The organism is Variovorax sp. 01N429 (assembly GCF_056399425.1).
On the sequence record NZ_JBFTRG010000013.1, the window covers coordinates 1 to 57,671 of the forward strand.

The following is a 57,671-nucleotide window of genomic DNA, read 5'->3' on the forward strand; positions in this document are numbered from 1 at the left end:
TCTTCGTGGAGCCTTCCGCTTTCACGAGGAATTCGCGGTCGCCGTCGAGCTGCTCAACAAGGGGCTGGTCGACGTCAAGCCGCTGATATCGGCAACCCTGTCGTACCGCGATTCGGCCCGCGCCTTTGCGCTGGCGGCCGATCGTACGCGGGCGATGAAAGTGCTGCTGAACTTCGAGTGAACGCATCCCCTCGCGCCATTCTCGAGCTTCGATCCCATCCGCCAGCACTTTGCGCTCGAGCATCACCTGTTGCGCCCACCGCCCTATCGCAAGCAACTGGCTGCGCGCTTCGACGCCTGGCGTCTTTTCACGGGCCTCACCCAAAATCCGCTTGCCGCCTTCTGAATCGCAACGCCGCCTGCCGATGTTGCGACCATTCACCTTCAACGTGACAAGGCCCTTCACGTCAGTCGAGGGTCGCCCGCGCCAGAAAGGGGGCCAGCTGTTCGCGCGCCATTTCAGGCGTCACCACATCCGCGGGGTCGAGCTTTTCGTAGCTATAGCTCTCCGGGTCATCGTAGATGCGCTCCGCAATGAGCTTCGGCTGCGGGTCGTTGGTGTACGAGAAGATCTGGAACAGATGGTGGTTCATGAGGTAGTAGGCACCGGGATCGGCATCGATGTCGTGGTCCCCGAGGCAGCTGCCGGGCACCACGTGGGTCCAGACGGCCTCCGTGGTGACGCCATAGTCCTCCGCGCCCATGTTCATGGTGCGCGCACCCATGACGTTCTGCCGGGTCTCGAACGCTTCCCTGTAGAACCCTTCGACGGCTACCTTTCCCGATAACACTCGCATCTCCCTGCGATCTCCCACGCGGTACATGGGCTCGTCGATCGTGAGTTCGGGCACGATGATCTGATCCCAATAACCGGCAACCTCCAGCAGAAGGTGACGGAAATAGTTCTTGAGGATTGCCCGGTGCAAGGGCTTCTGTGTCTGCTCCAGAAAGCGTTCGACCTGTCGCGGCCACTCGGTGACGTCGAACTTCGGCGGAATGCGCATGAGGGTGAGCGCGTCGGTTGTATTGAGCGCTGGGCTGCGCCCGGACAGATTTGCGGTTGTCATCTTCTCTACTCCTGGTGAATTCCCGATCGGCGATAGCGGGCTCGCCGCTGCCGAATCAGGAGGTGATTCCGTGTCCAGCCTGGGCTAGAAATTCACGGCGTCTCGCCCTTTCAGGCGAAGCATCTGCCTGGCCTCATCGGGCGTGGCGACATCGAGCGAAAGCGCCTCGATGGCTGTCCTGATGCGGCGGACCTGATCGGCATTGGAGCGAGCGAGACGACCCGGACCGTCCCACAACGAGTCTTCCAGTCCCACGCGCACATGGCCGCCGACAGCAACTCCCAGGGTCGCCATGGGGATCTGATTGCGCCCCGCACCCAGCACCGACCACACGTATGCATCCCCGAACAGGCGCTCAGCCGTTCGGCGCATGTGCATCAGGTCTTCCACTTGCGCGCCGATGCCGCCGCGCAGGCCGAACACGGACTGAATCAGGAGCGGCCCCTTGACGAGACCGCGATCCAGAAAATGCGCAGCGGTGTAGAGGTGGCCGATGTCATAGCACTCGATCTCGAAGCGCGTTCCATTGGCCGAGCATGACCTCAGGATGTATTCGATGTCCCTGAAACTGTTGCGGAAGACGAGATCGTCGCTGTTCTGCAGGTACGGTCGCTCCCAGTCGTGCTTGAACTCCTTGAAGCGATTCAGCATCTCGTAGAGTCCGAAATTCATCGAACCCATGTTGAGCGACGCGACCTCGGGCGCGAACTGGGCCGACCGTCTGACGGGTCACGTGCGTGAAGGTGCACGATGGCCGCGCCCGCGCTGGCTGCATCCAGGGCAGCCTGCGCGATCTCGGCTGCCGTCACTGGCAGGTAGGGCGACATCGAGGGCGTGTGGATCGCGCCCGTGATGGCGCAGGTGACGATGACCTTGCGCGGATCGGACATTGGTTTTCCTCAGTCGCCGTCGATGACGGGGTTCGAGAGCAATCCGACGCCTTCGATCTCCACTTCGCAGACGTCACCTGCCTTCATGAAGATCGGTGGATTTCGAGCTGCGCCGACGCCCGAAGGCGTGCCTGCGATGATGATGTCGCCGGGCTCCAGCGCAAAGGGCTCAGAGCAGACGGCGACGAGGCGTTCGACGTCGAAAATCATGTCGCGCGTATTGGCATCCTGCAGGATCCGACCGTTGAGGCGGGTTTGCAGGCGCAGCCCCACCGCGCCGCGAGGCAGTTCATCGGCGGTGACGAATTCAGGCCCGAAGGACCCAGACCGGTCGAAGTTCTTTCCCATCATCCATTGAGCGGACTTCGTCTGGTAGTCCCGAACGGAGCCGTCGTTGAATATGGAATAGCCAGCCACATGCTCCAGTGCACGCGCCTTGTCGATGTAGCGGCCCGCCTTCCCGATCACTACGACCAGCTCTCCTTCGTAGTCGAACTGGGTAGACACGTGCGGCCGCTCCAGCGGCATGCCATGCCCCACCCATGAACTCGGGTAGCGATGGAAAAGCACAGGGTACTTTGGCGGCTCGAAGCGGCTCTCCGCCACGTGGTCCACGAAATTCAGCCCCACGGCGATAGCCTTCGCGGGCGCGGCAACAGGAGGCAGCCATGCGATCTCCGACGCATGCAATCGGCTGCGCGCGGTCTCTCCGGCGTGCCTGGCTGCTTCCATGCCGGCGGACCCGGCGCGAAGCAGTTGATCCAGCGTGGAAGGCAAACCTTCGGCAGTAAGGTTGACGATCTCCTGATCGATACGCAGGCCGAGTGCAGGTTTGCCGTTGCTGTTGAATGCTAGAAGTCGCATGGTGTGATTCCTGTTGCTAGATCACGGAAAGCAAGCCACCGTCGACCAGAAGCGCGATGCCGCTGACGTAGCTCGACATGTCGGAGCCGAGCCACGCGACCGCATCGGCAATCTCCGATGGCTTGCCGAGGCGCCGCAACGGCGTGCGCTGCCTGAAGCCGTCGGATACGGCGGCAATCGCGGGATTGGTGCGCAGAAGATGCGTGTCGATGATTCCTGGGGCGACTGAATTGACGCGAATGCCTTCAGGTCCCAGCGCGTCGGCAAGGGCCTTTGCCATCAGCACGACACCGCCTTTGCTCGTCGAGTACGCCACGGTCATGCCAGCACCGGCGATCCCGCCCATGCTGGCCATCAGGATGATGCTGCCCGCCCTGCCGCGCGCCTTCATCTGCCGCGCCGCTGCCTGAGCACTGAACAGAACGCCATCGAGATTCACAGCCATCAGCCGGCGGTAGTCTTCTTCGGCTACATCGGCACCGTCCGAACGCAGCGTGATGCCGGCATTGCACACCATCACATCCACTCCGCCGAACTCCGAAGCCGTATCGAGCAGTGCGTCGACCTGCGAACGCTTGCTCACGTCCGTGCGATGAAAACGAACGGCGACGCCAAGCACCTCGATTTCCGAGACGATCGTGCTGCCGCCTTCATTGGAAGTCTCGGTGATGTCCGAGACGATGACGGCCTTTGCACCATACTGGGCAGCACCGATCGCGATGGCCCGTCCAATGCCGCTGGCCGCGCCGGTGACGAGGACGACCTTGCCTTCGAGAATGTTGCTCATGTCAATCCTGCCCCTGCATGGCTGGCGGCCAGGCGCCGAGTTGCCGCAGCAAGGAGAAGAGATTCGCTACGCCCCAGTGCTCTGTGATCTTTCCGTTCTGAACGCGCATGGCATCGACGGTTTCGAAGTGGATCTTTCGTCCAGTGGGCGCAATACCGAACATGGCGCCCTGGTGCGTGCCGTGATAGGTCTTGAACGTCGTCACGACGTCACCCTCGACACGCTGCCAATGGATGTCCGCGTGAAAGTCCGGAAACGCGGTGCGCAGCGTCTTGTAGAGGGCCCAGGGCGCCAGCCTTGTCCGGCGTGCAATTGGGCTGCGGCGTGTGGTCGAGGAAGTCATCGGCAAAGAGCTCGTCGAAGAGCGCGTAGTTGCCACCACCCTGGACCTCTTCGGTATTGCGGCGGATGAGGGCCTTTGCCGCTTCGCCCGCAGCGTTCGTGGTGCTCATGATGTTCTCCGGGAAGGGTCAAGACTCAACCGAACAGCTTGGCTGCCGTCTTTGCAATCAGCTCGCCCTGGTGCCGCGCACCCGCGAGATCGATCTGCGTCGGCTGACGCGATCCATCGCCTCCGGCGACGGTGGTCGCCCCGTAGGGAGCACCTCCGACGATCTCGTCGACGCTCATCTGGCCCTGGTGGCTGTATGGGAGCCCGACGATGGTCATTCCAAAGTGCAGCAGGTTGGTGATGATCGAGAACAGCGTCGTCTCCTGGCCGCCATGCTGCGTGGCAGATGAGCTGAATGCGCCTCCGACCTTGCCGTGGAGAGCACCACGCATCCAAAGCCCACCGGCCTGGTCGAGGAATGCAGCCATCTGCGATGACATGCGACCGAAGCGCGTGCCCGTACCCACGACGATCGCGTCGTAGCTCTCGAGGTCCGCAATCGCCGCGATGGAAGCCGTCTGGTCGAGCTTGAAGTGCGCGGCCTTCGCGACCTCCAGGGGCACGGTTTCGGGTACGCGCTTGATGTCCACCTGCGCCCCCGCGCTTCGCGCGTCCTCGGCCACCGCTTCGGCCAACTTCTCGATGTGGCCATAGGACGAGTAATACAGGACAAGAACTTTGCTCATGATGATCTCCAGGGTTGCTGGTGCGGCCGAACGCAGCGGCCGCGAGCCGACGTCATTACCGGGGTCCTGTCGTAGCGGACTCCGGCGTGCTGCGATGACATGCCTGAAGACTAGGAGCTCGTCATTTCTTCCGGAAGCCTGTTTGTCTCGATGGCATCCATCGTCGGAGCCGATGGCAGCCGATTTCCCGCGGACCTCGCTAGCCGCAGCTTCCAATGTGGCCGCACGCCGTGCAGAAGTCGCAACCGTCCTTCTGGATCATCGTGGCGTTGCCGCATTCGGGACACACGGCGCCGAGCATGGGCAGCGGCTGGTCGGCCATGGTCACGGGGGCTTGCAGGATGCCCATCGCCCGCAGCGGATATCCCTCGGCGTCGAGCACGCCCAGCATGGCATAGCGATGGATGATCAGCCGCGCCACATAAGCAACGGTCGAAGGCCAGACCTGCTGACGCTGGCTGCCCGCCGGTAACCCCGGCACAAACGCCATGAAGTGGCCCAGGGGCTCGGCGTAGTTGAGCAGCTTGCGCAGCTTCATGCCGATCCATGCCGGGTCGAGCACGCGCATGTCCAGCGACAGAATTCGCACCAGCCCGTCCAAAGCCCTCGGGTAGTTGCCCGAGAGTCCCAGCGCGCACGGCCGGGCAACCTTGCCGCCCTGCCCGTCCGGCAGCAGGACTTCCTTGAGCATCAAGGTAAAGGTCTCGTCGCTTGCCGGGTTGTGCACGTCCACGGCCCAGGCGAGCGTTCCGTTGGGCCCGGTCTGCGGCTCCTCGCGACTGAACAGCGCGTCGATGACCGGCGTGGCCGCGCCCTCTGCGCCCTTCTCGCCCTCGTCGCCCTGCCAGAGCCCCAACTGCTCGCATCGCCAACGGATCACCGCCGCGGTGGCCGCCACGACGCCAGGAAAACGCCGCATCTCTCCGTTCGGCGGAAACGGCATCTCGAACGAACGCTCTTCCTGCACGGTGGTCAGCACATCGAGCTTCAGGCGCATCCACGTGGCGTCCTTGGCGCGAAGATCCATCGACAGTGTCTTCGCCAGCGCACCCAGGCCCCGCGGCTGCTCAGCGCCGTTGATCCAGACTTCGAACGGCGCTTGCTTGCCATCTTCTGGCAGTTCGCCGATGAAGAGGGCGAACTCGCCGTAAGGATGACGAACCATGTACGACCACGCGGCGTTCCCCGCCGGCAGGTCCGGGCGGCCCGGCCAGCGCAGTGACGCGAGCACCGGCTGCGGCATGCGTTCGAGCAGCAACCGTTCATTCAGCGGGCCGGCGTCGATCGTCATGGGTTGCTGCGCACCGGCCGAGGATGGCGTGCTCAGCACCGCGCCCAGCACGGCATTGGGCCGATAGGTGGCCATGCCCTTCAAGCCCGACTTCCAGGCACGCAGATACAGGTCCTTGAAATCCGCATAGGGATAGTCGGCGGGCACATTCACCGTCTTCGAGATGCCCGTGTCCACATGCGGCGCCACGGCCGCGACCATTTCCTCGTGCGCCTGCGCGCTCATTTGCAGCGCAGTCACGAAAGCCTCCGTGAGCGGCGCAGCCTCTCCCTTCAGGTGCCGATACAGCCGCCATGCGTGGTCTTCGACCGCATGCTCTTCAAAGCCGCCTTCGGGCGTGCGCTTGCGGCGCGTGTAGGTCCACGAGAAGGCAGGCTCGATGCCGTTGCTGACGTTGTCCGCGAAGGCGAGGCTGATGGTGCCCGTGGGCGCGATCGAAAGCAGATGCGAGTTCCGCAGGCCCGTCGCACGGATGCGCTCCTTGAGGGACGCGGGCAGCCGCGAGGCGAAGGTGTCGCGCCTGAGATAGAGGTCGGCGTTGAACAGCGGAAAGGCGCCCCTCTCCGCCGCGAGTTCAATCGATGCTCCGTATGCGGCATCGCGCAGGACCTCCGCAATGCGCCGGGCGGCATCGCGCGCCGCGGCGCTGTCGTAGCGCAGGTTCAGCATCACCAACGCATCGCCGAGCCCGGTAAAGCCCAGGCCGATGCGGCGCTTGTTGCGCGCCTCTTCACTCTGGCGCTCCAGGGGCCACACGGAGATGTCCAGCACGTTATCGAGCATGCGCACCGCCACGGCCGCGAGCCGCGCGAAGGCCCCCTCGTCGAAAACAGCATCCGCTTCGAAAGGATGGCGCACGAACCGTGTCAGGTCGATGGAGCCCAGGCAGCAGCAGCCGTATGGCGGCAGCGGCTGCTCGCCGCAGGGGTTCGTGGCCGCGATGCTCTCGCAGTACGAGAGGTTGTTGTCGCGGTTGATCCTGTCCAGGAACAGAACGCCAGGCTCCGCATGGTCGTAGGTCGATCGCATGATCTGGTCCCACAGCGTGCGCGCCGACACCGACCGATAGACCCACAGGCCGTCTTCGCGCTGGCGTTCACCGCCGCCTTTCCAGCGCGGTCCCGGTGCGGCGCGGTGCACCAGTTCGAAAGGCTTGTCTTCCTGCACCGCATTCATGAACGCATCCGTCAACCCGACCGAGATATTGAAATTGCTCAGGTCGCCCTCGTCCTTGGCATGGATGAATTCCTCGATGTCCGGATGGTCGCAACGCAAGACGCCCATCTGGGCGCCCCGGCGCGAACCCGCGGACTCGACCGTCTCGCATGAACGATCGAAGACGCGCATGTAGGACACCGGCCCGGATGCGCTCGACCGCGTGCTTTCAACCCAGGCGCCGCGCGGGCGAATGCGCGAAAAGTCGTAACCGACGCCCCCGCCACGGCGCATGGTCTCGGCCGCTTCGGTCAGCGCGACGTAGATACCAGGATAGCCTTCGTCGTCGGCCGCAATGGAGTCGCCCACCGGCTGCACGAAGCAATTGATCAGCGTTGCGGACAAGGCCGTGCCGGCCGCCGACTGGATGCGCCCCGCAGGCAGGAAGCCATCTTCCAGAGCACGCAGGAAGCGCGACTCCCATTGCGCGCGCAACTCAGGCTTCTCGGCTTGAGCGACCGCGCGGGCCACGCGCCGACAGACGTCGGCGATGCTGCGCTCGTCGTCCTTGGCGTACTTCTCGAGCAGCACCTCGCGGCTGATCGGCTGCACAGGCAGCGTCTCGCGCGTGGGCGTAGGCGAAGTCTTCAGGGCATCGGTATCCGTCGACATGGCGCACCCTCTCGGATGAAGCACAGGCGTACATGATGCGATGCCAACGGGTCTTTCGTCCAGCCCGGGGCCGGCGCCGCCGTTTTTGCTTCTTGAACCATGTCGCGGTAGGCTCGTGGCTCCCGCGCCCGAAGCGCAGCCGAGCCCATGGAAAAGCACTACCTCGCACCCCTGTTTTCCCCTGCCTCCGTCATCGTCTTTGCCGGAGCACGCGGTGAAACGGGCGGCCCGTCCGTGCCGGTGCTCGTCGAAGCACTGCAGGAGGCCCTGCGCGCGCAGCGCTTTGCCGGCACGCTCCACTTCCTCGACATCCACACAAGTGGAACGCTCGGCGATCTCGCCCAGGCCCGCGCGGATCTCGCCGTCATTGCGCTGCCGCCTCAGGAGATCGCCGCCGCGCTGGAGCTGGCGGGGCGCATCCGCTGCCGGGCCGCGTTGGTGATATCGAACGGCATCGACAACGGGCAAGCCGCGGCCCTCAAGAAGATCGCCCAGCGCGAGGACATGCATCTGCTGGGGCCCAACTCGCTGGGATTCCAGCGCCCGCATCTGCAACTCAACGCCAGCGTCGCGGGGCCGCTGGCCAAGCCGGGCTCGCTGGCGCTGGTGTCGCAGTCAGGCGCGCTCACTGCGTCCATGCTGGATTGGGGGCGCAAGAACATGGTGGGCTTCTCGGCGGTCGTGTCGGTCGGCCCGCACAGCAGTCTCGACATTGCCGAAGTGCTCGACTTCCTGGCGCACGACTCGCAGACGCAGAGCATCATCGTGTACTTCGAAGGCATCAACAACGCGCGCCACTTCATGAGCGCGCTGCGTTCCGCAGCCAACGCCAAGCCGGTGGTCGTACTGAAGGCCGGACGCAAGCCTGCCGGCAACGAAGCCGCGCAAACGCACAGCAGCACCATCGTCGGCAGCGACGATGTGTTCGATGCCGCACTTCGCCGCGCGGGGGCCGTGCGGGTGCGCTCTTTCGTGGAGCTTTTCTCCGCAGCCAAGTGCCTGGCCTCGCGGTACCGGCCCGTGGGGCGGCGGCTTGCAATCATCACCAACGGGGGCGGCCCCGGTGTGCTCGCGGCGGATTGGGTCAACGAAATCTCCCTCGACCTCGCCAAGCTGTCGCCGGCGTCGGTCGCTGCACTGACGCCCCAGTTGCCGGCATTCGCGTCGTTGTCCGACCTGATCGACCTGTCTGAAGACGCCACGCCGGTCAACCTGGAGGCGGCCATCGCGGCGGCCGGCAAGGACCCGGCTGTCGATGGCCTTCTCGCCATCTATTCGCCCAAGATCGGCACCGATGCATCGGCGATGGCGCGCGCGCTCGTCAGCGCGCACCGCTCCATCAGCAAGCCGCTGCTGTCGTGCTGGATGGGCGATGCGTCGGTCGGCGAGGCGCGCGCGATCATCAACGAGGCGGGCATCCCCACCTTTCGCACGCCGGAAGCCGCCGTGGGTGCCTTCGGCAACATCGCGGCTTTCTACCAGAACCAGCAATTGCTGCAGCAGATCCCGCCGCCCTTGTCGACGATGGCCAAGCCGGACATCGAAGGGGCCAGGCTGGTAATCGAAAGCGTGCTGGCGGAGCGGCGCAAGGTGCTGACCGAGATGGAGTCCAAGACCTTGCTCTCGGCCTTTCACATCCCGATCACGAGGACCCTGCTGGCACGCACTGCGCACGAGGCCATGATGATCGCGACGCAACTCGGCTTTCCGGTAGCCCTCAAGATCGATTCACCCGACATCAGCCACAAGTCTGACGTGGACGGGGTGGCGCTCAACATCATGAATGGCGCCAGCGCGCGGGACACCTACCTCGACATGGTGGAGCGCGTGAGGCGCCTGATGCCCGATGCGCGCATCAACGGCGTGACGGTGCAGAAGATGGCCCGGGCGCATCGTGGGCGCGAGATCCACGTCGGCCTGGTGACGGACAAGCCTTTCGGCCCGGTGATCGTCTTCGGCGCGGGCGGCACCATGATCGAACTCATCAATGACCGCTCGATGGAGCTTCCGCCGCTCAATACCTTTCTTGCGCGCCAGCTGATTGCGCGCTCGCGCGTGGCCGAAACGCTGGGAGAGTGGCGGGGCGCCAGCGCGGTCGACATGGAGGCCCTCGAGCAACTGCTGTTGCGTGTCTCCGAGATGGTGTGCGAGCTGCCCGAGCTGCGCGAGATGGACATCAATCCGATCATCATCGACGCTTCGGGCGCAGTGGCGGTGGATGCCCGCATCCTGATCGACAGTGCGTCGCGGCCAGCCAGTGGCCGCTCGAACGACTATCACCACCTGTCGATACTCCCCTACCCCGCCCGGCATGAGCGCGTATGGCCGATGCCCGGCGGCGGCATGTACACCGTGCGGCCCATTCACCCGGGCGATGCGCAGATGCTGCAGGAACTGGTGCAGCACTTGTCGCCGCAAAGCCGCTACTTCCGCTTCGTGTCCTGGTTCCAGGAACTGCCGGCGACCATGCTGTCGCGCTTCACGCTGATCGACTACGACCGCGAAATGGCGATCGTGGCGGTGTTCTCCGAGCGTTCCACCGATGCGTCGGGCGCCAGCCACGAGACGGAACGCATCGTCGGCGTGTCGCGCTACATCACCAACCCCGACCAGCGAAGCTGCGAGTTCTCGCTGCTGGTCGCGGATGAATTCAGCGGCAAGGGCATCGGTTCTAGACTGATGGAAAGCATCATCGAAGCGGCGCGCGAGAAGGGCCTCTCGGAAATCGATGGGCTCGTCCTGACAAGCAATTCGGAGATGTTGAAGCTGATGCGAAAGCTGGGCTTTTCGGTCAAGCGTTTCGACGAGGATCCCGATTTCCGGCTGGTGACCTTCAACCTCTGAACCGGGCGACGATGTTGCCGTCTCGCAGGAGGTCAAAATCCGCAGATGCAACAAGCCAGATTCACATTGCTTCGATTTCCTCGCATCGCCTCCTTGATGTTGACCGCGACGGCCGCGCTCCTCGCGGGATGCGCCTCCGCGCCGCCCGCTGGGACGTCATCGCCTGCCGTTGCCGCTCAGAGTACACAACCCACGGCGAAGCCTCCTGCAACAGCAACGCCAGTAGCGCCAACAGCCCCTGCAGTGCCGCCCGCCGACGACGCAGCGTTGCAGCAAAAATTCGCTGCGTGGGTCGCAGACTTCCGCACATCCGCGCGCGCGTCGGGCGTCAGCGAAGCAACGCTGCACAGCGCCTTTGATGGTGTTCAATTCCTGCCGCGAGTCATCGAACTCGATCGCGCCCAACCCGAATTCACGCGCTCCGTCTGGGACTACCTGGACAACACCGTGACAGCTCAACGCGTCGCGCTCGGCCAGGACAAGCTGCTTCAAGTGCGCACCGAAGCCGACGCGGCCGCACGCCGCTATGGCGTTCCGCCCAGCATCGTGGTCGCGATCTGGGGCATGGAAAGCAATTTCGGCGGCAACTATGGCAGCACACCCACCATCGACGCATTGGCAACGCTCGGCTTCGAAGGGCGCCGCGAAGATTGGGCAAAACGCGAATTGCTGTCGGCACTGAAGATCCTCGACAACGGCGACATCGTTCGCGAACGCATGATCGGCTCCTGGGCCGGGGCCATGGGCCAGACGCAATTTTTGCCGTCGAACTTCCTGGCCTATGCAGTGGATGCGGATGGCGACGGACGGCGCGACATCTGGGGCAGCATGGCCGACGTCACTGCCTCCACCGCCAATTTCCTGGCCCGTTCAGGTTGGCAAACAGGGCAGCCTTGGGGCGTCGAGGTTCGCTTGCCGGAGGGCTTCGAGTACGCCCGCGCGGACATGGCCGTGCGCCAGTCCTCCGCCCAATGGTCGGCCGAAGGAATCAAGAGCATCGACGGCAACGCACTGCCGGATTTCAGCGACGGCTCTATCCTGCTGCCCGCCGGCTCGCGCGGACCGGCCTTCCTGGTTGGACCGAATTTCCGCGCGATTCTTCGCTACAACAACTCCACCAGCTACGCGCTGGCGGTCGGGCTTCTCGCGCAACGGCTGGATGGCGGCCCGGGCGTGCAGGCGGCCTGGCCGCGCGACTTGGGCACTCTTTCGCGCAGCCAGTTGATCGAACTGCAGACTGCGCTCAATCAACTTGGCTTTGCAACGGGCGCACCCGACGGTGTCATGGGGCCGGCTACGCGCGATGGAGTGCGCCGCTACCAGCGCAGCATCGGAATGCCCGCAGACGGTTATCCCAGTGCGCAATTGCTTCAGCGTTTGCAGCAGCCGTAGCCGAAGCCTCCATCAACGAACAAAGGACGCGAGCGGTGGCAGCTTGAACCATGGCAAGGCTGCGTCTACATTGGGCGCGTTTGCACGGCGGTCTTTTTTTCTTCTTTCTTGAAAGTCCAAAGGATTCCCATGTCCAGGCTACGTGTTCAATGCTTTTCCGTTTCACTCGATGGCTTCGGCGCCGGGCCGAATCAGAATCTCCAAAATCCGCTCGGCGTTCGAGGGCCCGAGTTGATGGAATGGTTCTTTCCCACGCGCGTGTGGCGAAAGATGCAGGGCCTCGAAGGCGGCGAAACCGGCATCGACAACGACATGGCAGAACGAGCCTTCGAAGGCATTGGCGCGTGGATTCTGGGTCGAAACATGTTCGGTCCCGTGAGGGGCCCATGGCCAGACGATCGTTGGAAGGGCTGGTGGGGCGATGAGCCGCCATATCACACGCCAGTCTTCGTGCTGACGCAGTATCCCCGCGCTCCGCTCGCAATGGCTGGCGGCACCGAGTTCCGCTTCGTCACCGAAGGCATCCACGTCGCCTTGGCACAGGCGAAAGCCGCTGCGGGTGGGCAAGACATTCGCCTGGGAGGCGGCGTATCGACAGTCCGGCAATACCTTCAGGAAGGACTCATCGACGATCTGCATCTCGCCTTCAGGCCCGTGTTGCTGGGGTCCGGCGAGCATCTCTTTCGCGACATCGACTTGCATGCACTGGGTTATGAATGTGCTGATTCAGTCGCGGGTGAACGCGCAACGCATGTCTTTCTCAAGAAGCGCTGACACACCGCGGAAACTGAATTGTCGAACCTGAGACTTCCAGTCAGGTTGACGCTCTATGATTGACTCACATATTGACTCACATTTGGAAGCGATTAATTAATGACTCAAAGCTACAGCCAGATCCAGAAGCAGATCCAGACCCTGCAACTCAAGGCCGAGAAACTGCGCGACAAGGAGATCGAGGGAGTGGTGGCGCGCATTCGGGTCGCCATTGAACATTACCGACTGACGCCTGAACAACTGTTCGCCAGACTCCCCGCCGAACAAAAGACTCGCCGGCCGGGCAAATCGGGGGCCCGCGTCGCACGCTATGCCGACGGAACGGGAAACACCTGGGGTGGCATCGGCAAGCGACCTGACTGGCTGCGCGAAGCTCTCGCCGCCGGGCGAGCACTCGAAGAGTTCGCGACCGGCGCCGCGGCAAAGCCCAATGGGCGCGCCAACGGCGTAAAGCCGAAGAAGTCGCGCGTTCTGTACCGCGACGATGCCGGCCACACCTGGAGCGGCATGGGGCCACGTCCGCGCTGGCTGAAAGAAGCACTCGAAGGCGGCAAGACATTGGAAGAAATGTCCGCCTGACCGCCTGATCTTCCGGCCACTCGGTCTTTCGGCAGAGCCCACTCCACCTTCTTGCGGATGGACAGCGGCGGGTTCGCTGTGCTGAACTCGCACACGCCGCAATAGCGCGGAGGCCAGGCGAGGGACCCCGCAATGGATGACGAACAACAACGCGCGACGGCATGGCTGTCGTGCGACCTGGCCGAGTTGGCTGACGAGTTGCGGCTTTACGAGCCGACTCATTCCAGAGCCGAACCTGACTTCGACGTCGTGATCGTCGGCAGCGGGTATGGCGGCGCCATGGCATTGAGCGAGCTTGCGGGCCATGGCATCAATGGAAGGCCCCTGCGCATCGCCATGCTCGAGCGCGGCAAGGAATATCTGGCCGGCGCTTTTCCTTCCCGAATGGCCGACTTGGCGGGCCATGTGCGTTTCAGCAGGGCCGGCACCGGTGCGGTGCATGGAGAGACTCCCGGGCTCTTCGACCTGCGCATCGGCGGCGACGTGAATGTGGTGTTGGCCAACGGGTTGGGGGGCGGCTCCCTGATCAATGCGGGCGTGATGGCCGCGCCGCTGCCAGAGGTCTTGCAGCATCCGCGTTGGCCCGATGGCATCCGTCAAGACGCGGCACTGCTCGCCGCGATGGCCGAAGTCAGCGAGCAACTGAAGTCGACTTCGAGCCAGGCATTTGCTGGTCGCGGTGCCTTGATGAGCCAACTCGGCGGCGGAGTGGCGCACCCGGTCGACGTCACGGTGGCGCAGCATGACGACACCACAAGAGGCATCCGGCATTGCACGGGCTGCCGTGCCTGCGCCACGGGCTGCAACGAACGCGCGAAGTTGTCGCTCGACGTCACATTGATGGCCGACGCCTGTGCGCGGCATCCGGCGCCACTTCGCATCGTGACCGGCGCGACAGTGACCACCTTCGCAAAGCTGGGCGATCACGACTGGAAAATTTCGGTGACGCACACGGACACCGGCTTGCGCCGCCACATTCGCGAACCCTACGCATTGCGCACCCGGTGCCTCATCGTTGCGGCAGGCGCGCTCGGTTCCACCGAGCTGCTCATGCGTTCCCGCAACAACAAGCTCGCGGTATCGGCCGTCCTGGGGGAGCGCTTTTCCACCAACGGGGACAACCTGAGCACCATCTATCGACACGCGGGCGCCACACCTTCGGCGGTCGATCAGGACGGACCGACCATCACGCGGATGATCGATCTGCGCGAAGAGCACAACCGGCTCAAGAAGGACGACAAGCCCGTCGTGATCCAGGACTTGGCGATTCCGGCCGCGCTGCGTCGACTGCTCGAGGAAACCGCCACCACGGTCGCCACCATCCGCTCGCTGACCAAGGCCGACTCGACCCGTTATGCAGGCACGCCGGACGAACCCGACAGCGCCGGCATCGACAAGGATGCGATCGACAACAGCCTGGTGGTTGCCGTCATCGGGCACGACAGCGCGAGCGGGCGCCTCTCGCTCCCTCCCGATGCGGCCGAAGGCACGAAGGGCAACAAGGGCACACCGAAGGGGACTCAAGGCACGCTTGGCGTGGTCTGGCCGGGAGTGCGCAAGGACCCGAGCTTCGAGCACCATCAGGACATCCTCGAACGTCTGGTGCACCAGCAACTGCCGGGCGCGGCGGTTCTGCCGAACCCGGCGTGGCGTCCGCTTCCGGACATGCTGGAGCAGCTTTTCGGCCCGGCTCGCGGACCGGTGTTGACGGTGCATCCGCTCGGAGGCTGCGCGATGGGCGAGTCTTCCGCGACGGGTGTGGTCGACGAACACGGCCGCGTCTTCGAATGCGATGCGAAGGGCGGCGTCCACAAGGGACTGGTCGTGCTGGACGGCTCGATCATGCCGACTTCGCTCGGCATCAATCCATCGTTGACCATTGCGACCTTGGCGCGTCGAGCCATCCGCCATCTGCGCACCGAATGGGGCTTTGTTGCATTGGATGCCGCAGTGGAGCCGCCGAAACCGCCGAAAGCGCCATCGACATGGAATCCGCTGCGGCCGGTGTTTACCTATCCGACCCCGCCGAAGCCGGCGCAGCCGACGTGCATCGAGATGACAGAGCAGATGAAGGGACGCGTGACCATCGACTGCAAGGGAAAGCCGGTGCCGCTGGACATGGAACTGACGCTCTGGTTCGAGCCGGCGGCGATTCCCGATCTCATCGCCGCGCGCTCCAAGCGGCAGATGGTCGTCGACCCCACGCGCAGCCGCGTGCGGCTCTTCACGCCTTCGCCGATCCTGCCTGCCGTCATTGAACTGGGTGCGCCGGCCAGGCAAGGCTCTCCAGCCAAAGACATGGTCCTCGAAGCGCCAGTTCAGGGCGAGCTGACCATGATGCGCCACTCGCCGTCGGGCCGGCTCTCCCGCACGCTGTCCGGACTGTGGTCGTGGTTTCGCAATCGCGGATTCCGCGACGCTTCGCAATCGGTGATCGACTGGTTTCGCGGGCGCCCGTCCAAGGGTCGCGCGAGCATCTGGACGCTGGTCAAGTCGGTCTTCAACCTGGCCTCTCGCGCAGCGGACACCCGTTTGCTCGAATATGACCTGCGGCTTCTCGAGCCAGCCCACGTTGCCAAAACGCTTGGCGATGCGAAATGGGAGGACGGACGCGTTCGCGCAGTCAAGCGGCTGACCTACGAGCGTGCTGCGAATCCCGCCAATCAATGGATGTATGCGGATCTGGTCGACTTTCCTCATCGGCATCGCTCCGACGAGCGCAAGCCGATCAGCGTCGATCTGCCCTACTTCGCGAGCGTCAACGTCCCGTTGGCGCGGGTGGTGTCGCAATCCGATCAGGCAAGCGCATTGGTCGACGTCGCATCGCTCTTGCTGTATGTGTCGCGCGTCATGCTGCCGCTGCATGCATGGTCGCTTCGTCTTCCGGATCGGCCGGAGCCGCGTGAAGCCAAGCGGCTGCCGGGCGCCATCGAAGGGTTGCCGCTGCCAGACATCGTGGAGCTTGCCGTCGATCGGCTCAGGGACGACACCCCCGTCCACCTGCGCCTGACGCGCTACGGGCCGGGCGCGAAGCACGGGGCCAACCCCGTGATCCTCATCCACGGCTACAGCGCCAGCGGCACGACCTTCGCCCATCCGCTGCTTCCGGGGGGCGGGCTTGCCGGCGCGCTGTTCCGCGACGGGCGCGATGTGTGGGTGCTCGATCTGCGCAGCAGCGCCGGCATGCCGACGGCGCGCGAGCCGTGGTTCTTCGAGCAAATGGGTTGCCAGGACATTCCCCTGGCAATCGACCATATCTGCCGCTGCACCGGTGCGCAGCGCGTGGACGTCGTCGCGCATTGCATGGGCGCGGCGATGCTGGCGCTGGGCCTCTTCGCGGAGAAGCTGGAGCCCGGCGTCGACCGCTTTCCGAAACTGCGTGCGGCGCTGCACCAGCGTCTGGGCTGGCTCGTACTGTCGCAGGTCGGCCCCGCGCTGGTCATGTCGCCGGCCAATATGGCTCGTGCCTATGTCATGCAGTGGCTGCGACAGTTCGTGAATCTGGGAAGCTTCGAGTTCACGCCCGAGAAGCCGGGTACGGCAGACGACATGGCCGACCGCCTGCTCGCGGCCGTGCCCTACCCGCAAGCAGATTTCTTTCGCGAGAACCCGATGTGGCCCCCGGGCGCACGCACCACCTGGGCGGCGGCCCGGCACCGCATGGACGCCCTGTATGGCGTCACCTTCAAGCTGGACGGCATGTCGGATGCAGTGCTCGAAGCCATCGACGATTTCTTCGGGCCGATGAACTTGCAGACGGTTGCGCAAGTCATTGCCTTCGCGCGCTACGGCATCGTCACCGACCGCCGCGGCGATGGCGCCTGCATGGTGCCGAGCCGGATCGCGGAGGTCTGGCGGACCAGGGACTCCACACACCGCACGCTGTGCCTGCACAGCACCGAGAACGGGCTCCTGGACATCGCGACACGCGAGAGGATGATCGACCTGCTCAATGACGCGCATTGCGCGGGGCAGTCGATCGAGTTCCGCGACATGGGCCACCAAGACAGCCTGATCGGTCGCCGTGCGCCGGCCGTCTATCGCGCCATCTGCCAATTCTTGTCCAAGGAATCGAGCTATGACGACCAACCCCGCGTTGACCCCTCGGCGGCTGCTGCGCAAGATGCTGCCGCCGAGGTCCTTCGCTGCGCCGCCAATTCTTGAGAGCGACGGCAAGCTCACATTCCGGGCGAGCTTCGACCAGCGCAATGGGGTGCCGACGTCGGCGGTCCTCATGCCGGTAGTGGTGCACCAGGATCAATGGAAGATCCTGAAGGAAGGACAGCCCGTCGACCTGCGCGACATCCGGCGAATCGGCGCCGAAGCGGTCATGGCGGACGTTCTTGCCGACGGCGCAACCGTGACCACGACCCTCTCCTGGCCTTCCGGCACCGATCGTGCCGTGCTCCTGCTGATTCATCCGCAGACGAAGGTCGACGTGGAGATCGCGAGCGATCAGGACTTCGACGAGATCGTCGATCACAAGGAAGCCATTTCGCTCGAAAGCGGCGTCGTCACACGCCGGGGATCGGGAGCGGACGTGCCCAACACGCATGCAGCATTCGCCGTCAGCAGCTGCCAGTACCCTGCCGGCATGCTCGACGGCAGCGTGAGAGTGCGCAGCCGCGCACTGGACGATCGCTACATCGGACCCGCAGAGCGCTCGCTGTGGCGGCTGGGCGAGCGCCTGGAGAACGACGAGTCGATCCGCTTCACCGTGCTGACGGGCGATCAGGTGTACGTCGACCGCACGGCAGGCTTGTTCGATCCGAGCAAGCTGCTCGAACGGCTTGCCTTTGCATACGAAGCCTTCATGCTCAACGCCGGGCTGCAGCGCGTACTGCGCGTTGCCGGCGCCGAGATCTTTCCCATGCTCGACGACCACGAGGTCTCGGACAACTGGGAGCCCCGGCCGCGGGGCTTCGGGCACGACGAGATCCAGGACGAGATCAAGCAGAGCCGCCAGGCGTATGTCGCGCGCCAACGCAGCATGTGGCCGAAGTCGACCCACGACGAGTCGCCCAGCAAGGACCAGCTGTGGGTCAGCAGGCAGGTGCATGGATACCCGTTCTTCTTTGCCGACGCGCGCACGCAGCGAACGGGCCGGACCATCGAAAACCTGAAGGACGCCACCATCCTCGGCACAGGCCAATCCGACAACCTGCACACGTGGATCAAAGGCCAGCGCGCCTCGGACGGACCCAGCTTCGTGGTCTCTTCATCGATCCTGCTGCCGCGCTACCTGTCGATGCAGAAGTGCGGAGTCACGAGCGCATGCCACGCTGTCGCCCTGCAGACGGATTCGTGGGCGGGATACCCCAAGTCGCTGCACGATCTGCTGGCGTGGGTGTATGACGCCGAAGCGCATCGCATCGTCTTCCTTTCGGGCGACGAGCATCTGTCCTGCCTCGCCACGATCAAGATCGAACGCCTCGACGTGCCGGGCAAGTGCGTGACCGTTCATTCCATTCACAGCTCGGCGCTGTATGCGCCTTATGCGTTTGCCAATTCAAAGGTGGAAGATTTCGCGTCGCCTGACTGCTTCGAGTTCGAACAGGATGATCAGGATGACCACAGCGGCAAGCGGCGGCGATTCCGGTGCAGCGTCGAAACCTTCTTTCCGCGCACCGGTGACGGCTTCGCAATCGTCAGGCCTTGCCCGACGGGTGCCTCGTCCTGGCGGCTCGATGTGGATTTCGATGGTGCGGACGGGCAGGCGCGGCGGTCAATCCACCTTTGATCGCTCAGTGCGCGACCGATTCCACGGCGCGGCCCATGGCCTGGATCAGCTGTACGCCATCGACGGGCTTGTAGAGCACCGTGATCCCGGCTTTTCGCGCGTCGGCAATGCGCCGCGGTTCGGTCTCGCCGGTGATCATCAAGCCCGGCGCATCGCAGCCACGGCGCTTCAATGCCTCCCATGCGTCAAGGCCCGATGCGTTGTCGCGCAAGCGAAAGTCGATGAGCAGCACGTCGGGCGAGAAGCCCCCTGCGTGAATCTGCTCGGCTTCCTGTTGGTCGCTAGCCGAACGCACTTCCCAGCCGAGCGTGTCCAGCAAGGTGGTCAACGATTCCCGAATCTCGGGCTCGTCGTCGATGAAAAGAACCCGTCTGCGAACGCTGGTCGGATCGAATGCCGAATCGGCCCGATTGACTTCGGGGCCGACCCGCGCGGGTGACGGTATGCGCGGCAGCGAAATCTCGAAGACCGCGCCCTGGCCCGGCGCACTGTTCATCTTGACGCTGACTCCCAGCAGGTCGGAGATGCGCCGCACGATGGCGAGCCCGAGCCCCAAACCGCGGCTGCGATTGCGTTCCGGATTGCCGCCCTGGTAGAACTCCTCGAAAACATGCGCCTGCGCCTCGACCGGAATGCCCGGCCCGGTGTCGGACACGCGGATGCAAACTCTTTCCTCGTGCGCGCCGTCCGCGAATGCCTCGATCGATACATGGCCTTCACGCGTGAACTTGATGGCGTTGCCCACCAGGTTCTGCACGATGCGGCGCAGCAGCGCGACATCGGTCCGCACCCAGAGGCCTTTGTGATGCCCGCCGAGGCATCGAAGGTCGAGGCCGGCGGCATTCGCCACCGGCGTGAACGTTTCGCCCGTGTGGGCCAGCAACTGCATCACGTCGACTTCCTGCGACTCGGCACGCACCGCACCGGCGTCGAGCTTGGAGACTTCAAGCAGGCTGTCGAGCAGCGAACTGCTTTCCGACAGGGCGCGGCGAATGCCCTGCCCTACTTTGTCCAGCATCTCGTCGCCGCTCAGCCGTGCGAGTTCCTGCACTGTCGCCGCGTTGTACGACAGCGCCGTCAAGGGCTGACGCAGGTCGTGGCTGGCCGCGGCAAAAAACCGGGTCTTGGCTTCGCTCGCTTTTTCAGCCCGGTCGCGCTCGCGCCGAAGCGACTCGGACAGCGTGACGAGAGTCACCAGCGTTCGCCCCTCATCGCGCACATAAAAGGTGAGCACCGTGAACAGAAGAAGAAGCAGCGTCGCAATGGCCGTGCCGTCGATGGTGCCGCGCGTCAGCCATGCGATCGACAAGGTGCCCCCGATGATCGCCGCCCATCCAACATAGGTACGCAAATGCCCGGTCACAGGCGAGATCGCGCCGACCGCGCTGCCGACGAAGATCATCGTCAGGATGTAGTGCAGTTCACTCACGGGTCGCGCAAAGATCATCAACACCACCGAGGCGCGGACTACGGCCAGTCCCACCATGGCGGCGGCCGAGCGCGAGAGCCATTGCGCCGGCGTCACGCGGCCCGGCTGCCCAAGCCACAGCAAATAGATGACCCGCGCCACGTGCGCCGCCGCCATGACGGCGAACCAGATCCATGCATAGACGCCGAGCCCCGCTTGCAGGGCCACCCACGTGACGAAGGCGTCCGCGATGATGAGCGGCCCCAGAAGGCGGCGCAACTGCTGCATCGACAGGCGCGCCTGCTCCGCTTCGACGAGCGGCCTGAGTTCCGCGGCCGGAAGGCCGACGCTCGCGTCAGTGATCACCTGCACCCCTGACGCGAGCCTCGTGCGCCGCTTCTCCTCGCTTGTGTACGCCCACGATCTGAAGAATGGCTCGCACGTGCGTCTTCACCGTGGTGTCCGAAATGTCGAGATCCCGCGCGATCTGCTTGTCCGAGGTGCCCCGCATCAGCGCACGAAAGACCTCCGCCTGGCGGGGGGTCAACTCCGGGTAGAGCGCCTCGACATCGATCGGATGCACGACGCCGCTGGGCGGCCCTTCTCCTGCGCGGCCCGGGTGGCGCTGCGGACGGCTGATGCCGCCTCGCAAGGCGACACGCACTGCGTCGAGCAGCGCCGCGGGATCAGCGCCCTTGGAGACGTAGCCGGCCGCTCCGAGGGCGAGCGCCCGGTCCATGACGACGTCGCGGTCGTCGCCCGAGACGACGATGATGGGCGTATGGCTGTTTGTCTCGCGCAGCGCACGGATGGAGCGCTCGCCATCGTGCGTGCCGAGCCACCAGTCGAGCAGGACGAGTTCATAGGGAAAGGTTTCGATCAGCCGCTTGGCGCTGTCGAGATCGCGCGCCTTGTCCAGGGACGCGTCCGGCATGATCAATTGAAGCAGAAGCTCGAAGGAGTCGCCGACGAGTTGATGGTCTTCAATCCAGAGCGCGCGCATTTCAGATGTCTCCAGGGCTGCCTGCAACGCCGGCCAAATGTCCCAGAAGCCGCGGCAGCCGGAACGCAGCCTGGGAATCGCGCCAGACTACCACTTTGCAAATGCCGCCGGGGTCCTTCTTTTGGAGGAGCGGGCCCCTTGCGCGGAGAGGTGCGCTTCAGGTGATCAGGTCGTGCGAGCGCGCGAAATCCAGCAGTTCGCCGGGCGTGGAGATGCCGAGCTTCTCGAACAGGCGGGCCTTGAAGGTGCTGACGGTCTTGTGGCTGATGACGAGCGCATCGCCGATTTGGCGGTGGCTCATTCCGCGCGCCAATTGCTGCAGCACGGTGAGTTCGCGGTCGGTCAAGCTCGACAGGGGCAACCCACCGCTTTTCCGGAGCGCCAGGATGGCGGAATGCGGAAATACGCTGTAGCCCTCCATGAGCGATTTGGCGGCGTTGCGTACCATTCGCATGTCCTCGCTCTTGCTGAGGAAGGCGCCGGCACCCGCGCGCAATGCATGCCTTGCCAAAATGCCTTCATGCTGTGCCGTGAGCACCAGGATCTTGATGGCGGGATGCTCGCTCCGGATGTGCCCGATGAGAGCGAGACCGCTCATTTCCGGGGAGAGGTCCAGATCGAGGATGACCAGATCCGGCATCTTCTCTTGAATCATCGGCAGAGCGGCCGGTCCGGAATGCGGGGTGCCGATGACTTCGAATTCACCATCAGATTCGATCGTCGCCTTGACCGCAAAGCAAATCGCGGGATGGGCATCGACCACCACAACTGAGTACATGTCGCTTCCTTAGGCTCGCGCCGTTCAACGGTCGATGACTTGTGCGCCGCAAAATGCTTCGCACTGCCGCCTCCACGTCCTGTGAGGCGCCCTGGATTTTTTCACGACCCGAACTTCGAGATGCGTCTTCGCCGCTATGGAAACTGCCTTATTCCAATCAGAATTTTCTGATTCTCTCGGCCGCCATCAAGGTTTGCCGCGGCGATTCAAGGGCACACCCGGTGCCGTCGGTGCGTCGGCGTCGGCCTTCCCTTGGCCGATATTCACCAGCAGGCCTTGCATGGTCAGCATGCGCAGCGCCTCGACCTGCGTGAACTCCTGGTCCGTTGCGATGAACCGCATCTCGTAGCCGCCCAGGCGAATGGCGTCGCCGTGCGCGAGGACCTGGCTCTCGATCCGAATGTCGTTCACGTACGTACCGTTTCGGCTGCCGAGGTCGGTGATGGTGACGAAGGCCTGTTCCACCGCGATCACCGCATGGTCGCGGCTCGCCTGCGCGGAGTCGATGACCACGTCGTTGGCGAGGCCGCGGCCGATCTTGTTGTCGAGCGGAACGAGCTGCACCTGCCGGCTCTCGCCGGTCGCGGTCATCATGAGGAGCATCGGCATGGCGTCGACCTCAACAGAAGCGGGTTCCGCAGTCAGCAGGAACGAAAGCGAAGGTGTTCATGAGCCCTTGAGAATGTTGCGTCAACCAGACTATCGGCCGCCGAAGCCAATGCTGAAGGCCCGCAGCCCGCAGCCGTGCCCCATTTGTGGAATTCGGCCTACGCCGAATCGGCCTGTCCGGGGTGATTTCCGCGCAGGCTCGCCTCGTAGTTTCGTCCCATGACGGACGTTCGCAAAGGCCAGGCACCGGGGCAGCTCGAGCGCGAAGAGTTCCACGAGCGCTTTATGGATTCGTACCGTGATCCCGCATTCAACGCCGAAGCCGAGGCGCTGGGGCGCCTTGAGGCCGTCGCCTGGAAGGCTTACGCGGAGGGGCGCAAGAGTCCGGTCACCCGCAAGGCGGGCGCTGGATTTGCAGACCCCGAGTACGAGCTTTCAGTCGAATGGCTGGCGGCAAGCGAGCGCATCCAAAAGGCGCAGACTGAATGGGGCAATCCGGCGACGCCTTCGCGCGTCCTGCTCGTCAACGGCTCGCCGCGAAACGACGGCACCTGTCCCGGTGAGATGTCGAAAACGCATCGACTGCTGCAGTTCGCGCGCGAAGTGCTCGAAGGCCAGCAGATTCACACGGACGTGCTCGACCTGAGCATGCTTACATCCGAGTACGGGCGGAAGATCCACCCCTGCAAAGGCTGCGTGGCGACGGCCATGCCGCTGTGCCACTGGCCTTGCAGCTGCTACCCGAATCATTCGCTGCGGCAGACGGGCGACTGGATGAACGAGATCTTCGAACGCTGGGTTGCGGCGCACGGCGTGATCCTCTTCACGCCGACCCACTGGTATCAGGCCACCAGCGCGCTCAAGCTCATGATCGATCGCCTGGTGTGTGCGGACGGCGGCAATCCCGATCCCACATCCACGCACGGCAAGAAGCCCGAAGAAGCCAAGGAACTGGAGCTCAAGGGATGGAACTACCCCAAGCATCTGAAAGGCCGCGCCTATGGCGTGGTCGTGCATGGGGACGTGGCCGGCATTGAAAGCCTGCGGCGCAATCTCAGTGACTGGCTCGACTGGATGGGCCTGGTCGATGCCGGCGCCGTAGCACGGCTCGATCGGTACGTCGGCTACTACGAACCCTATGCAACCAGCCACCAGGCGCTGGACCGAGACCACGGCTTGCACGAGGAAGTCCGGAACGTCGCGCGTGCAGTGGCTCGCACCGTCGAGCAGCTGCGAACGGGGCAGTTGAAACCCCCAGGTTCGGGGCTCCGGGACCCGCGGCCCAAGTGAAAACAGGGCGGATTTCACGAACCCGCGCGGTAGGCGAATTCACCTTCCAGTTACATGGCGTTACCATCGCCGCATCCTGAACAGAGTTAGTTGCCCCGCGCGTCGTTTGTTCAGCCGATTGGACTGAGCAAGAACTGCGAGCGGACGCTTGAAGAAGAAGAAGAGATCCCTGAGCCGGTGCGGACTGACCGCCACCTTGGCGTTTGCAGCGGCCACGGCCGTCGCCCCATCCGCCGCCGCACATGCAGGCTCCGCAGAAGTGCAATTCGACATCACGCGCTTCCAGGTCGAAGGCAATACGTTGCTTCGGGCTTCGGAAATCGACAGGCGCGTCGTTCCACTCCAGGGCCCGGGCCGCACGTATGGCGACGTGCAACTGGCCGTCGAGGCACTGCAAGACGCCTACCGACAGGCGGGCTACAGCACCGTCGCCGTGGGGTTGCCCGAACAGGAACTGACGGGCGGCGTAGTTCGCATCAAGGTGACCGAAAGCGTGATCGCGTCGGTCACCGTCGTCGGCAACCAGCATTTTGGCGCCGACAACATCCGCGCCAGCATCACGCCGCTGCAAGTGGGGCAGCCGCCGAGGCTGCGCGCGATTTCGGAATCGCTCCAGCTTGCCAACGACAACCCGGCCAAACAGATCGGCGTGACGCTGGCGGAGGGCGCCACGCCCGGCACCATCGATGCGAAGGTTGCCGTCAACGACTACCGCCCGCTTCGCGTGATCGCGACGGTCGACAACACGGGAGTGCCATCGACCGGCACATGGCGCACCGGCATCGCTCTCCAGCACGCCAATCTTTTCGACCGGGACCAGGTCGGAACGCTCGCCTATACCACCTCGCCCGACAAGCCCGAGGGCGTGCGGATGGACCTCTACTCATTGGGCTATCGCATTCCGTTTTACGGAGCGGGCGACAGCCTGGATTTCATCTACGGCAAGTCGAACACCAATTCGCCGGCCGCTTCGCCGACGCTCGGCGGCGTGCTTGGCTTCACCGGCAAGGGCAACGTGTACGGCATGGGCTGGAACCATTTTCTCGGCCGTGACGGTGAAAGCTCCGCCAAGCTGGTGCTCAGCCTGAACCACAAGAACATCGACTCGCGCTGCAACATCGGCGGCGAGGAGATCAGCATCGAAGGGCCAACCCCGCCTATCGCCTCTTGCGTGCCTTATCAGACGACGCCGCTGAGCCTGAGCTATGTCGGCCAGCGCGACGGGATCGACCAGAGCCTGAGCTACACGGCTGGCGTGTGGCGCAACATCCCGACCGGCAGCCGCTACACCAACGTCGACGGGCGGGTCGACCGCTATTCGTATCTCACCTCCGGCAACCGCGACACCATCGACGGCTTCATGGCCGTCAACGGAGCGGTCGCCTTCAACAGGGCATTGGCGGGCGGCTGGCAGATGCGCCTGGCGGCAACGGGGCAGTACACCTCTTCGCCCTTGGTGAGCAGCGAACAGTTTTCGCTGACCGGCGCGACGCTGGTGCGCGGCTTCGAGGAGCGCGCGGTGGTGGCCGACAGCGGCCTCGTCGTCAACGCGGAAATCTACACGCCGGAACTGGCAGGGTGGGCCGGCATCACGGGCCAATGGCGGATGCTCGCGTTTCTCGACGCCGGGCACGGCAGCAACAACCGCGCGGATGGCGTCTCCGTGCCGAGCACGGTCAATGTGTCGAGCGTCGGCATCGGCACGCGCTATGCCTGGACGCGCGACTTCAATTTGCGACTGGACGTGGCTCGCGTGCTCGACCCAGGCACTGCGCCGAACGAGAAGCGCGGCGACTGGCGTGCACAGTTTCTCGCGGTGCTGGCGTACTGAAGACAACAAGTCGACAAGAAGAAAAAGGAAAGATCCCAATGCGCTGCTTCAGACTCCGTCATCTGCCGTTCGTCATCGCCACGCTCTGCGCCGCAACCAGCCCGCCGCTGTGGGCGCAGGTGCAACCCGGCGCGCTGCCGACGGGCTGGAACGTCACCTCCGGCAACGCCACCATCTCGCGAAACGGCACCACGCTCAACATCAACCAGACGAGTTCGCGAGCGCTGGTGAACTTCCAGACCTTCAACGTGGGCTCGGGTGCCGTTGTCGACATTCGCCAGCCGGGCGCGCAATCCGCGCTGCTGGCGCGTACGACCGGCGGCAACGCTTCGCAGATCGACGGGCAGATCAAGGCCAACGGCGCTCTGTGGCTCATCAATCCCGCCGGCATCATGGTGGGCGCAGGTGCGCGCATCGATGTGGGCACCTTCGTCGCCAGCACGCTGGGCGTGAGCGACAGCGACTTTCTCGCAGGCCGGCTCACCTTCAAGAGCGGCGCCATGGCGGGCGAGGTGCGCAATGCGGGCACCATCAACGCGGCCAGGGGCGGCAGCATCTACCTGGTGGCGCCGAGCGTGGTCAACACGGGCGCGCTGAACGCGCCGAATGGCGAAGTGCTGCTGGCCGCCGGGCAAAACGTGCAACTGATGGACACCGGAACGCCCGGCGTTTCCGTCGAGATCACCGGCACTCCGGGAGAGGTGAAGAATCTCGGACGCATCGTTGCCGAAGCGGGACGCATCGGCCTTGCGGCCGGCCTGGTGACCAACAGCGGAGAGATCCATGCCGACAGTGCGGTGAGCGAGGGCGGGCGCGTTTTTCTTCGCGCATCGGGCGACGTGAAAACATCGGCTGCATCGGACATCAGCGCCAACGGCACCACGGGTGGGCGCGTGGAATTGATCGCCGACGGCGCCGCATCGATCGACGGCAGGGTCGCAGCCACGGGCAGCGCAGGCAAGGGAGGCTACATCGACACTTCGGGCCATCGCTCCCTGGACGTCGTCAACGCGCCGGTGGTGGGCCGGGGCGGAGAGTGGCACATCGATCCGTTCAACATCGACATCGTGGAGTCCGGCCCGACGTCAGGCATGGACGGCGCGCTCGTTTCCAACGAGTCCGGCGCGCGGATCAGTGCCGGCACCATCGCAGCGCAGCTCGATCAGGGCGCCAACGTGAGCATCACCACGGGCACGGGAGATCCGAGCGTCGATTTGACGCACGGCGACATCACAGTCTCGGCCGCCATCACGAAGGCGGGCAGTGCCTCTTCGGCACTCACGCTCAACGCCAGCAACAACATCACCATCAATGCGCCGATCACCAGCGTCAACAGTGCGCTCGGGCTGAACCTCAACAGCAACTACCAGGCCAACTATCCCGCTGACGATCATGCGGTGAAGCTCAACGCAAACCTGGATCTGCACGGAGGCGTGCTCAACGTGTCGGAAGGCTTGGGCGGCAATGGCAACGGCACGCTCGACATCGGCGCCGGAACGACTTCCCTGGGCATGGTGACGTCCTCGATCAACGCAGCCACTGTCAACGTGCTGCCGAACGCCACCTTGGCGATCTACCGCACCGGGTCCGCGCTGACAGGGAGCTTGAACAACGGCGGCACGGTGGTGGTCGCCTCCCCGGGACCGGCGGCTCTCGACCACGGCGGTACGCATACGGGCGAGTTCTACGTCGCGCCGGGAGCGGGGCTGTCGATGTCGGGCGGCCAGACTTTCAACCCCGGGACCTCTTTCACCGGAAGCGGCACTGTGGAGTGGGCCGGCGAGGTCGCGATCGGCACTTCCCTGCTCTTCGTCAGCGGCGGCAATGCGCTCGTATTGCACGACACCGACATGTGGGGCCTTGGCTCCAGCATGCTGTCGACGCGGGGCGCAGGCGTGGTGGTCGATGGCCGCGTTGCGCTGCACGGCTCGGCCGCCTGGACCAACGGCACGAGCGTGGCGGTCGTGGGCAACGGCGCAATTTCATCGTCCGACGAAGGCACGCGCTTTCAGAATGACGGGATCATCACCACTTCCGGGACCGAGACCTATGTCTTGCGCGGCGCCGGAGGCGCGATTTCCAACTTCGTCAACAACGGCAGCCTGGTCAAGACGAGTGCGGTGGATCAGGTCTACACGGGCTTTGGCAGCACCGCAAGCAGCGTGGTGCGCTCGGAGGCCGGTTCGCTCAGCGTGACGAGTGCGCAATTCGATGGGCAAGTCCAGGTCGCGGGCGGCGCGCAAGTCACGCTCGACAACGTAGCGCTGAACAGCCATGCCTCCTTTTTCGGCGCAGGCACGATGGTGTGGCAAAACTACATCACGCTGACGGGCGCCGTGGACGTCGGCGCCGGCGCACCCGAGCTGTCGCTGGGGCCGAACACGGTGATCAATGGGCAGGGCAATGTGCTCACCACGCGCAATCTGGTGCATGCGGACGGGGCGCAGGTCACCTTGCTCGATCAATCGGTCTGGAACAACCTCGGAACCCTGAGCGTCGGTCCGGCAAGCACATCGGCGTTGATCCTGCAGGACGGGGGCAGCTTCAACAACCAGGCCGGCGGGAAGGTGCTCATCAACCAGGGGTTGCTCGATGCGACCTTCGACGAGGCGCACATCAACAATGGCGCCATCGTGCTCCAGGGCGGCGGTACGCTGCGCACGGGCGGCACGGACATCTACAACAACGGCAGCATCAGTGGCAGCGGCACGCTTGCGATGGGCGGCGCCAACGGCGGCACGCTGTTCAACAACGGCATCGTGGCGCCAGGCACGAGTGCCGCGGTCGGCACGCTGTCCGTGCAGGGCAACTATCGTCAGGGCAGCAGCGGCGTGCTCGACGTGAAGCTGGGCGGACTGGGCGCCGGCGAGTTCGACTTGCTCGACGTCGACGGCTCTGCGCGCCTCGGGGGCACGCTGCAGGTCCATGCCCTCGGGACTTTTGCGCCGGCGAACTCGGGGTCTGCGGACTTCGTGGTCGCGCGCGGCGGCAACAATACCGGCGCCTTCGATCAAGTGGTGGCGTCGGCCGTCTCGTACCCTGCCGGTGTGGCGACGCTGGCGGTCAGCTATCCCGCACAAGGCACCGCCGCGGCGCGCGTGACGGCGACCGTCGTCCCGTCTTTGAATGCGTGCATCGCCAATCCGTCCGCCGCCGGTTGTGCGAGCGTCCTGCCGTCGTTGCCGACCTGCATCGCAGCACCGGAGACGGTGGGTTGTTCGGCAGTGTTGCCGTCGGTGGCCCTCTGTACGGTAAGTCCCGGATTGGCGGGCTGCCAGGTGGTTCTCCCGCCGACAACACCGACACCGACACCGACACCGACACCGACGCCTACGCCTACGCCTACAGAGCCAGCAGCGCCAACAACGACAACGACAGCACCCTCGCCTGACATCTGCACCATCGCGCCGGATTCAGCGCTCTGTCAGGTGCTGGCACCGCCGATCGCATCCGCATCCGCGAAGCCGGCCGTGCAGGCGTCCAATCAAGTCATCAATACGATCAACACAATATTGGCGCCGCCCTCGTCCAGCAGTACGAGCGACGACGGCAAGGGCCCGGACAAGGCCACGACCAAGGCAGCGGACAAGAGCGACACCAAAGAGCTTGCCTCCGCGGACAAGTCCGGCACCAAGAACGAGCCCGTCAAAAAGATGTACTGCAATTAAGGAGCAACGCATGAATCCAAACAGCCTTCTTCGCTTGCCTCTTGCTGCCCTGTTGTTCTCGGCCCACGCTGTGTTCGCTCAGGCAGTCGGTACGGTCACCGACCTGTCGGGCATGCTGGTTTCGAGAGCGTCCGACGGCACGAGCAGGGTGCTTGCCGTGAACTCGCAAGTACGCGAGGGTGACACGCTCTCGACCCAGCGCGACAGCTACGCCCGGATCGTCTTCAAGGACGACGCCGAAGTGCTGCTGGAGCCCGATTCGATGCTGGTCGTCACCCGCTACACCTACGACGCCGACAAGCCGCAGCAAGACAAGGTCGAACTCGGTCTGGCGCAAGGCGGCGTTCGCACTTCCGCCGGCAAGCTCGCACGCCGCAGCACGGAAGCGACGGTGATCAACACGCCTGTGGGAGTGCTCCAGGGGAGCGCCAGCATGGTCGTGTCCCTGACTCCGCCCCGTCCCTGATTGCCGAGAGAGAAAACCATGAACAAGTTGCTGATCGTCCTGATGTTCGGATGGCAGTGGGCAGCGGCCTCGGCCCAGGTGGCGCCCCCGTCTGCGCCGCGTGCTCCAGGGCTCTACGTGCAAGTCCTCGACGGCCTGATCCATGTCACCAATCCGGCCGGCACGACAAGCTTCGCGGCGGGGCAGTTCGGCTTCACGCCATCTCAGGTGAAGCCCCCGGTCGTCTTGCCAGTCAATCCTGGCATTCGTTTCACGCCTCCGCCTTCTTTCGTTCCGGTGTCAGGAAATCCATCAACCTCGCCCGCAAAGTCCAACACGGTGGATTGCGAAGTGCGATAAAGATGGAGACAGAGATAGGCGCCGCCCCGGCGCACAATGCGCCAGGAGGCTGAACCCATGAGTCCCATCCTGGTCGGGCTGATCGTGCTTGCCTGCACCTTTTGCGGTGCGCTCGCGGGCATGGTGCTCCACCGGAAGCTGCCAGCGCACCACAAGGCAGAGAACTCCAGAGATGTCGTCAAACTGGTCCTGGGCTTGATCGCGACCATCTCCGCGCTCGTCATGAGCCTGCTCATCGCGACGGCGCATTCGGCTTACGTCACGCAAGAGTCGGAAGTGCAGGCGCTCGGAATTCACATCGTCCAGCTCGACCGCGTGTTTGCGGGCTATGGGCCCGGTGCGGCGCTAGCGCGAAACATGTTCCGCGGACTGGTCGCGGCCAGGCTCGAACAGACATGGCCGAATCGTGGAGAAGCCAAGGCGAGTCCCGAAGCCTCCCGCGCCACGCGCGAACAGAACGAGGCGCTCATCGAGCATGTGGTCAACATGCAACCATCGACGGACAGCCAACTCTTTGCAAAGACCCGTGCCCTGCAGCTCCTCACCGAAATAGGCGATGAGCGGCAGCTGCTGCACGAACAGGCCGGCGGCTCCATTTCATGGCCGTTCCTCGTGGTGCTGGTGTTCTGGCTGGTGGTCCTGTTCGTGGGCTTCGGCTTTCTCAGCCGCAGCAACGGGACTGTGCTGGTCGCGCTCTTCGTTGGATCGCTTTCCGTGGCGGGCGCGATTTTCCTGGTGCTGGACATGAACCAACCCTTCAGCGGACTGATGCATATCTCCAATGCGCCGCTTCGCATTGCGCTGGAGACGATCGGCCGGTAGGCCTCTGATACAGCGGCCCGCAGTCAGTCGCCTTCACAGACCACCCGCGCTTCGTGAACCAGATGGTCGCGCACCAGCGCCAAGCCTTCGTCATCCTCGCTCACGCCGCGCAGCGCCTGCACCATGTCGGCGTAGTCCAGCGCCAGCAGCATGCGGATCCCGTAGCACTGGGATTGGGAGAACTGGCCAAGTGCAGTCAGCGCCTCGAGCTTTCGGGTCGCCTCGTTGGGCGCCAAGAGGTTCAGTTCGATCAGCTCGAGCACATGGCTGATCTGCTCGGCGTTCAGGATCTGCGAATCGGACGGCATGAGGGTTCCTTTCGGGGTGTCGCCTCAGTCTCAGCCGCACAACTTAAGCGGCGCTGAAAACGCCTGCGTCATCGCTCAGCGCGCGTGGGCCTCCGCCCATCGCACGATGTCGGCGGCGCCCATGGCGCCCGCCTGCCGGGCAACTTCGCGCCCGCCCTTGAAGAGCGCCAGTGTGGGAATGCTGCGAATCCCGAAGCGCGCGCCCAGGGCCGGCACCGCCTCCGTGTCGACTTTCGCCAGGCGGATGTTCGGCTCCAGCCGCGCGGCCGCCTGCTCGAAGCCAGGGGCCATCTGGCGGCATGGCCCGCACCACGGCGCCCAGAAATCGACGAGCACCGGAATCTCGTTGCGCGCGATGTGGCGGTCGAACGCCGCTTCGTCGAGCGCCGTCGAGCGCCCCTCGAAAAGCGGCCGGTGGCAATTTCCGCAATCGGGCGCGCTGCCGAGTTGTTCGCGCTTGACCCGGTTCGTGGTGTTGCAGTGCGGGCAGACGATGTGCAGCGATTCATTCATGGCAGTTCCTTCGGCATGGCCTCGATCCGGTTGACCTGAGGGCTTCCGCGCCGTTTTGCAAGGTCTGAAGGGTCACTCGATCCGTGGCAGCATGACGCTTCCCCGTTCCGAGAGGAGCAGCACCGCAATGCGAAGTCGAAGCCACCTGAATGCCGCGATCTTCTGCGCCGCTTGCGTGGCCAGTGCGACCGCGTCCGCCCAGCAGCCACCCGATGCCGCCAACGCCCAGCAGCGCTATGAGCGAGCCATCGCCTATTGCAACAACTCGAATTTGCCGCGTCCGGAGCGCGACGCCTGCGTGCGGGATGCCGGAAGGGCCTTCGATCGCGCTCGCGGCGGCGGCCCGGCGCCCAACTCGCCGCCCCCGCAGACGAACGACAACACCATCACTTCACCCGATGGCCGATCGACGATCGTGCTGCCCGCCGGAGGCTCCAAGCCTGTGCAGCAATGAGCCTTGCTACGACGCACGGGTAGCTTTCGGCACGTTTCGGGCAACCATGTCTTCCTCCTTGAGCGCGCCCATGCGCTCGAATATCAGGTCGTGCAGCGCCTGCGCGGCGAGCGAAAGACTGCCTTCTCGCCGTTGCACAAGATGAATCGTGCGACTCAGTCCCCTGGCGGAGATCGGCCGGGTCAACAGCGACTCGCGTTGAAAGTGAAAGAGCGTCAGCGTCGGCACGACACTGATCCCGACGCCTGCTTCGATCAGGCCCGTCACGGTCGCCAGGTGTTCGACTTCGAAGACGGTGTTCAGTCGCAACGGATGAAGCGCTGCGTCGAGCGCCTGGCGCACGCTGCTGTTCCGGGTCATCTGGATGAACGGAAAAGGCGCGAGTTGCCGGGGCAACAGGCGTGCGACCTTGGCCAGGGGATGATCGCTCCGGCACACGAGATGAAACCGGTCGCTGCATAGCCTGGCGCTGCGCAGATCGGCTGCCGGCGCCGAATGCATGCTGCCGGCCGAAAGCGCGAAATCGGCTCGATGATCGCGAACATGTGCAATGCACGCATCCGAAAGTGCATCGTGCAACTCGACGGCGATGCCCGGCCACGCCTGCATGAACTCCGCGAGGATGGCAGGCAACCAGCCGGCCGCGAGCGACGGCAAAGCCGCAACACTCACGCGGCCCTTTTTCAGCGCCACCCGATCGCTCAAGTCGCTGATCAGGTCCTGCATGTCTTCGAGCAAGCGCCTTGCCGAGCCCTCGAACTGGCGCCCTTCGGGCGTCAATTGCACGCTGCGGGTGTCGCGGTCGAAAAGCCGCGCGCCGACCGCGTCCTCCAACGTGCGAATGAGCGCGCTGAAGGCCGGCTGCGACAGATGGCAACGCTGAGCGGCCCGTGTGAAATTGCGCTGCTCCGCCAGCGCCGTGAACGCGCGGAGTTGGCGAGTCGATAAATCGGCGGGCCGCATGATTATTTGAAACTCCAATGAACTGATTCGAACTTTCGATTTTGCAGATAACCGGCGTAGCCGTAAATTGCGGGCACCAGAGACAACCGCCCGAACATGAATGCGTCAACTGTTCCATTGCTGATTGGCTGCGCCGCCGGCTTCTCCGGCGACCGCACCGATGCGGCGGGGCCGGTGGTCGACACCTTGATCGCGACACTCGCAAGCGGCCCGGCGGGGCAACGCGCCTTCCTGATCTTCGAAACCCTGGCAGAGCGCACGCTGGCGCTCGCGCAATTGCGTCGCCGCGCCGATCCGGACACCGGGTACGAACCCTTGCTCGACGAGATGCTGCGCCCGATGCTCAAGCGCTGCCTGGACAACGGCATTCGCATCGTCAGCAATTTCGGCGCCGCCAATCCGCGCGCGGCGGCGCGGCACATCGCTCGCATCGCCGTGGAACTCGGCGCGCCCGCGCCGCGCATCGCCGTGGTCGAGGGCGACGATCTTTCGGCGCCGGAACAGCGTGCGCTGTTGCGCGAACAACTTGGCGAAGGCCTCGACAAGCTGCGCATCGTGAGCGCCAACGCCTACATCGGCGCCGAGCCCATCGCAGCCGCACTCGACGCAGGTGCCCAGGTCGTCGTATGCGGACGGGTCGCCGATCCGTCACTCGCCGTCGGTCCTGCGATGTCGCACTTCGGCTGGCGTCCTGACGATTGGGAAAAACTCGGCCGCGCGACCATGGCGGGCCATCTGCTGGAATGCGGCGCGCAAGTCTGCGGCGGCTATTTCGCCGACCCTGGCTTCAAGGAAGTACCCGGGCTCGACAACGTCGGATTTCCCATTGCAGCAATCCAGGCCGATGGCAGTTGCACCATCGGCAAGTCCGCCGGAACGGGTGGCCTGGTGAACGAGGCGACGGTCAAGGAGCAACTGCTTTACGAGGTGCATGACCCGTCCGCCTATCTCACGCCGGACGTCACCGCCGACATCAGCGAAGCCCAGGTCAACGCCGCCGGAGCCGATCGCGTCGAGCTGACCGGTGTGCGCGGCCATCCTCGCCCAGCGCACTACAAGGTGAATGTGTGCCACGAAGGCGGTTGGCTGGCAGAAGGCGAGATTTCATACGCCGGCCCGAGAGCGGAAGCTCGCGCGCGACTGGCGGCCGACGTGCTGCGAAGCCGCCTGAAACGGCTCACACTTCGCATCGACCTGATCGGCGCTGTGAGCATCCTCGCCGACGACGGCGGCCGCATGCTCGAGGCCACACCCGACCGCGGTGCCCGCGACGTGCGCCTGCGAGTCGCCGCCACGCACGATGAGCGCGCCGAAGCCGAACGCCTGATCCGCGAAGTGACGGCGCTCTACACCTGCGGCCCGGCAGGCGGCGGCGGAGTCCGCGGAACGCTCACGCCGCGGCTCAATACGATTTCATGCCTGCTGCCGCGAGAAGCGGTGCCGGCCCGCTTCGAAATGGTGTCGCCATGAGTTCGACCCTGGTTCCCCTCTATCGCGCAGCGCACGGGCGCACCGGCGACAAAGGCGATCGCTCCAACATCAGCGTCATTGCCTGGCATCCGGACTTGTTCCCATTGCTCGTCGAACAGATCACAGCCGACGCAGTCGCCGCGCAGTTTCGCCATCGAGCGCCGAGCCGCGTGCAGCGCTTCGTATTGCCGAAGCTGCACGCCATGAATTTCGTGCTCGACGCAGTGCTCGACGGCGGCGTCAACGATGCCCTGAACCTCGACACACATGGCAAGTCGCTGTCGTTCCTGTTGCTCGACATGGCCATCGAAGTTCCCGAGAAGCTTCGGCACCTGCTCATGGGCAAGACGGACCACTGAAGGCCGATCGCGGACTTCCCTTTTTTGAATTCAACCACCATCCGGAGACAACAAGACATGACCCGCATTCACTCGATCGCACTCGCTGCCGCGATCACTGCCCTTGGCCTCGCGCCTGTGCTGGCGCAGGCCGATGGGTTTCCTGAAAAGAGCATCACCTTCGTCGTGCCCTTCGCTGCCGGCACCGCGACCGACCAGATCGCGCGGGCCATCGGCAACGCGGTCGCGGCTGAAACCAAGCAGGCCGTGGTCATCGACAACCGGGCTGGCGCCAACGGCTTCATCGCCGCTCAGAACGTGGCCAAGGCGGCGCCGGACGGCTACACCGTGCTCATCACCACCAACACCACGCACGCAGCCAACGAGCACCTCTTCAAGAAGCTGCCCTATGACCCCGTGAAGGACTTTGCGCCGATCACCGCGCTGGGCAAGGGCGGACAGATCATGGTGGTCAACCCCTCATTCCCTGCGAAGACGGTCGCCGAATTCATCGCGCTTGCGAAGAAGGAACCCGGCAAGTACAGCTTCGGCAGCGGCAGTTCGTCCAGCCGCATGGCGGGCGAACTGCTGCAGCAGATGGCCGACATCAAGCTGCTGCATGTGCCATACAAGAGCAACACGCTGGCGGTGACGGATCTGCTCGGCGGCCAGATCAATATGATGATCACCGACACCGCGACCGGACTGCCGCAGGTCAAGTCCGGCAAGCTGCGCGCGTTGGGCATGTCCAGCAGCAAGCGCTCGCCCCTTGCGCCGGATGTTCCAACCATCGCCGAGGCGGGGGTGAAGGGCTACGAAATGGGCTACTGGTTTGCCGCATACGCGCCGGCGAAGACGCCACCCGCCGTGGTCAAGCGGCTGAACGAACTGCTGGTCAAGGCCGCCCATACCGAAGCCGCGAAGACGGCCTTCTATGAGCCGACCGGCACCGAGGTGTTCACGAACTCGCCCGAAGAAATGGCGAAGTTCCAGGCGGCCGAATCGAAGAAGTGGGGAAGCATCGTCAAGGCGGCGGGGATCGAGGCTGAGTAAAAGGTAAAGGCGGGAGCGCGGACCGGATTGGCAGCTTGCAGGCGCTAAGCTTTGCCGGATGAACTTTCGATCCGACGCGGTACGCGCGTCTGCCGCGCTGATACTCCTGCTTGCTTTCGGCCCGACCGGCATCGCCGTTTCACCAGCCCGCGCCGAACCGGCCTCCAGCCCCAGTTGGGGCGCGATTGCAGCCATGTCAGGCTGGTACGGCTTCTCCTACAACCACCCATCCCGCGAAGAAGCCGAGCGCACGGCACGCGCCCAATGCGATCGCGCGGCGGGACGTCCGGGCACTTGCGTGGTCCGCGCGTACTTCGATCGGACTTGCGGCGCACTGGCGACCGGCAACTATGGCGAATGGGGCACCGCACTTGCTCGTACCGCGAGCGATGCCGGGGTGGCGGCCGTCAGGGAGTGCGACAACCACCTTCCCACGGAGCCCTGCAAGCTGGTCGTCAGCGTGTGTTCGCCGCGCTGAGCCAATGAAGGCTCTCAGGTCTTCGACTCACGCAGTAGGCAACTTGTAATCGCGAAACTGCTCGCGCAACTTCGTCTTGAGAAGCTTGCCTGTGGCAGTGTGCGGGAGTTCATCGACGAACACCACATCGTCTGGCAACCACCATTTGGCAATGCGTCCGGCGAGGAAATCCAGCACTGCTTCCTTGCTGGCATCGGCGCCCTGACGCTTGACGATCAGCAGCAGTGGACGCTCCCCCCATTTGGGATGCGCGATGCCGATGATGGCCGCCTCCGCCACGCCCGGGCAACCCACGGCGGCGTTCTCGACGTCGATGGATGAAATCCATTCGCCGCCCGACTTGATCACGTCCTTCGCGCGATCGACCAGTTGCAGGAATCCATCCGGGTCGATGGTCGCGATGTCGCCGGTGCTGAAGAAGCCTTCATCGTCGATCACCACGCCGCCTTCTGCCCTGTAGTAGCCGCTGGCGATCCAGGGCCCGCGCACGCGCAGATGTCCGAAGGCTTGGCCATCCCAGGGCAGCGGCATGCCGGCGTCGTCGACGATCTTCAGGTCGACGCCCCACACGCCCCTTCCCTGCTTGAGCTTGACCTTGACCAGTTCTTCGCCGGAAAGCGCCTGATGCTTTGGCAACAGCTTGCTGATGACGCCGATCGGGCTGGTCTCCGTCATGCCCCAGCCCTGCACGACCTCTGCGCCGAACTGGCCTTCGAAGCGCTCCAGCATTGCGCGCGGCACGGCCGCACCCCCAATACCGACCCGCTTGAGCGACAACCCTGAGATGTCGACATCGGGGTTGGCATCGACGTATTGAAAAAACATGAGCCAGACGGTAGGCACACCTTGCGAGAAAGTCACCTTCTCGTCGCGCATCAACTCGAAGACGCTTTTGCCATCCAGGAACTGGCCCGGCAGCACGAGCTTGGCGCCGACCATTGCCGCGCCATACGGCGTGCCCCAGCCATTGGCATGGAACATCGGCACGATCAGCATCAAGCTCTCACTGGAGTTGAGGCCGAAAGTGTCCGGCGCGAGTTCCATCAACGCGTGCAGCACCGTCGAGCGATGCGAATACAGCACGCCCTTGGGATTGCCCGTCGTGCCGGAGGTGTAGCAGAGCGACGAAGCCGTGCGCTCGTCGAACTCGGGCCAGTCATAGTCCGTGCTCTGCGCAGCCACCAGTTCATCGAAGCTGCGCAGGTTTGGCAGCGAAGTCTTCGGCAAGTGTTCGCGCCCGCAGAGGGCAATGAAGTGCTTGATGGTCGTGAATCGAGGCGCGAGCTTTTCGACAAGCGGCGCGAAGCAGGCGTCGAAGAAGAGCACTTCGTCCTCGGCGTGATTCACGATGTAGTCGATCTGGTCCGGAAAAAGCCGCGGATTGACGGTGTGCAAAACGGCGCCAGACCCCGACACGCCGTAGTAAAGCGCCAGGTGACGATCGGAGTTCCAGGCCAGCGTGGCGACCCGGTCCCCCTGCCGGACGCCCAGTTCGCGCAACAAACCAGCGACCTGACACGCCTGATTGCGAATGCCGAGCCAGGTGGTGCGGTGCGTTCCACCCTCGGGTCTGCGAGAAACGATCTCGGTCGAAGGATGAAAGGTGGCCGCGTGCTCCACCAGCGAGGAGATCAGCAAAGGCCGATCCTGCATCAGTCCCAACATGGCGTTGTCTCCTTGCTTGGCGGCTTGTGGCCTGTGGCTTTGTGGCTTTTCGATGGCTTTGTACTATGGAAACGCCGTTCCGCATCTCAGTTGATTCGCCAACTTCGCAAGCCCGCCGAATCGTGAGTCAAGGCTCCACGGGCGCCCATCGCCCCGTTTGCGGACACACACGCAAGCGCTTGCCGCCCCGGCGAACTTGCTCTTCGTCCATTTGCAACGAGGTGGCGGGATCGACGTCGAAGGTCACGCCGAGCATGCGCGCGACGTGCGCATCCTCGATCGGCAGTTCCCAAGTCAGAAACACCTGCGTGCAATCGAGAGACGCGAAATCGACGGGGTCGAAGCTCTCCCCGCCTCGTTGAACGACGCCGTGCGGCTGGCACGTGTCAAAGATGATGGCCGTGCCTCGTCTCAGTGGGATTCGATCGCCGCTGGCGAAGAAATGCACGTCCAGCCCCATGTCCTCGCTCAGGAAGAGATTGCAGAACGCCGCGCTTCCATACTGCTCGCCGTCATGGTGATATCTCGCGCCGCGGCAGGCCATGAGCGCCATGTCCGATTCGGCGAGTGCTTCATGCAGACCCAGCGAGCGCGCCCATTCGGATGTGGACTGCACGGTTCGCCTGAAGTCCGGCCAGCGCGCACGTGCTCTCGCCAGGGACAAGGCTTCGACGTCCCCAGGTTCCAGGCCCAGTCGCAAGACCTCCCTCTCCCAATCCGCCGTGAGCCTTGCCGCAGGGGAAGGTATGTCGACCAGGCCCGAAAGCACAAGGTCGCTGACGCTTCGGCTGCGGATGGCATCGCCGCTCCAGAAATGGGAGGTGAGGACGTCTTGCACCGTTTGCGGTTGACGAGGGTTTCTCATCGGGACCAGTGTAGGGCAGGTGAAAGCGCGGTTCGGCGATTCCGGGGCTGCTCCACCGGAACTGCCGCATCAGCCGCCGCCTTGCGCCTTTGGCTGCATCTGAACGAATTGGCGTCGCCCCATTTGGGTTTTGTTTCATCAGAAACATTCTTTTTCATGACTGTCTCTTTAATGAATTAAATTCAAAAAATAAAGGCCATGAGGAACTAAAAAATCCGTAGTGAGAGTGCAATAGTTCACATCCGCTACGCGACCACGATTCATAACCGTCTCAAGCGGCTTAGAGACTTTTCCGGATTCTGGAACCTTTTTTCCTCAATTTCATTGGCACCGAGACACTTCTTAAGACGAATAGCGCTCTTGCCATCGCGCGGAACTCGCCCAAAAGACCTCGACCGTGCGTCCAATCTCCCTCTCAACACCGGCCGAGCGCGCAATACGCCCTCGACCGTCGCTCATGGGATCCGGTCTCCCCTCGGGCCACTCGAAGAGCGGCTTCACTACGCGGGGAACAGGCTTTCAGTCGAAAACTGTCGAACGATTCGTCAAGAGAATTAGGAACATTCCCAATTCCCATTGACGCATTTGAGAAAACTCTGATTTTTAAATCGCGATGAATACCTCGAAATAGCGGTGCTATCCTTCGGCCGCCCTGTACAGGCAACAACCTTTTCAAGCCCTTAATTCATCGGAATCAAATGCAAAAGACTAAATTCGTTCAAATCGCCGCCTTGGCCTTCGCTGGCGTTCTGTCGCAGGGCGCTTTTGCCGCCGACGGCACGATCAACTTCACTGGTGAGATCGTCGACGCGCCTTGCTCCATTTCGCCCGTCAGCCAAAACATGACCGTGCCGCTGGGCAACGTCTCGCGCACGGCGCTCGACGGCGCAGTCGGCAAGAAGGCACCGCAGCCTGCCAAGTTCACCATCGACCTCCTGGCCTGCGGCGCCACCGCCAAGGGCGCCACTGTGTCCTTCGAAGGCGTGCCTGACAGCGACGACAACACCGCACTGACCATCGTCAATGCAGGGGCGGTCGGCGCTGCACGAGCCACCGGCGTGGCGGTTGAGCTCGGCGATTCGAACGGCACCAAGATTGCCCTGGGCTCGGAATCGCTGGAATACATCCTCGGCGAAGGCGACAACGCCCTGAAGTTCCAAGCTGTGTACGTGGCAACCCGCCCCGTCGTGACCGTCGGCCCCGCCGATGCCGTTGCGCAGTTCACTGTCAACTACAAGTAAGTCGACAAGCAAGTCCGCGGTTCCCGCGGCACGCGCGGCCGGCTGAGCCCTGCAGGGCTTCAAGCCGCCGCGCACCCGCCTGACGCCTGCGATAGGTCCTGCACCTTCGCACTGCGCAGGCCCCTCGTTTTCCTGAATGTTTCCCGACGGAGCGTCGACACAGACGCGCCGCTGTGCTTTTGCCTGCGTCTCGTGCCTTGTGTCCGACGCGTACGAAGGAATGTGTATGTACGTTAAAAATCGCTGTCAGTGGGCCATCGGCCTGCTGCTGATGCTCGGTCTCCAGTGGTCCGCCAGTGCGGGCGTGATGCTCTCAGGCACGCGCGTCATCCTCGGAGAGAAAAACCGCGAAGCTTCCATTCCAGTCAAGAACACCGGCACGTCCCCGTATGTCGTTCAGGCCTGGATCGACGCCGGAGAGGGCACGGGCAAGACGCCGCTGCTCGTCACACCACCGCTGTCGCGCCTCGACCCCGGTATGGAAAACATTCTGCGGATCATGCGCGTCGGGGGCTCGCTGCCGGTCGACCGGGAATCGATTTTCTGGCTCAACGTCAAGGAGATCCCGGAGAAGTCGAACGAAGAGAACGTCCTTCAGATTGCCGTGCGCACGCGCATCAAGCTCTTCTATCGGCCATCGAATCTCGCCGGCAAACCTGGCGAGGCACGGACAAAGCTCAAGTGGGCGGTCAGCGCAAACGACAACAAGCAGGGAGCCGTGCTCAAGGTCGCCAACGAGTCGGCCTACCACGTGACCTTCACGAGTCTGAAGGTCAACGACGGCCAGCAGCAGATCAACGCCGACCTCGTGCCGCCTTTCGGCGAAGTCTCGTATCCGCTGAGCGCCGTCGAGGCGCCGGAGTCCCTACGCGTTTCCTACACCACCATCAACGACTACGGAGGCGAAACGCCTGAAGAGCGCGTGCAGGTGCCTGTGGGTGCCACGCCCGTCGCCGTCAAGACCGAGTTGGTCGAAAAGCCGGCAGACGCCGCGAAGCCCTGAGGACGGCCCATGCACGAAAGATCCAGCCCCTCCTCCATCCCGTCCCCGGCACCCTTCCGGCTGACCATTTGCGCGGCGTTGCTTGCCGCAATGGGAACTCCGGGCCATGCGCAACAGCAAGTGGCCGCCTCGACATTCAATCAGGAGTTCCTCGGCATCGGCGGCGATCAGGCGCATGCCGACCTGTCGCTGTTCTCCTTCGGCAACCGCGTCACCGCCGGAACCTACACCGTTGACGTATCGCTCAACGCACGCAGCGCCGGGCAAAGCACGATTCATTTTGTCCAGCAGGACGGCAAGGCCGACGCCGTCCCGTGCCTGACGCGCACCCTTCTGGACGAATGGGGCGTCAACACGGCGGTGTTTCCGGCGCTGGCTGCAGCATCGACGGATGCCTGTGTGGACTTGGGCGCGGTCATTCCCGAATCGACCGTCACCTACGATGCCGGCAAGCAGCGCCTGTACGTGAGCATTCCGCAAGCCGCGCTGAATCGTTCGGCCCGTGGAGCGGTCGACCCCGCAAGATGGGACAAGGGCATCACCGCGGGCATGCTCGACTACCAAGTCAACTTCGCGCGCAACAGCGGCAGCGACTACGGCAGGAACACCCCTGTCTTCAGTGGCAACACTTCGTTCGGGCCCGACGGAGGCAATCGCCTCGAGCGCGACACACTTTTTGCCGGCGTCCGCGCCGGCTTCAATGTCGGCGACTGGCGCTTTCGTCACTTCTCGACTTTCAGCCGCGGCATCGATGGCCGCAGCAATTGGCAAGGCATCAACACCTTCATTCAGCGCGACCTTCCGTCCATCCGCGGCCGGGTGCTGGTCGGCGATGGCGCCACGCCGGGGGACTTGTTCGAGAGCACCCAATTCCGGGGCGTGCAGATTTCGTCCGACGACGCGATGCTGCCCGACAGCCTGCAGGGCTATGCGCCAACGATCCGCGGCGTCGCGCAAACCAACGCGCGCGTCACTGTTCGACAGAACGGCTTCATCGTCTACAGCACCTTCGTCGCTCCAGGCCCCTTTGTTCTGGACGACCTCTACCCCACGGCTGCGAGCGGCGACCTCGAGGTGACGGTGACCGAGGCAGATGGTCGAGAGACGCGCTTCGTCCAGGCCTTCTCGGCGGTTCCAACGCTCCTGCGAGAAGGCGCATGGCGCTACTCGGTCACTGGCGGCGAATACCGCAATGGCTACAGCACTGCCTCCTATGGCGGGCAGTCCGATCGAGGGACACCCTTCTTCCTGCAAGGCACGCTGGCGCGCGGCCTCGGAAACGAATACACGCTCTACGGCGGCATGACGCTGTCCACGACGCACGTGTACCAATCCGTGCTGGCCGGGGTCGGCAAGAACATGCGGGGCTTCGGCGCGGTGTCCGTCGACCTTTCGGCGGCGAGCTCGACCGACCGCGATAGCGCGGGCTACAGCGGGCAATCGCTGCGCTTTCTCTATGCCAAGTCGTTCACAGGCTCTGGCACCAACTTCCGCATTGCCGGCTATCGCTATTCGACCAGCGGCTATCGCACCTTCCAGGAAGCCGTGCAGATGCGAGACCCCGTGTGGTCGTCGCCAATCAACAGCCGGCGCAACGAGCTGCGTTTCGACATGTCGCAGCAGATCGCCGACAAGGGTGCCGTCTTCGTGTCGGCTCGACAGCAGTCCTATTGGGGAACGAGCTCAACGGATCGGCTCGTGCAGGTGGGCTATTCGGGCAACTACAAGCAGTTTGGCTACAGCCTCTTCTACAACTATGCAACCAACCTGAACGGACCTGTCTCCCGCCAGATCATGGCGACCTTGAGCATCCCCCTGGACGGCACGCGCGCCAGCGCACAGTACTCGGTCACCAGCGAGCGAGGCGGCCGCGTGAATCATCAAGCCAGCATCTACGGCACCGCATTCGACGACAGCCGACTCAGCTACAACGTGACAGCCGGCCATTCCAATCAGCAAGGCGGCAGCAACAATGGCAGCGCGAGCGCCAGCTATCTCTCGCCCGTGGGGCGTCTGGACGTCGGTCGTTCGCAAGGGAGCGGTTTCGGCCAGACCACCTTGGGTGTGGCCGGCGGCGTTCTGGTGCATGGCGATGGCGCGACGCTCTCGCAGTCTCTCGGAGAGACCATCGCGCTGGTGCAGGCGCCGAAAGCGAACGATGTCGGCTTTGAATCGCAGCGCGGCATCGCGACGGACGGTGCAGGCAACGCGGTGATCCCCAACCTGAGCCCCTACCGCGTCAATCGGGTCGCCATCCTCACCGGCGACCTCGGCGACACCGTGGAGGTGAAGAACGCCGCAATGGAGGTGGTGCCGACGCGTGGTGCCGTCGTGGTCGCGAAGTTCGAGACCTCGGTGGGCTACCGCCTGCTGATGACCTTGGTGGGTGAATTCGGCCAGCCTCTGCCGCTCGGTTCGAAGATCGAGAACGAAGCGGGCCAGGAAGTCGGGATCGTCGGACCCGACGGGCAGGCTTTCGTCACCGGTGCCGCCAACTCGGGCCACCTGAAGGTGATCTGGGGCCATGGCGAAAACGACCAGTGCATCGTGCCCTACAGCCTGGCAGACGAAGAGAACCCGCCGCCGATCCGCGAACTTGACGGACAGTGCACCGGGCCGGGCGCCACTGTTGCGTCACGAGAAACCCCACAAGATGCCAATGCAAAGGAATGAAATGAGCAGCACTCGATCTTCAACGACGAAGGGCCTGCGGCGCGGTCGAGCGCGCGCAGCCTTGCTGGCCTTGTGCCTACTGTTCGGCGCGCCCGGCGCCTGGGCGGCATGCACGCGCGCCCCTGGCGTCGCCGAGCGCATCGTCAACATGGACATGGGCAACGTCCTCATCTCTCCGGGCACGCCGGTGGGCGGCCTCATCGCGTCGAGGCAGTTCCCGTTCCAGGCCAACGGCCCGGCCGAGAACATAGTCAGTTGCTCGGGCGGCGGCACGGTGAACGGCGTGATGCTGCAGGGGGCGCCGGACCCGAACTATCCCGACGTCTACTCGACCGCAGTGTCGGGCGTGGGCATCCGGCTGTCGCGCAAGATCTCATCCACGGAGACGGTCTACTACCCGCACACGGTTCGGACAGACATCACCCAAGCCTTCCATTTCGGGGTCGGCACGCAGTTCCAGGTGGAACTGATCAAGACGGCACCGATCACTGGCAATGGCCCACTCGCCCATGGCATCTACACCCGCTACTACGGCGACGATGGCCCGGCGTATTCGGTACTGACAACCCAACTCCTAGGCACCGGCACCACGATCATTACTCCTTCGTGCACCGTGGACGCGGGCTCGCGCAACATCCCGGTGCGGTTCGGCAAGGTGCCGCTCACCAGCTTCAGCGCCAGGGGCTCCCCTGCCGCCAACTACGACCAGAACTTCAACATCACATTGAACTGCGGCGCTGGCGCGAACATGCGGAACACGGTCTATCTGCGCATGGATGCAACACAGGACCCATCGAACCAGCCGGGGGTACTGCAGATCACGCAAGGCGGCACGAACGTTGCCAGCGGTGTCGGGATTCAGATCCTTGACAACAACGCCGCCGCCCCGGTGACGTTCGGCGACGACGCGCTGGTGGGCCAATCGAAGGATGGCGCCTATGTGCTCCCGTACACCGCGCGCTATTTTCAGACGGGCAGCCGAGTGACGACGGGTCGCGCCGACGGCACCGCGACATTCACGCTCAACTATAAGTAGTCATCCAATGCGCAATTCCTGATCACCGCGTGCGTGCCATCCAGTTCAACCGAATGGATCAAAATATTCTTTCCCCTTTGCATCAAAAGATCGAACTCAATTCGTCATAAAAATCCAAAGCGAGAAGAAATGCACGAATAAAACAAGTCTCTCGAGCGATTTCCCCGATGTGTCGGGAATTGAAATATCATTCGCCCGCACTCAATTAATGAGTGCACTATCTGAAACTCTAGTGTTATAAAATGCATAAAATTGACAGGGATGAACTTGCAAAATCGTTGATCGCAGGAGGCGCCGCAAAATGCTGTAAGAAAGCTTGCCCGCCAGCACCGGCAATACCGGCACCGCCGCCTAACTATCCAGGTAACCCGACCGCTCCTTTCTGACGTCCTGAAAAAGGCGTAAACGGACCGAAAGGTCCGTTTACGCATCAGTGAAAACGGAATAAATCTTGCTTTGCTTTGCGACACTGGATTACGCGCACAAAATACAAAATTCAGACTGAACTGATAGGCCGCATTCCATTGGCCGTATGTGGCCGGCCGATAATGGTTTGGTTTTTCGTTGCCAGTTTCTTCAGTCGTCGCATCCGCACCGATGGCGTGGTACGCGCTGAAATGGGTCGCGAAATGTTCCACTTGACGCCAGCGCTTGCGCGCCGCGCAAGCGCTGGCTCCTTGCTGGAAAGTCTGATTGATCGGCGGATTTATTTCGGGAGGCGCCGGCGAGCCGATGAAGCCTGGCCAGACCTGCAAACGGTGGCTGCGGCATTGGCCGATGAGATTGCTCGTCTAAAGGCCAGGACTCCGGAGCGTCCCGTCGTCGTTTCGCCATTCCACTACGTCTCCCAATACGCGAACATCTATGTCATAGATCAATTGCAGAAACTTTTGGGCGTTGAATCAATTTCTGTTGTCTCTGGTGTTCCCAGACATATCTATGGGAACGACGATGCGCAAATTCCGGGCATCAAGGTCTTGTACACCTACGGAGATGAAAACCGCAATGGATTAGGCGTGCGTGTTGCACGGGCGCTGAGGCGCAACGGCATTGTCGCCATGTTCACCGACGCGCCGCCATTTGCAATGCACCAATATCCGATGCAGACGGTCGATGTTTCGATGTTCAATCGAAATGCGCGCATTCACAATGGCGTGTTTCGGCTTGGCGCATCTCATAATGCCGTGCTTTTGGCGTTTTATCTGCGCTTCGACCAGGGGCGATTCAGTGCCAAGCTATTCGAGCCCATGGCGCTCGCCGACGCCGATGCACCGCAACAACTCGCTCATCGCATCGAAACTGCATTGATCGACAATTATCCGAACTGGCTTCTCGGAGGTCACCCCTCCATGTACGCCTTCTCCCCAGCCAAATAAAGCGAACACGCTGCACCTGATGCGGACAGCGTTCATATGGATTCGACCCACCTCCCTCATTTTGGCRACATTTCCTGGCGATGGATTTGCTACGCGACATCGACATTTCTCGCGGTCGCAATCGCCTTTGCGTTTTTTCACGAGATCGAACTGAAGCAGGACGTGAAGGGTGAAATCGTTTCTCCCGCGGACTTCAAAATCCAGGGCCTGACCGGGCTCGTCTCTGTGGTCCACGTTCAGGCGAACGAACACGTCGCGCAAGGCACGCCCCTGTTCGTTCTCGAAAAGGATCTCTCACTGTCGAGCGACGGCCGCCAGCGCCCCCTGTTCGATGAACAGGTGCGCGACGAGCAGGTTCGAACGATCGCAATGCAATACAGCCAACGCAAAAGCAACCTGAAGGCGCAGTTGGACGCTTCCCTGCTCACGCAGACCAGCCGGCGGGCAGAAGCTGCGGCACTCGACGATCAACTCGTTCACAACCGCCGGTTGGTGTACCAGTTCGAAAAGAAGGTCACGCGGCTGCAATCCGTCTCCGACTACGTGATGGTCGACCGGATCGAGCAGGCCACGGCGGAGATGCACCAGGCGAAAGCCGTCGTCGCACAGGGCGCGGCGCGGCGCCAGCAGTTGCAGGGCGAGCTGGCCATGCTGCGAAGCACGCAAACCGATGTAGAGACGCAGCTCGCGTCGCTCGACGCGCAGCATGCGCGCGAACTCCAGGACCTGAGCGTGCGCTTCGAAGAGGCGCGGCAGAACATGACAATCTCCGCGCCGAAGGCGGGGGTCGTGTCCTTTTCCAATCTGGTCGCCGGCCAGTCGCTGGAACCGGAAGATGTCGCGTTGGTCATCGACACGGCCGAGAGCGGGCCCTTGCGCGCCGCGCTGCACATTCCATCGCGGCGGCGCGGCTTCGTGCGCGAGGGTCAGACGGTTCGGCTCAAGTTCGACGCGTTCCCCTACGAGCGATTCGGCAGCTACGAAGCCCGGATCGATTCGATTTCGGGGACGACCATGCGGGCCTCCGCTCCGACGGAAGGCACGCCCAACCCGTCGGCGGCGGAAGGCGGCGGCGACTACATGGCATGGGCGACGCTGCGCGGCGACACCTTCGAATTCGAGCGCCAGCAATTCAAGATCCTTTCCGGCATGCGTGCGACGGCCAGCATCGTCGTCGAGCGCAGAACGATCGCAGAGTGGGTTCTCGCTCCCCTGTTTCGCGTGCTGAGGGGCTGACGTGCGCACGATCTATCAGAACGAAGTCGCCGAATGCGGCTATGCGTGCCTGGCCATGGTCCTGTCGCACCTCGGCCGTGCCACTGAAGTGCGCGAGCTGTCGGCCTATCGCCCGATCTCCGCCAACGGCCTGACGCTCATGGATTTGTACGACGTTGCCGTGGATTTCGGCCTGTCGGTGCAGCCGTATCGATTCGACCCCGCGAATTTGTCAGAGCTTTCGCGCGGATCGATCGTCCACTTCGGCGGGGCGCATTTCGTGGTGTTCGAGAAGGTTGTCCGCGGCTACGTGCACCTCATCGATCCGGCCTCCGGTCGCCGGCGCGTGACCAGGGAAACTTTCACGACGAATGTCTCCGGCTACTTGCTCGAGTGCACGGCGACACCGCAGATGCAGCGCATCCGGGCCAAGTCCGGCGTGCCAGCAGCGTTGGCTCGCGTGCGCTCATGCAATCCGCAACTCGGCGCGCAAATCGCAAAGGTGATGTTCGTCGCGCTGGGCGGTCAGTTCGCCATCCTGGCGATGCCCTACCTCGGCAATCTCGTACTCGACCAGGTCGTGGCCACTGACAACCTGAACCTGTTGAACGTGTTGGCCTTAACCTTCGCCAGCATCTTTGTCATTGGCGCGCTGAGCCAGTTCGTCCAGAGCTACCTCGTCGAACTGTTGTACGGTTTGGCGCAGATCAACATGACAGCAGGGTTGCTCGGGCATCTCTTGCGCAATCCCATCCCTTGGTTCGAGAAGCGCAACGTGGGCGATTTGTTCGCCCGGATTAAGGCGCAGGATGAGATCAGCGCGTATGCAACGCGAACTCGCATCTCGCTGTACATCGACTTGGCGGCAGCCGCGCTCGCGCTGGTGCTGATGCTTGTCCAGAGTTGGCAGCTGACGATCGTAGCGCTCCTGATCTTTGCGCTCTACGTGGCCGTCTCCTTCGCGCTCTTCTTGCCCATGCGCGATGCGCACGCGCTCGTGATGGAGAACTCCGCGCGCTGCGATGACGCGCTGTTCGAAACGATCCGCGCGGCGACCCTCATCAAGCTGGCGCAAGGCGAGACACGGCGCACGGCAATTTACATGGCGAAGTACAAGGCATACATCGCGGCGGTCCTGCAAGGCAGCCGGCTGGGGAGCATGCGCGATGGCGTGCTCAAGCTGCTCGACTACGGAGACATGATCGTCATCACTTGGCTGGCGGCGAATTTCATGCTCAGTGGCGTTGTCTCCGTAGGCGTCTTCTATTCGTTCCTGATCTACAAGTCACTGATGTCGGAGCGGCTCGCACGCTCCATCAATGCCGCCTTCGGTTATTTCATGCTGAGCGTGCCGGTCGCCCGGGTGGATGACATCGTCAAGTGCGACCCGGAGCGCTACACGCCATTGAGCGACAGCCGCAAGAGCGTGGAAGTGCGCAAGTTTCAACGCATCGAGATGCGCGATGTGACCTTTCGCTACGGCGTGTCGGACCGCCCGACGCTCGAGGAGGCGAGCATCGACATCCGCAAGGGCGACAAGATCGCCATCACCGGACCATCCGGTAGCGGAAAGTCAACGATCTTCAAGCTGCTTGCGGCCGCGGAGCCGCTCAGCGAAGGGCACATCGCCCTGAATGGCATTGCGTGGCCCAACCTCGCGGTCGACGAGATTCGACGCCACGCGGTTCACATGCGGCAGGGCGACATCATTCTGCACGGGACCATTGCCGACAACGTGTCCTCGTTCGAAGGAAACGCCGACGAGGCGCGCATTCATTCGCTGCTCGAAGATGTCGGCTTGCTCGATGACATCATGCGGTTGCCGATGCGCACGCGAACGATCATCAGCGACACGATGGCAAACGTCTCCGCAGGGCAGCGCCAACGCCTCCTCCTGGCCCGCGCGCTCTACCAGATGCAGCAGCGCGAATTGCTGCTGCTCGATGAGCCGACGTCCAACCTGGACCCGGCCTCGGTGCGGCGCATCGCCGCGCTGCTGCAAAGGCTGGACTGCACCGTGGTCGTCATCACCCATGACATGCACCTGGCATCCGCCTTCGAGACGCGTTACGAACTGGTCGAAGGTCGGCTCGTGCGCGACCGGCGGACAGGAGCGCTGGTATGAAGCTGAGGGTGCTCTTGCTGGCCTTGTCTGCCCAGGCAGTTGGTGCGAACGCTGCCAACCTCATGACGGTGATCGACTCGGCCATCCAGCACGACGCGGATCTTGCCCAGGCTCGCGCAGGCTATGAGGCAGCGCGACAAGCGGTTCCCAAGGCGCGCGCCGCTCTGTTGCCGAAGCTCAGCGCAGGCTGGGGACGCGCCTACAACCGAACCGCCACCGATGGACTTCCGACGGCAGACTATTGGCAGAACGGCTGGACCGTCGGCCTGTCGCAACCCCTGTTCGACTGGACGAGCTGGACCAGCTACAAGCAGGCGGATCTCATCGTGGCGCGTGGCGCGGTCGATCTCGCCGACGCGCACCAGGCAACGATCCTGCGTGCGGCGCGCAACTACTTCGAGGCGCTTTCCGCCGAGGACGAGCTCAAGAGAGCGACGGATTACGCGGCAGCGGTCGCTTCGCATCTCGAGGTGCTTCGCCGCCAGCAGGCCGCAGGCGAAGCCACGGTGATCGATCTGGACGAAGCCGAATCCGTCGGCCAGCAGGCGATCCTGCAGCAGATGGATGCGCAGAACGAACTACGCCTGAAATATCGCGCGGTCGAGCAGGCGACCGGCGTGCCCGTCACGTTCCTGTCGGCTTTGCCGGACACCGCGATACGCCCAACGCTGGAGCCACAGGACGCGGAACGCTGGGTCACACAGGCGCGATCGCAGAACTATGCTGTGCAACGCCAACAGATCCAGCTGCGCATTGCGGAACTCGAAGTGGGCAAGTTGAGATCCGAGCACTATCCGGTGATCGGCCTGACGGCAAACCATACGCCGGCCGGCGCGGCAGCGGGCTATTCGCAGCCCGCGTCGACGACGACAGCGATGCTGACGATCACCGTCCCCCTCTTCAACGGCGGAGAAACGCATGCGCGCCACAAGGAAGCCGTCTCGCTGGAACACAAGGCACAAGCTGAACTCCTGTCGGCGTCCCGGCAAGCGGAAGCTGCCACGCGGGATCACTTCTCGCGCTTCCGATGGAGCCTCGCGCGGACCGACCGGCTGGCGCAACTCGTGGCGACCTCCCACAAGGCGCTCGAATCCACTCGGATCGGGTTCAAGGTGTCCGGCAGGACAAGCGGCGACGTGCTTCGCGCCGTCGACCAACTCTATGCCAACCAACAGAGCCTCATGCGCGCGCGATACGAATCGCTGATGTCGCTGCTGGAGCTCAAGGCCGAAACGGGCACGCTGGACCTCAATGAAGTCGCGCAAGTCGATGCGCTTCTGACGCCCGGTGGGCCTGTTTCGCAATAGTCACAAGGCTCCCGCCAGCGCTGCCGCCAGTGCCATATCAGGCCTTCAGCGTGTTCTTGTGGATCTTGCCGTCTTTCATGATGACGAGAAGGCTGGCGTCGGGATTGGCGAGCAGCGCGATGTTGTCCAGCGGGTTGCCGTCGACCAGCAGCATGTCCGCGTAGGCGCCTTCTTCGAGCACACCGAGCTTGCCCGGGTACGGGTTGCGCGGGCCGGACAGGCCGAGCAATTGCGCATTGACCGAAGTCGCCATGGCGAGGATTTCGCTGGTGGAATACCACTGCGTCAGGTGCGTGAGCATCGTGCCCTGGCGCTTCGCCAGGGCCGGCGCAAACAGCATGTCCGACCCGAATGCCGTCTTGATCTTGTGCTTCTTGGCCAGCTTGTAGGCGCTGTCCGTGCCTGCGAAGACCTGCAGCGCCGCGACTCGGTTGGGGCCGCTCATGGGGCCGGTATCTTCCTCCGAGAGGAAGGGCTGGATGCTCAGCCAGACGCCCTTGTCGGCCATCATCCTGGCCGTGGTCTCGTCCATGAGATGCGCATGCTCGATGCACTGAACGCCTGCGTTGATGGCGCGCTGCACGGTCGTCGGCGCGTAGGCGTGCGCGGCGACGTAGGTGTTCCAGTCGCGCGCGACTTCGACACCCGCGCGCAGTTCGGCCTCGCTCAGCGTGGTCAGATCCAGCGGGCTGCGCGGTGAAGAGACACCGCCGCCAGCAACCAGCTTGACCTGCGATGCACCTTGCGTGAGCTGCTCTCTCACGCGCAGTCGGATCTCGTCGGGGCCGTCGACGATCGCCGCCGCGCCCGTTCTCTCGACGGCGCTCGGCGTACCCGGGCTGCGAGGAAGCTCGCCCAGCGGACGCAGGTCGCCATGGCCTCCGCTGCCGGTGATCATGGCGCCGCAGGGATAGATGCGCGGCCCCACGACCAGGCCTTCGTCGATCGCCTGCTTGAATGCAAAGGCAGGGCCACCGAGGTCGCGCACAGTCGTGAAGCCGCGCATGAGCGTCCGCTCGGCTTCTCCGGCGGCGGCGAGATGGATGTAGCCGATGTTGCCCTGCAGCAGGACAGGCAAGGGCAAGGCCGCAAACAGGGAGTGCCAATGCGCGTCGATCAAGCCCGGCATGAGCACACGGCCGCCTGCGTTGACCACCTGTGCGCCCTCCGGTGCAGCCGGCGTGCCTGTACCGATGCCCTTGATGCGATTGCCCTCGACCAGGAGGTACATGCCGTCACGCACCGAAGCGGACTTGCCGTCGAAGAGCCGCACATTGGTGAACAGCACCGCCCTGGGCGCCGCAGGCGAAGCCGACTGCGCGCGAGCCCGAAACGGAAGGCCCAGCGATGCGATGGAAGCGGCCATTCCGACGACGAAGCCGCGGCGCGACAGATCGGCGTTGATGCGGTTAGTAAGCGTCTGGATTTCCGGGCGGTGGCAAAGACATACGGCGCGGCGCACCACGGCGTCGTCTGTCAGGGATGCGCAGGCGTACATGAGTCAAATTTCTCCGTTGCAATCGATCGAGTCCACGCGACAGGCAGGCGCGTTCATGGCGCCTGTCCGCGCGGACCCGTCATCCTAGGCGGAGGAGGCGATCCCGCCAAGGCAAGCGCATGCCGTTGACAATTTCTCGCCTTTGTCGCTGGGGCTGGCTCGCTGACTGCTGGCTCGCTGACTCTCCGGTTCGATCTTCACTCGAAGGCGACCGTGTTGGCGATCAAAACGCCATCGATCACCTGCGTGCCCTGCACGTTCACCTTGACGCCGTTGGCCAGATTGGCCGCCGTGCCGTTGGAGAACACGACCCCCGGCCCGCCCGCATTCACGGGTTGTCCCTTGACGCGGAAGTCGGAAGGCGACTTGAAGGCGCCCACCGGCCCAATGAGATTGAACGACGCCGGTCCGCCGGTGCCCGGCACGTTGCGGATCTTGAGCTTGGTCGCCCGCAACACGCCGTTCGACACTGTGCCTCCGACGACCACCTTCACACCATTGCCAAGACCCCTGGCTGGTCCGCCCGTGATCTGCGCGGCGCTGGCGTCAATCGGGAAGCCGAGCAGGCGGAACGTGCCCAGTCCTGCATAGTCCGTGATGACGCCCTCCAAGTGAGCGGTCGTCGCATTCGCCGTCGGCACCGGATACCACCATTGCACCAGCATGGCGCCGAGGCGTCCCGGTGAAGCGATGTTGGCCCGCACGCGAACAATGGTGCCGTTCGCAAGTGGCTGGTTATTCAGGCTTCCGCTGAGAACCGCGCTGCCATAGTCGATCACGAGGCCGCTGAGCGTGAAGGTATGGGCCGCCGCGTCCAGGTTCTGAACGGGTCCCGACAGAATGGCTGTCGAGGGATCGCGCTGCTCGATGCGCGTCGCGCGAATCACCCCAGGCCCGGACGGCAAGCCCCAGATTTGCAAGGTCTTGCCGACGGGGATCGCGGAAAGCCCGGACGCGTCGGCCCAGACGGTGGCGTCGTCGGTCGTCACCCGCGTGCCGAGGATGACGAAGCTGCCCTTTGACAGATCGAGCGATTCGACCGGGCCGCGCAAGTCCGCAGCGGAGTCGACCTGATGGGCAATGCCGCCCGTGAATTCCGCGTCGACCGGTCCAGTCACCTTCGCGGTCATTCCCAGTTGAATTCCATTCGGAGCGTCCTCGACGTGGCCTACCGTGGCGCTGGTGTCGTAGCGAAGTCCGTTGACGATGATGCTTCCCGCGCCGTCGACTGCGCCGACGCCGACCGCATCCGCGGTGGTCACGCCGGTGCCGCCGGAGCCCACGCCCGATCCGTCGTCGCCTCCCGAAGCCGTCGTGGTGCCGCCGTTCGTGTTGCCGTCGATACCGCCGAGACCATTGCCCCCGGAACTCGCGTCGCCGCTCGTACCCGGACCCACGCCCGACCCCGAACCCGGAGCGCCACCGGGACCGCCGACGGGGCTCGTCGCGGTTGCGCCGGGGTTCCCAGGCGCCGAAACCCCGAGGACCAGGCCTGCTCCGCCGCCCCCTCCACCGCCACCTCCCCCGCATGACAGCAGCAAGGCGGCGAACAACGACAGCAGGCCGTGGCGCGGAAGGAATTTCGTCATGCTTTTACTTTCGGTGGTTTGGACGGGCCGACCTTCGCCGCAGCGGGCTCAGCCTCGACGTCTTCGTAGAAGGTGTAAATGCCGACTCGAATGCGCCCCCTCTGCTGCTTGTTCGCAGCTTCGAAGGCGCGTCGCATTTCCTGGGTCAACTCGTGGTGAAGGCCTCCCCAGCGTTCACGCGCAAGTTGATGAATCCGCTCGCAGTCGGCCAGCGAAATGCCGGCCGCGAAAACCGATCGCTCGAGCATCGGCGGCTTTCCGCCCACGGTATTCGATACGCCGGCCAACAAGTGATCGCGTGCGTTGTCGCCAAGGAAGGCGAGCATGGCCTTCAGGTCGCCGACGGGCACGAAGGCAGCAACCGCCAACTCTGCCGTCTCTTCATGCTCGATGACCATGTTGAGCCGCGCGAGCTCATCCAGGATAGCGCGGTGATGAACATTGCCACGGCTCGCACGGCGCGCGAGCGCCTCGAAGGATGGTTCGTCTGCTTCCTGCGATGCAATCGGCAGCAACCGCGCGGCAGGATCGTTCGCGAACATCTCGAGCCACAAGGTCAAGGTCTTGGCTTCGACCGACATCTCGGTTTGCGGCAAGGAGGCGTCAGCCTCTCGCACCCTGCTGGTCACGACTCTTCGGTTCAAGCCGGTCGTGACCGACAACTGGCTGATGTTGGCTTCGGTACCTTTGGCGGACCACGCCCGACGCGCCTCGTCAACCAGGACATCGCGCAGCAATTCCTCGAGGTGCGCGTGCTTCACGCCAAACGAGAGCGCGAGCCTCACCAGGGGACGCAGCACTCGCGCGCACGCCTCGAGCACCCAGCCGAGCTGGCCTTCGCGGGCTTGAACCATCGGCTGGCGCAGCAGCCGCGGAGCCTTTTCGTGCGTGGCGTTGTTCGATGCAGTCCGTTTCATGGCCATGGCATTCAGGCCGAGTGCCGTAGATAGCGATGTTCCTGGGTCCGGACCCGTGAAGTTAACCGGCAGTTACGCATAGGACAGTGACATCAGGCGCTGTCTGACATCAGCACGGGATTCACTATAGGACAAGAGCATTACATCTGTGAAGTTTTCACATTTTTAGCAACTGAGGAACCCATGCCGAACCCCGCCACGCAACGAATGAGATTGATGAGTCGACGAGCGAGGCACTTTGTGCTGGATGCACGCAGCAGAACCTTGACCGCGCGTGAACTCCTCGCGGTCCGCGCCATGAGTTCGCGCAGGACGTGGGTCATCGCGATGCGAGCAAGGGAAGCCATTCATGAGCGGATCGTGCTCGCGTTCGCGCAACGGATCGAAGGGCGCGGCCCGGGGCCGACGGACCTCGATTTGCGACTGTTCGCGCGGCTCGCGGTCACGGAACAGCGACTGAAGCGCGCTTTCGGGAAAGCCAGGGCCCAGCGTTCGTGTGCCGCAGGGCCGGCTCGATGAATCCGGATGAACTTCACACGAGGAGAACCTTCATGACAACTGCCGCCATTGTTCCTGTCGAGTCTTCACGCCGGCCCTCCGACATCGCCTTCGGAAGCATCGTGGATCTTGCGCGAATGCAAATCTGGAGGCCATCCGCAGAGGTGTGCGATGCGTGCAACACCATCAACACGCGCTCGGCGCAACTGTGCAAGTGCTGCTCGCACAAATTGCCCGCCTTCTATGCCGCGGGAGACCACGCAAGGCGCACGCACCTCATGGCTTCCATCTGGCCCAACGCTGCCGCGCCGGAGCGCGCGTGGGCCGTGGATTTCCTGGCCTTCTCGGTGGTGATCGGTTCGCTCATCGTGATCACTGCCTTCATATCGATTCCTTGAATTACCGGGGCCTGGCGGAGTGGCGCAATGACAAAGTTCTGCGAAGCGTGTCACACACCGAACAGGGATCGCGCCAAGTACTGCCGGGGGTGTGCGGGAAAGTTCTCCGGCGTCCGCACTCTGGCGAATGCCTTCGGTCCGACAGAGCCCTCCGTGCCCTTGACGACTGGGGCGCACTTGCCGCACTTGCCGCACTTGCCCCTGGCGGTTCATGGCCAATCCCTGACCGCCGCCCCGGACTCCTGGCAGATCGCGCCCAGGCCCCGGCGCGATGTGCAGGCTCATTTTCCGAAGAACGTGGATGCATCCGTCCTCCTGATGTTGATCGCCATCGTCATCGCGAGCGCAGCCTTTGTCCTCTGGTACTTGAATCTGAAGCACGCAGCGGAGTACAGCCCTGTACCGAAGCCGTCCGCATCGGCCCAATTGCAATTGCCAGCGATCAAGCCGGCGCCAGAACCACCGCCCGCAAGCGCTCCGGCCGTTGCGGCGGAACCTCCTGCCGCGACCCCTGCCGCATCGAACGAAGTACCGGCGGTGCCGCCCGAGCCAAGCGTCGCCGCGCCGGATCCGCCGCAGCCACAAGTTGCCGCTGTTGATGAGGCGACGACGGGGGCACAAACGCACGAGCAACCGCAATCTCAATCTCAATCGCAATCGCAATCGCAATCGCAATCGCAAGTACGAATGGTCACCGCAGCGCCTCGGCACGTGCGCACATCGCGTCGGGACGATGAAACACTGCACGCCGCAGCGCGCACTTCCGAAAGCGAGCGTCGGGAGGTGGTCCCTGTCGCGGTGCCCTCCGAGCCGAGGCCATCTGCATCTGTCGAACCGGCGAGCGCCATCAGGTCCCCGAAGACGCCTCCTGTGCGCCCTCCGGTCCAAACGGCGGCGCGAACTGCTCCGGGCCAGGGCGGCTCGGCACATTGCGATCCTTACAACCCGTTTGGCGAAGCATTGTGTGTGAACGCAGCTCAGGCCTCAGGCCGGGCGCCGCAGTCCGGGTCTGGCGTGAATGCAGCATCTTCTGGACGGGGAGCAACAGGAACTGCGATGTCGAAGGGTCTTGGCGCCATAGGAGGCTTCGCCGCTGCCATAGCCCCTGAGGCCGGCGCAGCCGCGGGAGGGGCCTCGGGCGGCGGCGGACCCGGAGCGGGAAGTGGATCAGGTGGTGCCGGTGGTAGCGGCCCGGGCGCTGGCGCCGGTGCCGGAGGTCCTGGTGCCGGTGCCGGTGCCGGAGGTCCTGGTGCCGGTGCCGGGGGTGGTGGCGCTGGCGCTGGCGCCGGGGGTGGTGGCGCTGGCGCTGGCGCCGGGGGTGGTGGCGCTGGCGCTGGCGCGG

At 63.9% G+C, this 57,671-nt stretch carries 46 protein-coding genes and 3 pseudogenes (1 of these 49 running past the window's edge); 29 read left to right on the forward strand and 20 right to left on the reverse strand.

Translation table 11 applies throughout. The features are described 5' to 3' along the window. Positions 1 to 181, forward strand: a pseudogene (locus AC1DSF_RS21430) (L-idonate 5-dehydrogenase); the annotation flags it as partial. A 21-nt stretch (positions 182 to 202) separates the two neighbouring features. After that, a pseudogene (locus AC1DSF_RS21435) lies at positions 203 to 346 on the forward strand (IS6 family transposase); the annotation flags it as partial. Between the two features lie 61 nt (positions 347 to 407). Here AC1DSF_RS21435 and AC1DSF_RS21440 read toward each other — a convergent pair. The 8 genes and pseudogenes from AC1DSF_RS21440 to AC1DSF_RS21475 form a co-directional block, all read right to left on the reverse strand. Next, positions 408 to 1,067: a hypothetical protein gene (locus AC1DSF_RS21440; RefSeq protein WP_478143358.1), complete on the reverse strand. Its 660-nt coding sequence runs from the start codon at positions 1,065 to 1,067 to the stop codon at positions 408 to 410. Positions 1,068 to 1,151: 84 nt separating this feature from the next. Then, positions 1,152 to 1,957, reverse strand: a pseudogene (locus tag AC1DSF_RS21445) (beta-keto acid cleavage family enzyme). Between the two features lie 9 nt (positions 1,958 to 1,966). Further along, complete coding sequence (locus tag AC1DSF_RS21450) at positions 1,967 to 2,821, reverse strand: fumarylacetoacetate hydrolase family protein (RefSeq protein WP_478127645.1); 855 nt, start codon at positions 2,819 to 2,821, stop codon at positions 1,967 to 1,969. A 16-nt stretch (positions 2,822 to 2,837) separates the two neighbouring features. After that, positions 2,838 to 3,608 (reverse strand): SDR family NAD(P)-dependent oxidoreductase, encoded by a 771-nt coding sequence (locus AC1DSF_RS21455; protein WP_478127646.1) that lies wholly within the window; start codon positions 3,606 to 3,608, stop codon positions 2,838 to 2,840. Between the two features lies 1 nt (position 3,609). Then, on the reverse strand, positions 3,610 to 3,921 hold the full coding sequence (locus tag AC1DSF_RS21460; protein WP_478127770.1) for an ester cyclase: 312 nt from the start codon (positions 3,919 to 3,921) through the stop codon (positions 3,610 to 3,612). Then, positions 3,818 to 4,060, reverse strand: coding sequence for a hypothetical protein (locus AC1DSF_RS21465; protein WP_478127775.1), 243 nt, complete (start codon positions 4,058 to 4,060; stop codon positions 3,818 to 3,820). The genes AC1DSF_RS21460 and AC1DSF_RS21465 overlap by 104 nt, the downstream gene beginning before the upstream one ends. Before the next feature lie 25 nt (positions 4,061 to 4,085). Continuing rightward, positions 4,086 to 4,685 (reverse strand): NAD(P)H:quinone oxidoreductase, encoded by a 600-nt coding sequence (gene wrbA / locus AC1DSF_RS21470; protein ID WP_478127647.1) that lies wholly within the window; start codon positions 4,683 to 4,685, stop codon positions 4,086 to 4,088. 199 nt (positions 4,686 to 4,884) lie between these two features. Further along, a complete protein-coding gene (locus tag AC1DSF_RS21475) occupies positions 4,885 to 7,803 on the reverse strand; it encodes an adenosylcobalamin-dependent ribonucleoside-diphosphate reductase (RefSeq protein ID WP_478183408.1) in 2,919 nt (972 codons plus the stop codon). Between the two features lie 147 nt (positions 7,804 to 7,950). On the opposite strand from AC1DSF_RS21475, the gene AC1DSF_RS21480 reads away from it, so the two are divergent. The 6 genes from AC1DSF_RS21480 to AC1DSF_RS21505 all read left to right on the forward strand — a co-directional run bounded on the left by AC1DSF_RS21480 (position 7,951) and on the right by AC1DSF_RS21505 (position 19,132). Beyond that, positions 7,951 to 10,647, forward strand: coding sequence for a bifunctional acetate--CoA ligase family protein/GNAT family N-acetyltransferase (locus AC1DSF_RS21480; protein ID WP_478127649.1), 2,697 nt, complete (start codon positions 7,951 to 7,953; stop codon positions 10,645 to 10,647). Between the two features lie 96 nt (positions 10,648 to 10,743). Beyond that, positions 10,744 to 12,039 (forward strand): lytic murein transglycosylase, encoded by a 1,296-nt coding sequence (locus AC1DSF_RS21485; RefSeq protein ID WP_478127771.1) that lies wholly within the window; start codon positions 10,744 to 10,746, stop codon positions 12,037 to 12,039. Between the two features lie 129 nt (positions 12,040 to 12,168). After that, positions 12,169 to 12,813, forward strand: a complete 645-nt coding sequence (locus tag AC1DSF_RS21490) for a dihydrofolate reductase family protein (RefSeq protein WP_478127650.1) — start codon at positions 12,169 to 12,171, stop codon at positions 12,811 to 12,813. Between the two features lie 99 nt (positions 12,814 to 12,912). After that, entirely contained in the window at positions 12,913 to 13,392 is a 480-nt protein-coding gene (locus AC1DSF_RS21495) for an H-NS family nucleoid-associated regulatory protein (RefSeq protein ID WP_478127651.1), read from the forward strand. Positions 13,393 to 13,524: 132 nt separating this feature from the next. Then, positions 13,525 to 17,556, forward strand: a complete 4,032-nt coding sequence (locus AC1DSF_RS21500) for a GMC oxidoreductase (protein WP_478127652.1) — start codon at positions 13,525 to 13,527, stop codon at positions 17,554 to 17,556. Continuing rightward, complete coding sequence (locus AC1DSF_RS21505) at positions 17,471 to 19,132, forward strand: alkaline phosphatase D family protein (protein ID WP_478127653.1); 1,662 nt, start codon at positions 17,471 to 17,473, stop codon at positions 19,130 to 19,132. Before AC1DSF_RS21500 ends, AC1DSF_RS21505 begins: the two co-directional genes overlap by 86 nt. Before the next feature lie 4 nt (positions 19,133 to 19,136). Here AC1DSF_RS21505 and AC1DSF_RS21510 read toward each other — a convergent pair whose 3' ends face one another. From AC1DSF_RS21510 to AC1DSF_RS21525, 4 genes are all read right to left on the reverse strand, one after another. Beyond that, positions 19,137 to 20,906 (reverse strand): sensor histidine kinase, encoded by a 1,770-nt coding sequence (locus tag AC1DSF_RS21510; RefSeq protein WP_478127654.1) that lies wholly within the window; start codon positions 20,904 to 20,906, stop codon positions 19,137 to 19,139. Next, the gene (locus AC1DSF_RS21515; protein ID WP_478127655.1) at positions 20,896 to 21,543 is read right to left on the reverse strand and encodes a response regulator; all 648 of its coding nucleotides are present in this window, start codon (positions 21,541 to 21,543) and stop codon (positions 20,896 to 20,898) included. The genes AC1DSF_RS21510 and AC1DSF_RS21515 overlap by 11 nt, the downstream gene beginning before the upstream one ends. Positions 21,544 to 21,700: 157 nt before the next feature. Further along, entirely contained in the window at positions 21,701 to 22,321 is a 621-nt protein-coding gene (locus tag AC1DSF_RS21520) for a response regulator (RefSeq protein ID WP_478127656.1), read from the reverse strand. 186 nt (positions 22,322 to 22,507) lie between these two features. Beyond that, entirely contained in the window at positions 22,508 to 22,930 is a 423-nt protein-coding gene (locus tag AC1DSF_RS21525) for an FHA domain-containing protein (protein WP_478127657.1), read from the reverse strand. Between the two features lie 219 nt (positions 22,931 to 23,149). Between AC1DSF_RS21525 and AC1DSF_RS21530 the strand changes: the two genes are divergently transcribed. From AC1DSF_RS21530 to AC1DSF_RS21555, 6 genes are all read left to right on the forward strand, one after another. Further along, positions 23,150 to 24,220, forward strand: coding sequence for a flavodoxin family protein (locus tag AC1DSF_RS21530; RefSeq protein WP_478127658.1), 1,071 nt, complete (start codon positions 23,150 to 23,152; stop codon positions 24,218 to 24,220). A 259-nt stretch (positions 24,221 to 24,479) separates the two neighbouring features. After that, the gene (locus AC1DSF_RS21535; RefSeq protein ID WP_478127659.1) at positions 24,480 to 26,051 is read left to right on the forward strand and encodes a ShlB/FhaC/HecB family hemolysin secretion/activation protein; all 1,572 of its coding nucleotides are present in this window, start codon (positions 24,480 to 24,482) and stop codon (positions 26,049 to 26,051) included. Positions 26,052 to 26,089: 38 nt separating this feature from the next. After that, positions 26,090 to 29,719: a two-partner secretion domain-containing protein gene (locus AC1DSF_RS21540; RefSeq protein ID WP_478127660.1), complete on the forward strand. Its 3,630-nt coding sequence runs from the start codon at positions 26,090 to 26,092 to the stop codon at positions 29,717 to 29,719. Positions 29,720 to 29,729: 10 nt separating this feature from the next. Next, the gene (locus AC1DSF_RS21545) at positions 29,730 to 30,185 is read left to right on the forward strand and encodes a FecR domain-containing protein (RefSeq protein WP_478127661.1); all 456 of its coding nucleotides are present in this window, start codon (positions 29,730 to 29,732) and stop codon (positions 30,183 to 30,185) included. 18 nt (positions 30,186 to 30,203) lie between these two features. Then, positions 30,204 to 30,524 carry a hypothetical protein gene (locus AC1DSF_RS21550; RefSeq protein WP_478127662.1) on the forward strand — a complete coding sequence of 107 codons (321 nt, stop codon included), beginning with the start codon at positions 30,204 to 30,206 and terminating at the stop codon, positions 30,522 to 30,524. 57 nt (positions 30,525 to 30,581) lie between these two features. Continuing rightward, positions 30,582 to 31,346, forward strand: coding sequence for a bestrophin-like domain (locus tag AC1DSF_RS21555; protein WP_478127663.1), 765 nt, complete (start codon positions 30,582 to 30,584; stop codon positions 31,344 to 31,346). A 23-nt stretch (positions 31,347 to 31,369) separates the two neighbouring features. Here AC1DSF_RS21555 and AC1DSF_RS21560 read toward each other — a convergent pair whose 3' ends face one another. Both AC1DSF_RS21560 and trxC read right to left on the reverse strand, forming a co-directional pair. Then, entirely contained in the window at positions 31,370 to 31,654 is a 285-nt protein-coding gene (locus AC1DSF_RS21560) for a hypothetical protein (RefSeq protein ID WP_478127664.1), read from the reverse strand. Between the two features lie 75 nt (positions 31,655 to 31,729). After that, the gene (gene trxC, locus AC1DSF_RS21565) at positions 31,730 to 32,167 is read right to left on the reverse strand and encodes a thioredoxin TrxC (protein WP_478127665.1); all 438 of its coding nucleotides are present in this window, start codon (positions 32,165 to 32,167) and stop codon (positions 31,730 to 31,732) included. Between the two features lie 127 nt (positions 32,168 to 32,294). Between trxC and AC1DSF_RS21570 the strand changes: the two genes are divergently transcribed. After that, positions 32,295 to 32,621: a hypothetical protein gene (locus AC1DSF_RS21570; RefSeq protein ID WP_478127666.1), complete on the forward strand. Its 327-nt coding sequence runs from the start codon at positions 32,295 to 32,297 to the stop codon at positions 32,619 to 32,621. A 6-nt stretch (positions 32,622 to 32,627) separates the two neighbouring features. Here the strand turns inward: AC1DSF_RS21570 and AC1DSF_RS21575 are convergent, their stop codons facing one another. After that, positions 32,628 to 33,584 carry a LysR family transcriptional regulator gene (locus tag AC1DSF_RS21575; protein WP_478127667.1) on the reverse strand — a complete coding sequence of 319 codons (957 nt, stop codon included), beginning with the start codon at positions 33,582 to 33,584 and terminating at the stop codon, positions 32,628 to 32,630. 96 nt (positions 33,585 to 33,680) lie between these two features. Here AC1DSF_RS21575 and AC1DSF_RS21580 point away from each other — a divergent pair, with 96 nt between their 5' ends. Genes AC1DSF_RS21580 through AC1DSF_RS21595 form a run of 4 tightly spaced genes read left to right on the forward strand, consistent with a single transcriptional unit; the run spans position 33,681 to position 36,923 of the window. Beyond that, the gene (locus tag AC1DSF_RS21580) at positions 33,681 to 35,054 is read left to right on the forward strand and encodes an acyclic terpene utilization AtuA family protein (RefSeq protein ID WP_478127668.1); all 1,374 of its coding nucleotides are present in this window, start codon (positions 33,681 to 33,683) and stop codon (positions 35,052 to 35,054) included. After that, positions 35,051 to 35,413: an AtuA-related protein gene (locus AC1DSF_RS21585; protein WP_478127669.1), complete on the forward strand. Its 363-nt coding sequence runs from the start codon at positions 35,051 to 35,053 to the stop codon at positions 35,411 to 35,413. The genes AC1DSF_RS21580 and AC1DSF_RS21585 overlap by 4 nt, the downstream gene beginning before the upstream one ends. A 57-nt stretch (positions 35,414 to 35,470) precedes the next feature. Then, complete coding sequence (locus AC1DSF_RS21590; RefSeq protein ID WP_478127670.1) at positions 35,471 to 36,445, forward strand: Bug family tripartite tricarboxylate transporter substrate binding protein; 975 nt, start codon at positions 35,471 to 35,473, stop codon at positions 36,443 to 36,445. Positions 36,446 to 36,503: 58 nt separating this feature from the next. Next, positions 36,504 to 36,923: a DUF4189 domain-containing protein gene (locus AC1DSF_RS21595; protein ID WP_478127671.1), complete on the forward strand. Its 420-nt coding sequence runs from the start codon at positions 36,504 to 36,506 to the stop codon at positions 36,921 to 36,923. Positions 36,924 to 36,950: 27 nt separating this feature from the next. Here AC1DSF_RS21595 and AC1DSF_RS21600 read toward each other — a convergent pair whose 3' ends face one another. Both AC1DSF_RS21600 and AC1DSF_RS21605 read right to left on the reverse strand, forming a co-directional pair. Next, entirely contained in the window at positions 36,951 to 38,588 is a 1,638-nt protein-coding gene (locus tag AC1DSF_RS21600; protein ID WP_478127672.1) for a long-chain-fatty-acid--CoA ligase, read from the reverse strand. 127 nt (positions 38,589 to 38,715) lie between these two features. After that, a complete protein-coding gene (locus tag AC1DSF_RS21605) occupies positions 38,716 to 39,453 on the reverse strand; it encodes a hypothetical protein (RefSeq protein ID WP_478127673.1) in 738 nt (245 codons plus the stop codon). 698 nt (positions 39,454 to 40,151) lie between these two features. Between AC1DSF_RS21605 and AC1DSF_RS21610 the strand changes: the two genes are divergently transcribed. From AC1DSF_RS21610 to AC1DSF_RS21645, 8 genes are all read left to right on the forward strand, one after another. Then, complete coding sequence (locus tag AC1DSF_RS21610) at positions 40,152 to 40,694, forward strand: fimbrial protein (RefSeq protein WP_478127674.1); 543 nt, start codon at positions 40,152 to 40,154, stop codon at positions 40,692 to 40,694. Positions 40,695 to 40,920: 226 nt separating this feature from the next. Next, entirely contained in the window at positions 40,921 to 41,697 is a 777-nt protein-coding gene (locus AC1DSF_RS21615; protein WP_478127675.1) for a fimbrial biogenesis chaperone, read from the forward strand. A 9-nt stretch (positions 41,698 to 41,706) separates the two neighbouring features. Further along, entirely contained in the window at positions 41,707 to 44,370 is a 2,664-nt protein-coding gene (locus AC1DSF_RS21620) for a fimbria/pilus outer membrane usher protein (protein ID WP_478127676.1), read from the forward strand. A gap of 1 nt (position 44,371) precedes the next feature. After that, a complete protein-coding gene (locus tag AC1DSF_RS21625; protein ID WP_478127677.1) occupies positions 44,372 to 45,406 on the forward strand; it encodes a fimbrial protein in 1,035 nt (344 codons plus the stop codon). Between the two features lie 548 nt (positions 45,407 to 45,954). Next, positions 45,955 to 46,782 (forward strand): lysophospholipid acyltransferase family protein, encoded by an 828-nt coding sequence (locus tag AC1DSF_RS21630; RefSeq protein WP_478127678.1) that lies wholly within the window; start codon positions 45,955 to 45,957, stop codon positions 46,780 to 46,782. Positions 46,783 to 46,818: 36 nt separating this feature from the next. Continuing rightward, positions 46,819 to 48,018, forward strand: coding sequence for a beta-barrel domain-containing protein (locus AC1DSF_RS21635; RefSeq protein ID WP_478183409.1), 1,200 nt, complete (start codon positions 46,819 to 46,821; stop codon positions 48,016 to 48,018). A gap of 1 nt (position 48,019) precedes the next feature. Continuing rightward, a complete protein-coding gene (locus AC1DSF_RS21640; protein WP_478127680.1) occupies positions 48,020 to 50,122 on the forward strand; it encodes a peptidase domain-containing ABC transporter in 2,103 nt (700 codons plus the stop codon). Further along, positions 50,119 to 51,429, forward strand: coding sequence for a TolC family outer membrane protein (locus AC1DSF_RS21645; RefSeq protein WP_478127681.1), 1,311 nt, complete (start codon positions 50,119 to 50,121; stop codon positions 51,427 to 51,429). The genes AC1DSF_RS21640 and AC1DSF_RS21645 overlap by 4 nt, the downstream gene beginning before the upstream one ends. 37 nt (positions 51,430 to 51,466) lie before the next feature. Here AC1DSF_RS21645 and AC1DSF_RS21650 read toward each other — a convergent pair whose 3' ends face one another. The 3 genes from AC1DSF_RS21650 to AC1DSF_RS21660 form a co-directional block, all read right to left on the reverse strand. Further along, positions 51,467 to 52,927, reverse strand: a complete 1,461-nt coding sequence (locus AC1DSF_RS21650; RefSeq protein ID WP_478127682.1) for a metal-dependent hydrolase family protein — start codon at positions 52,925 to 52,927, stop codon at positions 51,467 to 51,469. Positions 52,928 to 53,124: 197 nt separating this feature from the next. Beyond that, entirely contained in the window at positions 53,125 to 54,516 is a 1,392-nt protein-coding gene (locus AC1DSF_RS21655; protein ID WP_478183410.1) for a DUF5666 domain-containing protein, read from the reverse strand. Continuing rightward, a complete protein-coding gene (locus AC1DSF_RS21660; RefSeq protein WP_478127684.1) occupies positions 54,513 to 55,433 on the reverse strand; it encodes a DUF6502 family protein in 921 nt (306 codons plus the stop codon). The genes AC1DSF_RS21655 and AC1DSF_RS21660 overlap by 4 nt, the downstream gene beginning before the upstream one ends. A gap of 551 nt (positions 55,434 to 55,984) precedes the next feature. On the opposite strand from AC1DSF_RS21660, the gene AC1DSF_RS21665 reads away from it, so the two are divergent. Then, complete coding sequence (locus AC1DSF_RS21665) at positions 55,985 to 56,329, forward strand: hypothetical protein (RefSeq protein WP_478127685.1); 345 nt, start codon at positions 55,985 to 55,987, stop codon at positions 56,327 to 56,329. 1,162 nt (positions 56,330 to 57,491) lie between these two features. Then, on the forward strand, positions 57,492 to 57,671 hold the beginning of the coding sequence (locus AC1DSF_RS21670; protein WP_478183411.1) for a hypothetical protein. 462 nt of this gene lie beyond the right edge of the window; 180 of the gene's 642 nt are visible here — the first part of the coding sequence; it begins with the start codon at positions 57,492 to 57,494; its stop codon lies beyond the right edge, outside the window.

What these genes read in the sequence shown, in the direction of transcription:
- AC1DSF_RS21440 (WP_478143358.1), bottom strand. Translation starts at nt 1,067, where the DNA reads ATGACAACCGCAAATCTGTCCGGGCGCAGCCCAGCGCTCAATACAACC.
- AC1DSF_RS21450 (WP_478127645.1), bottom strand. Translation starts at nt 2,821, where the DNA reads ATGCGACTTCTAGCATTCAACAGCAACGGCAAACCTGCACTCGGCCTG.
- AC1DSF_RS21455 (WP_478127646.1), bottom strand. Translation starts at nt 3,608, where the DNA reads ATGAGCAACATTCTCGAAGGCAAGGTCGTCCTCGTCACCGGCGCGGCC.
- AC1DSF_RS21465 (WP_478127775.1), bottom strand. Translation starts at nt 4,060, where the DNA reads ATGAGCACCACGAACGCTGCGGGCGAAGCGGCAAAGGCCCTCATCCGC.
- wrbA (WP_478127647.1), bottom strand. Translation starts at nt 4,685, where the DNA reads ATGAGCAAAGTTCTTGTCCTGTATTACTCGTCCTATGGCCACATCGAG.
- AC1DSF_RS21475 (WP_478183408.1), bottom strand. Translation starts at nt 7,803, where the DNA reads ATGTCGACGGATACCGATGCCCTGAAGACTTCGCCTACGCCCACGCGC.
- AC1DSF_RS21480 (WP_478127649.1), top strand. Translation starts at nt 7,951, where the DNA reads ATGGAAAAGCACTACCTCGCACCCCTGTTTTCCCCTGCCTCCGTCATC.
- AC1DSF_RS21485 (WP_478127771.1), top strand. Translation starts at nt 10,744, where the DNA reads ATGTTGACCGCGACGGCCGCGCTCCTCGCGGGATGCGCCTCCGCGCCG.
- AC1DSF_RS21490 (WP_478127650.1), top strand. Translation starts at nt 12,169, where the DNA reads ATGTCCAGGCTACGTGTTCAATGCTTTTCCGTTTCACTCGATGGCTTC.
- AC1DSF_RS21495 (WP_478127651.1), top strand. Translation starts at nt 12,913, where the DNA reads ATGACTCAAAGCTACAGCCAGATCCAGAAGCAGATCCAGACCCTGCAA.
- AC1DSF_RS21500 (WP_478127652.1), top strand. Translation starts at nt 13,525, where the DNA reads ATGGATGACGAACAACAACGCGCGACGGCATGGCTGTCGTGCGACCTG.
- AC1DSF_RS21505 (WP_478127653.1), top strand. Translation starts at nt 17,471, where the DNA reads ATGACGACCAACCCCGCGTTGACCCCTCGGCGGCTGCTGCGCAAGATG.
- AC1DSF_RS21515 (WP_478127655.1), bottom strand. Translation starts at nt 21,543, where the DNA reads ATGCGCGCGCTCTGGATTGAAGACCATCAACTCGTCGGCGACTCCTTC.
- AC1DSF_RS21520 (WP_478127656.1), bottom strand. Translation starts at nt 22,321, where the DNA reads ATGTACTCAGTTGTGGTGGTCGATGCCCATCCCGCGATTTGCTTTGCG.
- AC1DSF_RS21525 (WP_478127657.1), bottom strand. Translation starts at nt 22,930, where the DNA reads ATGCCGATGCTCCTCATGATGACCGCGACCGGCGAGAGCCGGCAGGTG.
- AC1DSF_RS21530 (WP_478127658.1), top strand. Translation starts at nt 23,150, where the DNA reads ATGACGGACGTTCGCAAAGGCCAGGCACCGGGGCAGCTCGAGCGCGAA.
- AC1DSF_RS21540 (WP_478127660.1), top strand. Translation starts at nt 26,090, where the DNA reads ATGCGCTGCTTCAGACTCCGTCATCTGCCGTTCGTCATCGCCACGCTC.
- AC1DSF_RS21545 (WP_478127661.1), top strand. Translation starts at nt 29,730, where the DNA reads ATGAATCCAAACAGCCTTCTTCGCTTGCCTCTTGCTGCCCTGTTGTTC.
- AC1DSF_RS21550 (WP_478127662.1), top strand. Translation starts at nt 30,204, where the DNA reads ATGAACAAGTTGCTGATCGTCCTGATGTTCGGATGGCAGTGGGCAGCG.
- AC1DSF_RS21555 (WP_478127663.1), top strand. Translation starts at nt 30,582, where the DNA reads ATGAGTCCCATCCTGGTCGGGCTGATCGTGCTTGCCTGCACCTTTTGC.
- AC1DSF_RS21560 (WP_478127664.1), bottom strand. Translation starts at nt 31,654, where the DNA reads ATGCCGTCCGATTCGCAGATCCTGAACGCCGAGCAGATCAGCCATGTG.
- trxC (WP_478127665.1), bottom strand. Translation starts at nt 32,167, where the DNA reads ATGAATGAATCGCTGCACATCGTCTGCCCGCACTGCAACACCACGAAC.
- AC1DSF_RS21570 (WP_478127666.1), top strand. Translation starts at nt 32,295, where the DNA reads ATGCGAAGTCGAAGCCACCTGAATGCCGCGATCTTCTGCGCCGCTTGC.
- AC1DSF_RS21575 (WP_478127667.1), bottom strand. Translation starts at nt 33,584, where the DNA reads ATGCGGCCCGCCGATTTATCGACTCGCCAACTCCGCGCGTTCACGGCG.
- AC1DSF_RS21580 (WP_478127668.1), top strand. Translation starts at nt 33,681, where the DNA reads ATGAATGCGTCAACTGTTCCATTGCTGATTGGCTGCGCCGCCGGCTTC.
- AC1DSF_RS21585 (WP_478127669.1), top strand. Translation starts at nt 35,051, where the DNA reads ATGAGTTCGACCCTGGTTCCCCTCTATCGCGCAGCGCACGGGCGCACC.
- AC1DSF_RS21590 (WP_478127670.1), top strand. Translation starts at nt 35,471, where the DNA reads ATGACCCGCATTCACTCGATCGCACTCGCTGCCGCGATCACTGCCCTT.
- AC1DSF_RS21595 (WP_478127671.1), top strand. Translation starts at nt 36,504, where the DNA reads ATGAACTTTCGATCCGACGCGGTACGCGCGTCTGCCGCGCTGATACTC.
- AC1DSF_RS21600 (WP_478127672.1), bottom strand. Translation starts at nt 38,588, where the DNA reads ATGTTGGGACTGATGCAGGATCGGCCTTTGCTGATCTCCTCGCTGGTG.
- AC1DSF_RS21605 (WP_478127673.1), bottom strand. Translation starts at nt 39,453, where the DNA reads ATGAGAAACCCTCGTCAACCGCAAACGGTGCAAGACGTCCTCACCTCC.
- AC1DSF_RS21610 (WP_478127674.1), top strand. Translation starts at nt 40,152, where the DNA reads ATGCAAAAGACTAAATTCGTTCAAATCGCCGCCTTGGCCTTCGCTGGC.
- AC1DSF_RS21615 (WP_478127675.1), top strand. Translation starts at nt 40,921, where the DNA reads ATGTACGTTAAAAATCGCTGTCAGTGGGCCATCGGCCTGCTGCTGATG.
- AC1DSF_RS21620 (WP_478127676.1), top strand. Translation starts at nt 41,707, where the DNA reads ATGCACGAAAGATCCAGCCCCTCCTCCATCCCGTCCCCGGCACCCTTC.
- AC1DSF_RS21625 (WP_478127677.1), top strand. Translation starts at nt 44,372, where the DNA reads ATGAGCAGCACTCGATCTTCAACGACGAAGGGCCTGCGGCGCGGTCGA.
- AC1DSF_RS21630 (WP_478127678.1), top strand. Translation starts at nt 45,955, where the DNA reads ATGGTTTGGTTTTTCGTTGCCAGTTTCTTCAGTCGTCGCATCCGCACC.
- AC1DSF_RS21645 (WP_478127681.1), top strand. Translation starts at nt 50,119, where the DNA reads ATGAAGCTGAGGGTGCTCTTGCTGGCCTTGTCTGCCCAGGCAGTTGGT.
- AC1DSF_RS21650 (WP_478127682.1), bottom strand. Translation starts at nt 52,927, where the DNA reads ATGTACGCCTGCGCATCCCTGACAGACGACGCCGTGGTGCGCCGCGCC.
- AC1DSF_RS21655 (WP_478183410.1), bottom strand. Translation starts at nt 54,516, where the DNA reads ATGACGAAATTCCTTCCGCGCCACGGCCTGCTGTCGTTGTTCGCCGCC.
- AC1DSF_RS21660 (WP_478127684.1), bottom strand. Translation starts at nt 55,433, where the DNA reads ATGAAACGGACTGCATCGAACAACGCCACGCACGAAAAGGCTCCGCGG.
- AC1DSF_RS21665 (WP_478127685.1), top strand. Translation starts at nt 55,985, where the DNA reads ATGACAACTGCCGCCATTGTTCCTGTCGAGTCTTCACGCCGGCCCTCC.